This is a genomic window from Streptomyces sp. NPDC001914, assembly GCF_042891215.1.
Taxonomy (GTDB): domain Bacteria; phylum Actinomycetota; class Actinomycetes; order Streptomycetales; family Streptomycetaceae; genus Streptomyces.
This window is the reverse complement of sequence record NZ_JBIASW010000005.1, coordinates 1-54,870: the sequence shown is the minus strand read 5'-3', so window position 1 is coordinate 54,870 and position 54,870 is coordinate 1. Positions and strand designations below refer to the sequence as shown.

Annotated in this window: 58 protein-coding genes, 2 tRNA genes and 1 pseudogene (1 of these 61 only partly in view); 14 read left to right on the top strand and 47 right to left on the bottom strand. The window is 72.8% G+C overall.

What is annotated here, in order from left to right; all coding sequences use genetic code 11:
* The 44 genes from ACFYYF_RS15815 to ACFYYF_RS15600 form a co-directional block, all read right to left on the bottom strand.
* Positions 1-4: the 5' portion of a hypothetical protein gene (locus tag ACFYYF_RS15815; protein WP_388775895.1), read on the bottom strand. It extends 242 nt beyond the left edge of the window; only the first 4 of its 246 coding nucleotides appear in the window; the start codon lies at positions 2-4; the stop codon falls past the left edge of the window.
* Between the two features lie 49 nt (positions 5-53).
* Positions 54-1,130 carry a peptidoglycan-binding protein gene (locus tag ACFYYF_RS15810; protein ID WP_388775892.1) on the bottom strand — a complete coding sequence of 359 codons (1,077 nt, stop codon included), beginning with the start codon at positions 1,128-1,130 and terminating at the stop codon, positions 54-56.
* Positions 1,131-1,208: 78 nt separating this feature from the next.
* The gene (locus tag ACFYYF_RS15805) at positions 1,209-2,774 is read right to left on the bottom strand and encodes a hypothetical protein (protein ID WP_388775889.1); all 1,566 of its coding nucleotides are present in this window, start codon (positions 2,772-2,774) and stop codon (positions 1,209-1,211) included.
* 102 nt (positions 2,775-2,876) lie between these two features.
* On the bottom strand, positions 2,877-3,602 hold the full coding sequence (locus tag ACFYYF_RS15800) for a hypothetical protein (RefSeq protein ID WP_388775886.1): 726 nt from the start codon (positions 3,600-3,602) through the stop codon (positions 2,877-2,879).
* Positions 3,602-4,702: a hypothetical protein gene (locus ACFYYF_RS15795; protein WP_388775884.1), complete on the bottom strand. Its 1,101-nt coding sequence runs from the start codon at positions 4,700-4,702 to the stop codon at positions 3,602-3,604. Before ACFYYF_RS15795 ends, ACFYYF_RS15800 begins: the two co-directional genes overlap by 1 nt.
* Before the next feature lie 11 nt (positions 4,703-4,713).
* Complete coding sequence (locus tag ACFYYF_RS15790; RefSeq protein WP_388775882.1) at positions 4,714-5,715, bottom strand: hypothetical protein; 1,002 nt, start codon at positions 5,713-5,715, stop codon at positions 4,714-4,716.
* 13 nt (positions 5,716-5,728) lie between these two features.
* Positions 5,729-7,039 carry a phage distal tail protein gene (locus ACFYYF_RS15785; protein WP_388775880.1) on the bottom strand — a complete coding sequence of 437 codons (1,311 nt, stop codon included), beginning with the start codon at positions 7,037-7,039 and terminating at the stop codon, positions 5,729-5,731.
* 2 nt (positions 7,040-7,041) lie between these two features.
* Positions 7,042-9,267, bottom strand: a complete 2,226-nt coding sequence (locus tag ACFYYF_RS15780; protein ID WP_388775877.1) for a hypothetical protein — start codon at positions 9,265-9,267, stop codon at positions 7,042-7,044.
* Between the two features lie 246 nt (positions 9,268-9,513).
* The gene (locus tag ACFYYF_RS15775) at positions 9,514-9,990 is read right to left on the bottom strand and encodes a hypothetical protein (protein ID WP_388775875.1); all 477 of its coding nucleotides are present in this window, start codon (positions 9,988-9,990) and stop codon (positions 9,514-9,516) included.
* Positions 9,987-10,442 (bottom strand): phage tail tube protein, encoded by a 456-nt coding sequence (locus tag ACFYYF_RS15770; protein ID WP_388775872.1) that lies wholly within the window; start codon positions 10,440-10,442, stop codon positions 9,987-9,989. Before ACFYYF_RS15770 ends, ACFYYF_RS15775 begins: the two co-directional genes overlap by 4 nt.
* A gap of 11 nt (positions 10,443-10,453) precedes the next feature.
* Entirely contained in the window at positions 10,454-10,882 is a 429-nt protein-coding gene (locus tag ACFYYF_RS15765; protein WP_388775868.1) for a minor capsid protein, read from the bottom strand.
* Positions 10,875-11,228, bottom strand: coding sequence for a hypothetical protein (locus ACFYYF_RS15760; RefSeq protein ID WP_388775865.1), 354 nt, complete (start codon positions 11,226-11,228; stop codon positions 10,875-10,877). The genes ACFYYF_RS15765 and ACFYYF_RS15760 overlap by 8 nt, the downstream gene beginning before the upstream one ends.
* On the bottom strand, positions 11,225-11,542 hold the full coding sequence (locus tag ACFYYF_RS15755; RefSeq protein ID WP_388775862.1) for a hypothetical protein: 318 nt from the start codon (positions 11,540-11,542) through the stop codon (positions 11,225-11,227). Before ACFYYF_RS15755 ends, ACFYYF_RS15760 begins: the two co-directional genes overlap by 4 nt.
* Complete coding sequence (locus ACFYYF_RS15750) at positions 11,539-11,928, bottom strand: hypothetical protein (RefSeq protein ID WP_388775859.1); 390 nt, start codon at positions 11,926-11,928, stop codon at positions 11,539-11,541. The genes ACFYYF_RS15755 and ACFYYF_RS15750 overlap by 4 nt, the downstream gene beginning before the upstream one ends.
* Before the next feature lie 3 nt (positions 11,929-11,931).
* Entirely contained in the window at positions 11,932-12,333 is a 402-nt protein-coding gene (locus ACFYYF_RS15745) for a hypothetical protein (RefSeq protein WP_388775856.1), read from the bottom strand.
* 3 nt (positions 12,334-12,336) lie between these two features.
* Positions 12,337-13,299 (bottom strand): major capsid protein, encoded by a 963-nt coding sequence (locus ACFYYF_RS15740; protein WP_388775854.1) that lies wholly within the window; start codon positions 13,297-13,299, stop codon positions 12,337-12,339.
* A 20-nt stretch (positions 13,300-13,319) separates the two neighbouring features.
* A complete protein-coding gene (locus tag ACFYYF_RS15735; protein WP_388775851.1) occupies positions 13,320-14,078 on the bottom strand; it encodes a hypothetical protein in 759 nt (252 codons plus the stop codon).
* A 106-nt stretch (positions 14,079-14,184) separates the two neighbouring features.
* Positions 14,185-14,355 carry an Rmf/CrpP fold protein gene (locus tag ACFYYF_RS15730; protein WP_365531502.1) on the bottom strand — a complete coding sequence of 57 codons (171 nt, stop codon included), beginning with the start codon at positions 14,353-14,355 and terminating at the stop codon, positions 14,185-14,187.
* A gap of 9 nt (positions 14,356-14,364) precedes the next feature.
* Positions 14,365-16,596 (bottom strand): phage minor capsid protein, encoded by a 2,232-nt coding sequence (locus ACFYYF_RS15725; protein ID WP_388776739.1) that lies wholly within the window; start codon positions 16,594-16,596, stop codon positions 14,365-14,367.
* 36 nt (positions 16,597-16,632) lie between these two features.
* Entirely contained in the window at positions 16,633-18,120 is a 1,488-nt protein-coding gene (locus tag ACFYYF_RS15720; protein ID WP_388775848.1) for a phage portal protein, read from the bottom strand.
* The gene (locus ACFYYF_RS15715; protein ID WP_388775845.1) at positions 18,107-18,286 is read right to left on the bottom strand and encodes a hypothetical protein; all 180 of its coding nucleotides are present in this window, start codon (positions 18,284-18,286) and stop codon (positions 18,107-18,109) included. Before ACFYYF_RS15715 ends, ACFYYF_RS15720 begins: the two co-directional genes overlap by 14 nt.
* Entirely contained in the window at positions 18,283-19,536 is a 1,254-nt protein-coding gene (locus tag ACFYYF_RS15710; protein WP_388775842.1) for a PBSX family phage terminase large subunit, read from the bottom strand. Before ACFYYF_RS15710 ends, ACFYYF_RS15715 begins: the two co-directional genes overlap by 4 nt.
* Positions 19,537-19,540: 4 nt before the next feature.
* The gene (locus ACFYYF_RS15705) at positions 19,541-20,065 is read right to left on the bottom strand and encodes a helix-turn-helix domain-containing protein (RefSeq protein ID WP_388775840.1); all 525 of its coding nucleotides are present in this window, start codon (positions 20,063-20,065) and stop codon (positions 19,541-19,543) included.
* A 258-nt stretch (positions 20,066-20,323) separates the two neighbouring features.
* Positions 20,324-20,728 carry a hypothetical protein gene (locus ACFYYF_RS15700; protein ID WP_388775838.1) on the bottom strand — a complete coding sequence of 135 codons (405 nt, stop codon included), beginning with the start codon at positions 20,726-20,728 and terminating at the stop codon, positions 20,324-20,326.
* An 83-nt stretch (positions 20,729-20,811) separates the two neighbouring features.
* A complete protein-coding gene (locus ACFYYF_RS15695) occupies positions 20,812-21,678 on the bottom strand; it encodes a hypothetical protein (RefSeq protein WP_388775834.1) in 867 nt (288 codons plus the stop codon).
* Positions 21,679-21,744: 66 nt separating this feature from the next.
* Positions 21,745-23,508, bottom strand: coding sequence for a hypothetical protein (locus tag ACFYYF_RS15690; protein WP_388775831.1), 1,764 nt, complete (start codon positions 23,506-23,508; stop codon positions 21,745-21,747).
* Between the two features lie 209 nt (positions 23,509-23,717).
* Positions 23,718-24,542, bottom strand: a complete 825-nt coding sequence (locus ACFYYF_RS15685) for a hypothetical protein (RefSeq protein WP_388775828.1) — start codon at positions 24,540-24,542, stop codon at positions 23,718-23,720.
* A 17-nt stretch (positions 24,543-24,559) separates the two neighbouring features.
* Positions 24,560-24,829 carry a hypothetical protein gene (locus tag ACFYYF_RS15680; protein WP_388775826.1) on the bottom strand — a complete coding sequence of 90 codons (270 nt, stop codon included), beginning with the start codon at positions 24,827-24,829 and terminating at the stop codon, positions 24,560-24,562.
* Positions 24,826-25,620, bottom strand: coding sequence for a hypothetical protein (locus ACFYYF_RS15675; RefSeq protein ID WP_388775824.1), 795 nt, complete (start codon positions 25,618-25,620; stop codon positions 24,826-24,828). Before ACFYYF_RS15675 ends, ACFYYF_RS15680 begins: the two co-directional genes overlap by 4 nt.
* A complete protein-coding gene (locus ACFYYF_RS15670; RefSeq protein ID WP_388775823.1) occupies positions 25,617-25,955 on the bottom strand; it encodes a hypothetical protein in 339 nt (112 codons plus the stop codon). Before ACFYYF_RS15670 ends, ACFYYF_RS15675 begins: the two co-directional genes overlap by 4 nt.
* Complete coding sequence (locus ACFYYF_RS15665; RefSeq protein WP_388775820.1) at positions 25,952-26,623, bottom strand: hypothetical protein; 672 nt, start codon at positions 26,621-26,623, stop codon at positions 25,952-25,954. The genes ACFYYF_RS15670 and ACFYYF_RS15665 overlap by 4 nt, the downstream gene beginning before the upstream one ends.
* A gap of 96 nt (positions 26,624-26,719) precedes the next feature.
* Positions 26,720-27,217: a single-stranded DNA-binding protein gene (gene ssb / locus ACFYYF_RS15660; RefSeq protein ID WP_388775818.1), complete on the bottom strand. Its 498-nt coding sequence runs from the start codon at positions 27,215-27,217 to the stop codon at positions 26,720-26,722.
* Between the two features lie 2 nt (positions 27,218-27,219).
* Complete coding sequence (locus tag ACFYYF_RS15655) at positions 27,220-27,735, bottom strand: HNH endonuclease signature motif containing protein (protein WP_388775816.1); 516 nt, start codon at positions 27,733-27,735, stop codon at positions 27,220-27,222.
* Positions 27,736-27,852: 117 nt separating this feature from the next.
* Positions 27,853-28,023 carry a hypothetical protein gene (locus ACFYYF_RS15650; protein ID WP_388775813.1) on the bottom strand — a complete coding sequence of 57 codons (171 nt, stop codon included), beginning with the start codon at positions 28,021-28,023 and terminating at the stop codon, positions 27,853-27,855.
* Positions 28,020-28,499: a hypothetical protein gene (locus ACFYYF_RS15645; protein WP_388775810.1), complete on the bottom strand. Its 480-nt coding sequence runs from the start codon at positions 28,497-28,499 to the stop codon at positions 28,020-28,022. Before ACFYYF_RS15645 ends, ACFYYF_RS15650 begins: the two co-directional genes overlap by 4 nt.
* Entirely contained in the window at positions 28,496-29,200 is a 705-nt protein-coding gene (locus ACFYYF_RS15640; protein WP_388775808.1) for a cell surface glycoprotein, read from the bottom strand. Before ACFYYF_RS15640 ends, ACFYYF_RS15645 begins: the two co-directional genes overlap by 4 nt.
* Positions 29,197-30,147: a mucin-2 gene (locus ACFYYF_RS15635; protein WP_388775805.1), complete on the bottom strand. Its 951-nt coding sequence runs from the start codon at positions 30,145-30,147 to the stop codon at positions 29,197-29,199. Before ACFYYF_RS15635 ends, ACFYYF_RS15640 begins: the two co-directional genes overlap by 4 nt.
* A gap of 236 nt (positions 30,148-30,383) precedes the next feature.
* The gene (locus tag ACFYYF_RS15630) at positions 30,384-30,557 is read right to left on the bottom strand and encodes a hypothetical protein (RefSeq protein ID WP_388775803.1); all 174 of its coding nucleotides are present in this window, start codon (positions 30,555-30,557) and stop codon (positions 30,384-30,386) included.
* A complete protein-coding gene (locus tag ACFYYF_RS15625) occupies positions 30,554-31,255 on the bottom strand; it encodes a hypothetical protein (RefSeq protein WP_388775800.1) in 702 nt (233 codons plus the stop codon). Before ACFYYF_RS15625 ends, ACFYYF_RS15630 begins: the two co-directional genes overlap by 4 nt.
* On the bottom strand, positions 31,252-32,346 hold the full coding sequence (locus ACFYYF_RS15620; protein WP_388775798.1) for an ERF family protein: 1,095 nt from the start codon (positions 32,344-32,346) through the stop codon (positions 31,252-31,254). Before ACFYYF_RS15620 ends, ACFYYF_RS15625 begins: the two co-directional genes overlap by 4 nt.
* On the bottom strand, positions 32,343-32,717 hold the full coding sequence (locus tag ACFYYF_RS15615) for a hypothetical protein (RefSeq protein ID WP_388775796.1): 375 nt from the start codon (positions 32,715-32,717) through the stop codon (positions 32,343-32,345). The genes ACFYYF_RS15620 and ACFYYF_RS15615 overlap by 4 nt, the downstream gene beginning before the upstream one ends.
* Entirely contained in the window at positions 32,714-33,085 is a 372-nt protein-coding gene (locus tag ACFYYF_RS15610) for a hypothetical protein (protein ID WP_388775794.1), read from the bottom strand. Before ACFYYF_RS15610 ends, ACFYYF_RS15615 begins: the two co-directional genes overlap by 4 nt.
* A 67-nt stretch (positions 33,086-33,152) precedes the next feature.
* Positions 33,153-33,356, bottom strand: coding sequence for a hypothetical protein (locus tag ACFYYF_RS15605; protein WP_358914035.1), 204 nt, complete (start codon positions 33,354-33,356; stop codon positions 33,153-33,155).
* Positions 33,353-33,577, bottom strand: coding sequence for an XRE family transcriptional regulator (locus tag ACFYYF_RS15600; protein ID WP_388775790.1), 225 nt, complete (start codon positions 33,575-33,577; stop codon positions 33,353-33,355). Before ACFYYF_RS15600 ends, ACFYYF_RS15605 begins: the two co-directional genes overlap by 4 nt.
* 277 nt (positions 33,578-33,854) lie before the next feature.
* On the opposite strand from ACFYYF_RS15600, the gene ACFYYF_RS15595 reads away from it, so the two are divergent.
* From ACFYYF_RS15595 to ACFYYF_RS15580, 4 genes and pseudogenes are all read left to right on the top strand, one after another.
* Entirely contained in the window at positions 33,855-34,301 is a 447-nt protein-coding gene (locus ACFYYF_RS15595; RefSeq protein WP_388775787.1) for a helix-turn-helix domain-containing protein, read from the top strand.
* Positions 34,302-34,317: 16 nt separating this feature from the next.
* Entirely contained in the window at positions 34,318-34,740 is a 423-nt protein-coding gene (locus ACFYYF_RS15590; RefSeq protein ID WP_388775785.1) for a hypothetical protein, read from the top strand.
* Complete coding sequence (locus ACFYYF_RS15585) at positions 34,737-36,449, top strand: recombinase family protein (protein ID WP_388775783.1); 1,713 nt, start codon at positions 34,737-34,739, stop codon at positions 36,447-36,449. Before ACFYYF_RS15590 ends, ACFYYF_RS15585 begins: the two co-directional genes overlap by 4 nt.
* Positions 36,450-36,484: 35 nt before the next feature.
* Positions 36,485-37,447: pseudogene (locus ACFYYF_RS15580) on the top strand (AMP-binding protein); the annotation flags it as partial.
* Between the two features lie 95 nt (positions 37,448-37,542).
* Here the strand turns inward: ACFYYF_RS15580 and ACFYYF_RS15575 are convergent.
* Together ACFYYF_RS15575 and ACFYYF_RS15570 are read right to left on the bottom strand one after the other, a co-directional pair.
* Positions 37,543-41,847, bottom strand: coding sequence for a PAS domain-containing protein (locus tag ACFYYF_RS15575; RefSeq protein WP_388775781.1), 4,305 nt, complete (start codon positions 41,845-41,847; stop codon positions 37,543-37,545).
* Between the two features lie 247 nt (positions 41,848-42,094).
* Entirely contained in the window at positions 42,095-42,673 is a 579-nt protein-coding gene (locus tag ACFYYF_RS15570) for an SSI family serine proteinase inhibitor (protein ID WP_388775778.1), read from the bottom strand.
* 157 nt (positions 42,674-42,830) lie between these two features.
* On the opposite strand from ACFYYF_RS15570, the gene ACFYYF_RS15565 reads away from it, so the two are divergent.
* Together ACFYYF_RS15565 and ACFYYF_RS15560 are read left to right on the top strand one after the other, a co-directional pair.
* Positions 42,831-42,921: transfer RNA gene (locus ACFYYF_RS15565), tRNA-Ser, on the top strand.
* A 239-nt stretch (positions 42,922-43,160) separates the two neighbouring features.
* Positions 43,161-43,233 (top strand) — tRNA-Arg (locus tag ACFYYF_RS15560).
* 224 nt (positions 43,234-43,457) lie between these two features.
* On the opposite strand, the gene ACFYYF_RS15555 is transcribed toward ACFYYF_RS15560, so the two are convergent.
* Positions 43,458-44,936 (bottom strand): helix-turn-helix domain-containing protein, encoded by a 1,479-nt coding sequence (locus tag ACFYYF_RS15555; protein ID WP_388775775.1) that lies wholly within the window; start codon positions 44,934-44,936, stop codon positions 43,458-43,460.
* A 349-nt stretch (positions 44,937-45,285) separates the two neighbouring features.
* Here ACFYYF_RS15555 and ACFYYF_RS15550 point away from each other — a divergent pair, with 349 nt between their 5' ends.
* From ACFYYF_RS15550 to ACFYYF_RS15515, 8 genes are all read left to right on the top strand, one after another.
* Positions 45,286-46,176, top strand: coding sequence for a DUF2797 domain-containing protein (locus ACFYYF_RS15550; RefSeq protein WP_388775772.1), 891 nt, complete (start codon positions 45,286-45,288; stop codon positions 46,174-46,176).
* Positions 46,177-46,325: 149 nt separating this feature from the next.
* Positions 46,326-46,676, top strand: coding sequence for an antibiotic biosynthesis monooxygenase family protein (locus ACFYYF_RS15545; RefSeq protein WP_388775769.1), 351 nt, complete (start codon positions 46,326-46,328; stop codon positions 46,674-46,676).
* A gap of 34 nt (positions 46,677-46,710) precedes the next feature.
* Complete coding sequence (locus tag ACFYYF_RS15540; RefSeq protein ID WP_388776737.1) at positions 46,711-47,598, top strand: amidohydrolase family protein; 888 nt, start codon at positions 46,711-46,713, stop codon at positions 47,596-47,598.
* A 129-nt stretch (positions 47,599-47,727) separates the two neighbouring features.
* Positions 47,728-48,468, top strand: coding sequence for a response regulator transcription factor (locus ACFYYF_RS15535; protein WP_361682791.1), 741 nt, complete (start codon positions 47,728-47,730; stop codon positions 48,466-48,468).
* Positions 48,465-50,069, top strand: a complete 1,605-nt coding sequence (locus tag ACFYYF_RS15530; protein WP_388775766.1) for a sensor histidine kinase — start codon at positions 48,465-48,467, stop codon at positions 50,067-50,069. Before ACFYYF_RS15535 ends, ACFYYF_RS15530 begins: the two co-directional genes overlap by 4 nt.
* Before the next feature lie 14 nt (positions 50,070-50,083).
* Positions 50,084-51,583: a glycosyltransferase gene (locus tag ACFYYF_RS15525; RefSeq protein WP_388775763.1), complete on the top strand. Its 1,500-nt coding sequence runs from the start codon at positions 50,084-50,086 to the stop codon at positions 51,581-51,583.
* Positions 51,580-53,907 carry an ArnT family glycosyltransferase gene (locus ACFYYF_RS15520; protein WP_388775761.1) on the top strand — a complete coding sequence of 776 codons (2,328 nt, stop codon included), beginning with the start codon at positions 51,580-51,582 and terminating at the stop codon, positions 53,905-53,907. The genes ACFYYF_RS15525 and ACFYYF_RS15520 overlap by 4 nt, the downstream gene beginning before the upstream one ends.
* A gap of 221 nt (positions 53,908-54,128) precedes the next feature.
* Positions 54,129-54,755, top strand: coding sequence for a TetR/AcrR family transcriptional regulator (locus ACFYYF_RS15515; protein ID WP_388775759.1), 627 nt, complete (start codon positions 54,129-54,131; stop codon positions 54,753-54,755).
* Positions 54,756-54,870 lie beyond the last annotated feature (115 nt).

The following is a 54,870-nucleotide window of genomic DNA, read 5'->3' as shown; positions in this document are numbered from 1 at the left end:
TCATGCGGTGGTGCTCCTGGTTCTGTGTGGGCGAGCAGGAAGGGGCGGCGCGGTCACGCGGTGACGGTGAACCCGTGCTTCCGCGCGAGGGCGTCGAGCGAGGCGCGGCCGGGCAGGCCGTCGGCGGCGGCACCGGAGTACCCGCAACGTCGCTGCCACGCCGCGTACGCCGTCTTGGTCTGGGTGCCGAAATGGCCGTCGGCGTACTTCTTGGCGAGCAGTCCCTCGGCGGCGAGGGCGTCCTCGACGATCCGGGCGCCCGCGTACGAGACCGGCGTACCGGCCTTGGCCGGGTCGGTCCGGGCGGCGGCGAGCAGCTGGGACAGGTCGACCACCTTCGCCGCCGGCTTCGGCTTGCTGGGCAGGGCGCCGAGCAGCTTCCGGAGCGTCGATTCCCCCGGCACGCCGTCGGCGTCCGACCCGCTGTAGCCCAACGACTTCTGGTAGTCGCTGTAGTTCTCGGTGTCGGCGTCCGACCAGGCCGGGCCGGGCCCCTCGGCGTAGTGCTTCCCGAACCCCTTCGCGACCAGGGCGCGGCCGACGGCGGTCACGTGGTCGCCCTTGGCGCCGTACCCGTAGGCGAGGCCGCCGATCGTGACGCGGTACCGGGCGACGCCGGTCGGCTCGTCCGGCGCGGTGCTGCCGGTGAGCTTCTTCGCCCGGCGGACGATCTCGGGCAGCTGGGCGACGATCCGGGAGCCGGGACACGACGTGTGTCCGCCCCACGCGCTACCGCCGAGGCCGTGGTACGCGAGGCCGCGGTCGCTGGTCGACGTGGCGACCTTGAGCGGCACGTCGTGGGTCACGTGGGCCCACGCCAGTACCTCGGCGTTGCGGTCGAGCTGGGCCTCGGTGAGGGTGTCGCCGCCCTGTCCCTCGTTCTCGACGGACAGCCACGCGGAGTTGCCCGCGGCCTGGGCCCACGCACGGTCGGACGTGTCGACCCACTGAGTGAGGGCGCCGCCCTTGCCGGTGCCGAAGTGGGACGACGCGCGGGCCTTGCTGTTGCGGAACCACGAATCGGTTCCGCCGAGGGTTCCGGCCATGATGTGCACGACGACGCCGCGTACCTCGGCCTGCCCGTTGTTGGTGTAGTTGACGGCGATCGGGCGCCATGTGGCGCCGGGCATACGTGCCACGGTGGGTGTCTCCAGACATGAAAAAACGCCCTCGGCGCGGTGCGCGGGGCGTACGGGCAGGAAGGGTGATCAGGCGGCGAGGGCCACGATCGGGATGTCGTGATCGGCGAGCGCCGTCGCGGCCGTCGGGCTGACCGTGGTCGGCAACGTGGACTGTGCCGCGATGTACCAGGCGCGCGGGAACGGCGTCGTGGTCATGAAGAAGTTGGCGGCGGCGACCGGCGACTCGTTCTGTACGTGGAAGTAGGAGAAATCGGCCGTGCCGCCCGTGGTCATGAGCCACGCCACCCAGTACCGGCCGGGCGCGAGCGTCGTCGAGGCGAACGACAGGGGCACGGCCCCGATGTGGTTCGCGTCCATGGCCGGCAGCGTCCCGGTTTCCTGGCCGGCCATGGTCAGCGCGACGTTGCTCGACGCGACGACGCGCGTCCCGTCCTCGCGGTAGATGCCGGCCATGTACCTGTTGGCCGTCACCCCTCCGTACCCGCGGGCGAACATCACGGCCTTGGTGACCGTGGTCGACTCGGTGATGTTGACGCCGGTCAGGTACAGGCGTTGCGGGGTGAGGTACTTCGTAGCCGGGTTGGCCACGCCGTACGGGTCGCACGCCCACGCCTGAAAGCCGAGGCTCTGCGGGGTCCACACGTTCTTGGGGACCACGGTCGGCAGCTGCGCGACGGGGAGACGCGTCGTCGAGTCGAGCGACGCGACGCCGTTCGCTGCGGCGCGCGCCGTGGTGGCGAGGGCGCCCACGGCGGCGGCCGTGTGGGTGTGCCCGGCGGTCGCCGCTCCCACGTCGCCGGCGGCGAGGACGACAACGCCCGTGTACCCGTTGACGGACGCGACGGCGCCCCCGCCGCTGCTGGTCGGCAGCTGGGCGGCGGGTACCTTCCCGTCCGCGCCCAGCTGCGCGATGCCGTTCGCGGCCCCGGCGGCGGTCGTCGGGATGGCGCCCACGTCGGCGGCGGCGAGGACGACCGCGGCGACAGACTTCCCGTTGACCGACTGCACTACGCCCGGCGCTCCGGGCGTGCCGGCCGCGCCCTGGTCGCCCTTGACGCCCTGGGGGCCGACCAGCGACGCGAGCCACTGGGCGCGGGTGCCGCTGTAGCCGGCGGCGACGGCGACCGCGTACGCGTCGGCGCCCGCCGGTCCGGTGCTGCCGGTGTTGCCCTTGACGCCCTGGGCGCCGACCAGCGACGCGAGCCACTGGGACACGGTGCCGGTGAATCCCGCGGCGACGGCGACCTCGTACGCGCTGTCGCCGCGTACCGCGACGTAGGACGGCGTCGAGGGGTCGGTCGGCGCGATGTCGGCGAGGTCGACCTCGGGCGACTCGCTCGGCAGCAGGATGGAGTACACCCGGTTGATCGCCACGCCCGCGAGCTGTTCGGCGACCTGGTACGACCAGTCGCTCGGGTTCATGCCGGGCGCGTCGGTCGCCGGTAGGACGACCTCGAACGCCCCGGTGGAGTCGAGCGGCGCGGTGACCGGCCCGCCGAGGATCACGTCGTACGCGCCGAACGTGACCAGGCTCGGGGCCCGCAACACGACCTGTCCCGTAAGCGGGCGGCCGTCAGGCGTCAGGAACCGGCCGGTCAGTCGAACGGTCGGTATCCCCTCGGGGAGCGGCATCGGTGGGTTCCTCCATGGTCGGTGGGGTGAAGAGGTTCGGGTCGTTGCCGGGCGCGGGCAGGGTGCCGCCGCTCTCGGGGTCGGGGGCGGGCGAGGGCGTGGTCACGGGGCCTCCGAGGGGGTGAAACTGTTCCGCGTGTAGACGCCGAGACAGTTCGTACGGATCGTGCCCGTGCCGCTGCGCACGGAGTGCTTCAACCGGTAGTTGCAGTGGTCCATGAACCCCTGCCGTACGGGCTTGGTGATCTCGTGGAACGTCCAGCCGTTCGAGGTGTTGGCGACCCATGAATCGATCTCGCCGAGGCCGTCGTCGAACGACACGTCGGCGGTGACGCCCGCCGGGGTGTACGTCTCGAACGCCGCGTACAGAACGGCGTTCATGAGCCGGCTCGCGCCGGTCCACGCCGTGGTGGTCGTGGTGCTGCTCGTTTCGCGCCCGGACGTGGGTTGCATGGGGATGGGCATCGACGGCCGGCCGAGGAATGCGTCGGCGTAGGCGTCATCCATGACGATGACTTCGCCGTCGCGCGACCACATGCGGACCATTTGCGCGTTGCCGCTGTTGAAGTCGTCGCCGATGGTGAGTGCGGCGGTGCCGCCCTCCCGGCCGAGGCCGACGCCCCAGTCACCTTGCGGGGTCTGGCCGACGATGAACGTCCGCTGTCCGCCGGGGGTCTGGGCGATCAGCTGCCCGCCCTCGCCGATCAGCACGTCGCCGGCCAACACCTGATTGAGGGCGGGGCGCATCTGCGCGCGCCCGCGCAGCTGCCGTACCTCGCGTTCGAGGGCTGCGATCCGGTCGAGTACGTCCTGTGGGACGAACGGCATTACGGGGCCTCCAGGAAGAGTTGGGCGGTCTCGGGGCGCCCGCGCTCGGGCGGGCTCACGCTGATGCCGACCACGCGGTACCGGGCGTCGAGCGCGGTCGGGTGCCACAGGTCGCGGATGCGGAGACGGATGGTCGAGCCGACCAGGCCGGGCGTGATCGCTCCGCCGAGTCGGACCGTGATTTCGGGGATGGTCACCGGGTTGCGGGCGGCGGCCTGGTCGGCGCGGGCGTAGGCGTCGAGGGTGTCCTGTCGCTCAACCGTGGTGTAGTCGCTCGAACCGTCGAGGCGCGGCCACCCGGCGGCGAGGTCGTCGTCGGCGACCAGGACCGGCGAGGTAAGCGGGTAGCTGTCGGCGGCCTGGTTCGTGTTGATGGACGCGCCGCGGGTCTGCCACGCGTTCGCCTTCCGGGTGGCGTCGACCGGCCACGTGTAGGACAGGACCGGCCCCGGATGGTCGAGGACGACCTCGGACGCGCCCGTACGGATCGTGGGGTGTCCCAGCTGCAACCGCTTGATCCGGCGGCCGTCGCTGTCGCGGAAGCTCGCGATGCGCCACTCGAACCCGTTCTCGACGGCGGCGAGGTCGTCGAGCAGGTCGCCGATGCTCGGGAGGTCGTAGCGCAGGTACGTGCGGTCGCGCACGATGCCGGACGGGTCGGCGTCGTACGTGATGCCGATGTCGCCGCCGGTCGTGTTCTGCGCGTAGTCGACTAGGCCGCGCGCTATGTCGAACTGGTCGACCTGCTCGGCGATCTGGGTGTCGTACAGCAACCGCCGGTAGAGGTAGCTTTCCCACCCGCCGGCCTGAATCTGGGCGCCGAGGAAACCGCGGCTGTCCGAGGCGAGGGCGAGCGTCCACAGGATGCCGCCCCACCACAGGTCGCGCCCGCGCTCGACCCATATCCCCGTGCGGCCGGGCAGGATCGCCCGGCGGGCCCGTTCGGCCATGGCGCGGTTGGGAATCGGCACGGTGCCGGTGAACCGGCCCGTCTTGCCGATGTAGTCGTCGAGGGCGACGCCCTGCACGGGCAGGGCGTCGAGCAGCTGGTCGGTTCGCAGGTCGCAGAACAGGACCCGGTACGGGGGCGCGGCGCGCACGGCACCCCCCGTCACGGCAGCAGGAACGTGCACGACGCCCTGATGTTCCGGTCGCTGCGCAGCGCGCCGTTTCCGGTCCACGTGCGCAGCGTGATCACACCGGACGTGGACAGGCGGGCGCTGCCCTCGCCGTATCCGTCGGACACCGATATGTCGGCGTCGATGCTCGGGCGCCACCCGCTCGGCAGGGTGCCGATCGCCTCGTCGTTGATGTTGCCGGCCGTCTCCACGTTGAGTTGCGCGCCCTTGCGGCTGACCTCGACGACGAAAGCGCACACGCCCGCGTCGGGGTTGCGGCGCGCGGCGAAGCTGTTCAGCGTGTACGTGGACGACACGACGAATCCGGTCGCGGTCGACTCGGTCCGGCGCGGGGCACGGTAGGTCTGCCACTCGGCGGCCGTCGCGTTCCAGCGTTCCAACTCGCCGCCGTTGTCCCGGTACTGGCCGTCGTACGAGCCGTTGAAGTTGAGCCCCCACCCGCGGGGGATGATGCCGCCGGCGGCCGTGGTGTAGCGCCGCCGGTCGCCGAGGGCGCTCCCCCAGTTGATGCCGCCCACGCCCGCCGAGGTGCCCGCGGGTACGGCCACGTCCCACAGGCGCAGACTCGCCGGTTCCAGGGTCGGCGCGGTCGGCGTGGCGCCGGGGTCGCCCTCGACGACCTCGATACGGGCGAGGTTCTGCCCTTCCTGGTCGAACAGGGCGTCGAGCACGCGCACGGCGACGGTGTCGATACGGCCGAACTGCGCGTCGCCGTCGGTGAACGTGAGGGTGACCGGCCCGTCGTTGGCGATCGGGTACGCGCCCTGGGCGTCGGTGCCCTGTACGTACGCGCGCCCGGCGCCGATCTGGAGTTGCATGGCGGCGACGCCGGTCGCGGCGAACGGGTCGCCACCCGGTAGGACGCCGTCGCGGACCCTGATCGGCGACTCGTGCGCGACGGGCGAAACGGGGGCGAGGCGGGTGTCTTCACGGGTCTGTGCCTTGGGCAGCAGCCATGCGGAACGCACGGTCACGGGGGGTGTCTCCTTACCAGTAGGCCGGGCGGTAGCGCACGGTCGCGGTCGCGGCGGGGTCGCCGGCCGCGGCACGGAATTGCAGCTGCGAGGGGCCCGGCGGAAGCGTCCATGTCTGCTCGGGGACCGAGCGCGAGGTCGCGGTGTAGATCCGCGAGGCGGTCGCGTTGAGGGTGACCGTCCCCGCCGCGGTGTCGACGGCGAGCACGTCCTCGGCGGCGAGCGGGATGTCGTATTCGAGTACGTCGCCCGTGTCCACGTTGGTGATCGAGGGCCGTTCCACCGGGCCCCGGAACTCGATCAGGGGATGGGTCGCGGCGTCGCCGGCGTTGACGACCGACAACGTGCCTGTGCTGCCGGGGGTGCCGAAGTCGAGCGGCCACGACAGGCCGCCGGACGGCGAGCCGATCAGCAGCGACGACGTGCCGATCGGAACCGGCGCGGCGAGGGCGTTCGGGAGGAGTACGACCGGCTGTGCCCATGCGGCCCCGGCGGGCGCGGGCGCGGCGAACGTGCCGTCGCCCTGGTCGCCGGTCGAGTCCGCGAGGTACGCGCCGGACGCGTCCCACCATCGGAGGATGATCGTCGCGCCCTGGGAGGCGGCGAGCGCCGACATGAACGCGACCTCGGCGCCGACGGACACCGGCCACCCGTAGTCGCTCGACTCGGCCGACCAGACCAGTTCCGTGCCGGGTGTCATCGGGCGCACGCTCACTGTGCCCGTGCCGTCGCCGGCGATGACCGGGTCGCCGTCCGACCACCAACGCCAGAGTTCGCCGACGCCGGCGGCCTGGTCGGCGTCGAGGGCCTGCTCGGGGTCGGTGTCCCACATCAGGCCGCTTTCCGGCGCGGGCAGGGTCGCGGGGGTGACCTGCTCGACCAGGCCGTACCGGCGCGGGTCGGTCGCGACGAACTCAAGGGCGCCGCCCGTGATCGTGCCGAGGCGGTAGCCGAGGGTCGCCGGTATCGCCCGGCGGGTCGCGCGCGCCCACGCGAGCAGGGGCCCGCGCTCGTCGAGCCATGCGACGAGAGGTAGTTCGTCCTCGACCGGCACCGTGCCCCGGTTGAGGGCGGCGACGACCGCGCCGACGGACGCCCGCGGGGCCCGGATGACCAACCCGTCGAGGCCGATCGTCCGGGCCTGTGCGAGCAGGCCGCCGGGGAACGCGCCGTGCGCGTCGCTGCGCGGCACGGTCCCGGAGTCGAGCGGTGGCAGTTCCTCCCACCCCGTGATGCCGCGCCACCGGTACGCGGTGCCCGCGCCGAGCAGCAGGTCGCCGTACTGCACCTGTCCGGGCCGGGTGACCTGGTCGCCGACAGCCATCGTCACCCCCTCGCCTTGGCCAGCCACGCGAGCGCGCGGGCGTTGTCATCGGGCGACCCGTTTTCGGCGGCGTGCCAGTGCTCGACGTGCACGGTCGCGCCGGACGACGCCGAGGCGGCGAACGGGTTCCCGTATGCGCCCGCGCCCGCGAGGGCGGGCGAGAGCGACGGAACGGCGGGCGGGGTCACCAGGTTGCGCATGGTGCGATCGAGTGCGCCCGCGCCGCCCTCGATGCCCTTGACCAGGCCGGCGGGAATCCACCGGCCGACCTGTCGGGCCATGACCTTGGACGGCGACGCGATGCCGAGGGCTTTCGCAATCGGGCCGGGGATCATGTTCTTCGCGAAGCTGATCAACTGCGACTTGAGCCAACTGCCCATGGACTTCACGCCGGACAGCAGGCCGCGCACGATGTCTTTGCCCTTGTCGACCAGCAGCGAGCCGAGGTTCCCGATCGCCGAGGAGATCCGGCCGGGCAGTCCCTTGACCCACGCGATTGCCTCGCCCGCCTTGGAAACGACCGAGTCTTTGAACCGGCCGAGGGCGGCCCGCGCGCGTTCCGCGAGCTGACCGGCGAGCGGGGCGAGGGCGTTGTACGCGCGGCCGGGCAGGCCCTTGATCCAGTCGACGGCGGTCGATATGCCCCTGCCGACGAACTCGCCGATCTTGGTCGCGGCCTGGCCGATCAGCTTTCCCGCGTTGGATACGGCCGTCTTGGCCAGCTCCCACGCCTGGCCGAAGTCGCCCGACAGCAGCGCGACGATGGCGCCGATGATCGGTACGACCACCTGCTCGATCACGGCGGCGAGGCCGTTCGCGAGGATGCCCGCGAGCTGTCCCACCAGGCCGATCAACGGCTCGATGATCGGCATCAAGGCGTTGAGGGCGCCGATCAGCAGCTCGCCGATGGCGGGCAGCAGCGGGGCGAGGGCGACCAGGATTTGCCCGAACGCCTCGCCGATCGTGGCGAGGGCGGGCGACAGGGCGACGATCAGTCGCGCCAGGATCGGCAGGACCGTTTCCGCAAGATCGCCGAGGACGGTCGCGAACGGGGCGACCAGGCCCGGCAGTTGCGCGAGGATCGGGCGCAGCGCGCCGGCGAGGGCGTTCGCCAGCAGCAGGACGACCGGCGCGGCCTGGGCGATTACGTCCCCGATCGCCGTCAGCAGCGGCGTAAGGGCGGGGAGCAGGGACGCGATCAGCTGCCCGACTATGGGCAGCACCGGCGACAGGGCGTCGATCAGGACGCCGAACGCGTCAGCCGCGGCGGCGAGGACCGGGCCGAGCGCATCGACGATCGGCTGTAGGCCGTCGCCCAGTGCCTTGACCAGCCGCGCGAGCGGCGGGCCGAGGGAGGCGAGCGCGGGGCCGAGCGCGCCCGCGAGGGATTCGACCAGGGGGCCGAGCGCGCCCGCGAGGGCGGACAGGACCGGCCCGCCCGCCTCGGCGAGGGCGCCGATCAGGCCGCCGAGCGCGGGCAGGATCTCGCCCACCGCGCCGAGCAGGCCGCCCAGTCCCTCGGCCGCGCCGCCGGCGCCGGCCGCGACGCCCTCGAAGAATCCGCCGAGGCCGTCGCCGACCGCGCCGAGGCCGGTCGACAGTGCGTCGATGACCGGGCCGGCGGCCTCGACGGCGGCGACCAGGCCGGGCATGGCGCCCTTGGCCAGTGCGCCGATGCCGGCGACCAGCGGCTCGACCAGCGGGGCGACGCCCTCGAACAGGGCGCCGATCTGCGGGGCGAGGTCGTCGAAGATGCCGCCCAGCTGGTCAGCAGCGGCAACGAAGGGCTTGACCAGGGGCTCGGCAAGCTCCTGCATTTTGCCCTTGACGTGCTCGGACAGGTCGGTAAAAGCTCCTTTGACCTGCGCGTTTTCGGCGAGCACCTTCGCGCCGAGGCCGATCACGGCGAGCGGGACCGCGGCGAGCGCGCCCGCCGCGACCACGGCGCCGCCGGCGAGCAGCTTCGTGCTTGTCGCCGCCGCGCCGATCAGGGGGCCGATACCGGCGAGGCCGCGCCCCGCTTCCTCGGCGCCCCCGCCGATGCCGTCGCCGAGCGCGCCGCCCATCTCCGCGCCGGCCGCGACGAACCGGCCGCGGAGATCCCGCAACCGGCCGTCCGCGTCCCGCTGGAGACCGGCGAGAGCGGCCTCGGTCCGGTCGACGCCCCGCTGTGCCCCGGAGTCGTCGAGGTCGATGTATCCGACCAGTTCGCCGATGGTGAGGGACAAGGTTCACCCCCCGCCGCGCGCGCCGCGCGCTATTCAGTTGTTGTGCTGATCACCGCCCGGTGAGCCGGGCGATTTCGTCGGGGTCCGACACCACGCGGGGCGTGCTGCGCCACGCGTGCGCGAACCGGGACTCGGAGGGAAGGCCCGACAGGCGGACCAGGAACGCGCGCGTGGACAGGCGCGCGATGTCCTCGGCCGACAGGCCGTAGGTCTGGGCGAGGTCGGACTCGACCGCGCCCCAGTTGGTCAGGACCGCTTGCCAGAACTCCGCGGCTTGGCCTTGGCCCTGGGCTTGGCCTTGGCCTTGGGCTTGGCCGGGGCCCGCCGCGGCGCCGCTTTTCCCTTGGCGGCCTCGCGCTCGTCGTACAGCTGCGCGGCGCGCTCCATGGACACGACGCCCGCCTCGGCCACGTTGGCGGTCGCCCACAGCAGGACGATGCCGAGGTGACGGTCGGACATGCCCGCCTCGGTCCAGTGGTCGACCGCGTCGGGGCCGAACATCGAGCCGAGCAGCCGGCGGATGTCCTCGGGCCGGGCGGAGTTCTGCACGCGGTGCAGCTGGAGAGTGAACAGGGCGGGCAGGGTCGGGGGCAGGGTGTACGTGCGCCCGTACAGCTTGAGCGGGTGCCCCTTGGGCTCGGGCTCGGCCTGCTCGGCGAAAAACGCGTCGAAGTCGGCGACCTCGACCTCGACCTCGGTCGGCTCGATCGGCTGCTCGGTCACGGGGTCGTCACCACCTCGGCGACGCTCGGGGCGCCGCAGCGGGTGAACGTCGCGCCCCAACTGGTCTTGGCGTTGGTCTCGCCGCCCTGCTCGCCGGGCGTGACGGTGCACTCCCACACGGTCCATTCGTCCTGCGACACGTGCCGGTAGCGCATGGTCCCGCGCGACTCCTCGCCGAACCGGTACGTCCACACCTTGTCGATGTAGTCCTGTCCGGGGTCGCGGGTGCCGGACGTGGCCGCGTACAGGCCGCTGACCTCGATCGTTGCCCCGCGCTGCATCACGTCTTGCTCGAAATATCCGTCGCTGTCGAACGTGGTCGTGTCGGCGGTCTCTTCGGATTCGCCCGGATTGTGGGTCCAGCTGGTGAGGTTGCCGAGGCGTACGAACGTGTCCGGCGTCGCCGTCTCGATCTCGAACTCCCAGCCGCGGGCGTCGATGGGCCGTCCCATGTGGGGGCCTCCTATTCGGTGCGGTTGTCAGTGGGGGCCGACACGTCAAGGTCGAAATTGACGACGTGCTCGTGTCGGCTGGAGGAATCGGGGCCCATCGGGGCCGGGGTGGCTCGCGCGGCGGCGAGCACAAGCCACGTGCCGTCGTCGAGGGCGACGCCGGCGAGGCCGTGCAAGGCGCTGTAGATCGCCCAGCAGCGGCGGCGCGATACGCGCGGGTCGGGCCCGCCGCGCACGCGCACCTGTAGGCGTGGGGTGTCGTAGGCGTTGCGGGTGTCGGGGGCCTCGCCGTCGTACAGCCACAGGGCGACCGCGGCATCGGGGGCGGGCGGCATCGTCTCGATGAACAGGTCGCCGCTCGTCCCGTCCGGGTCGTAGGCGACCAGGCCGCGGGCGTCGAGCAGACGGGCGATGCCGTCGAGCGGGTCGAGGTCAGCCACGGAGCGACCTCCGCAGCTGCGCCGCGATGATCTCGGCGACCGCGTCGGCCTGCTCCGTGAGGGGGCGTTCGAGGTACTTCGCCGTCCGGCCCGGATCGTGCCGGTAGTTCAGCTCCTCGTGTTGCCGGACCGCGTACACGGTGTCGTAGGACACGGCGGCCGTGAGGCGGGTCTCGTCGACCGTGGCGACCCCGGAGCGTTCGAGGGTGGCCTCTTCGATCGGGACGACCTTCCGTGACTCGGTGAGGACGTGCTCGGCGGCGATCCGCAGACCTCGCACGGCCCCGGTGCGGGTGCCGCGCATGGCGGCGTCCCCGTTCCATCTGAGGCGGGAACGCTGGGTCATTCGGCGCTCACCTCCGTGCACTGCGGTACCGGCAGGCCCGGCGCGGTGTGGTGGGCGACGGCTATCGCCTTGGTGATCCGGCCGTCGGGGAGGGTGATCCGCGACTCGGCCGGGCAGTCGAGTCCGGGCTCGGCGATGATCTGCGCGGTGCTCGTGACCTGTCGGCCCTCGCGGTCGCGTACGAGCCGGATCGTTTCTCCGACCAGGGCGGGCACGTCCTCGACCGGCGGCCCGTACTTCTGCCCGTACGCGCTGTCGCCGAGGTACGGCTCGACCTTGATCCGGTGGCGCAGCAGGTACCGGGGGACCCTCACCAGATCACCCCCGGCAGCAGTCCCGCGCGCGTGAGGGCGCGGTGTGCGCGCGGCGCGAGGTCCACGTCGCCGGCGGCCTGGGGGCCGTCGCGGCGGTCGCCGAGCGAGACAGGGCCGATGGAGACGCTTCCCCACCGGCCCGCCGCGCCCGTGCCGTCGTCGCCCGTGGCGACCTGGTACTCGCACTGGGCGCACACGGCGTCGGCGAGGACGCCCGCGACGGCCGGATCGGTCGGCAGGCCGGTGGCGTCGACCTCGTACACGCTGGTGAGTAGGGCGTCGTCGATGTCCTCGGACGCCCGCGCGAGCAGCCGCTCGGCGCCCGGCGGGGCCGGGGTGCCGGTCCACGCGGCCAGTTGCTCGGGGGTGGCGTAGACGCGGCCCACCGGTCACCCCCCGTCGGTCGTGCCCTGCTCGGCCTTGCGGCGGGCGGTCGGGCGCGGCTTGCGCTTGGGTGCCTCGACCGGCTCGGTCGCGATACCGGGCGCGACGGACTCGCGCCCGTGCGGGTTGGCCTCGCCGGCGCCGGACGGTGCGCCCGTGTCGCTCGGCAGGGGGTCGACCGCGGCATCGCGCAGCGCGGTGCCGACCTGCTCGACCTCGACCTCGCGCGGGTCGGCCGGCTCGGGCGGCTCGGGCGGGGCCGGCGCCGTCTTGTCGACGCCGTACCCCCGGCGGCGCGCGTACGCGATGACCGCCGGGTCGTCCGTGGTGGCCGCGCCGTTCCGGAACCGGAGACCGGCGGGGCCGTCGCCTGTGAACCCCTCAACGGGGCTGTGAAGGGTGGCCATGGGTCACGCCACCTTCACGCCGCGCAGAACCGCGGCGGCCTTGGTCGCCTTGAGCGCGACGCCCACCGGCCCCATTTCGACTTCACCGGTCTTGACGGCGCCCGCGCTGGAGAAGTCCGGGAGCCACTGACGGACCAGGGCGCCCCCGGTGGTGCTGATGCCGTGGAAACCGTCGAGGCCGATCCGCACGGCGTAGATGTCGGTCGTACCGGCGGTGGTGTCGGTCGGGATCACGGGGTCGTTGCTGCCCGCCCTCGCGCCGAGGTCGACCAGCGGCACGCCGCGCCACGTGGTGATGGTGCGGCCGAACGCGTCGATGCTGCCCAGCTGCGACACGAAGTCGCCGATGGTCTCCAGTGCCGCGAGGGCGTCCGCGTTCATCAGGAGAGCGGACGGGGCGCCGTCCAGCTTGGCGTACAGCCGGCGAAGGTGCTTGAGCGCGGCAATGCCGGTCACCTGCGAGTTGACGGCCGACCAGTCGTAGCCGGTCGCGGTGCCGAGGTTGAGTTCGGTCGTCGAGCCGGCGAGGGCCTTGTCGAGGCCGTCGAAGCTGTCGGCGTCGACCGCCGAATCGCCGTTGATCACGGCGTCGGAAAACGTCGCGTTCGCCGCCTTGATCTTCTGCGACATCTGGAGGCTGACCTCACCGGACGCGGCCGGCCCCATGTTCGCGAGGACGCGGTCGATCTGGAACGCGCCGCCCAGAACCTTGAGATCCGTGGTGTACCGCTGGCGCGTCACCTCGGTCTTGTCGTACTCGCTGTTGATCGCGCGGAAACCGGCGGTCGGCTGCGTGATCAGTCGGGTGTACCCGTAGGTGAGCGTCGCGCCGCCCCCCGCCGGGTTGACCACGTCGTCGAACGGCAGATTGTCGAGCAGCCACGACGACTTGCGGAACTCGTCGATTACCTGGAGGTCGACGTCATCCTGTGTGTTGAGCTTCGCCTGAGCGAGGGTCACGGCCATGTGCGGTTACTCCTGGGGTCTCAGCCGCCCAGACGGGCGGCGATTGCGTCGGTGAGGGTGGCGGGCTTCCGGTCGCCGGTCGGGGCGCCCTGGAACTCGGCGCCGCCGCGGGCCGGCCCGGCGGGCGCGGCGCGGTAGAGGTCGGGGTCGGTGGCGACCTCGTCCGTGATCGCCTTGCGCAGCTGCTCGGCGAACCCCTCGGCGTTGGGGTCGAGGGCGGCGAGCTTGTCCACGAAGGAACGGGAATTGAGCAGGCGCGAGGCGTTGGCGCCCTCGGTCCCGGCGGCGCGGTACGCGGCGAGTTCGGAGCGGGCGGCGCGCAGCTGTCCGGAGAGGTCGGCGACCTGCCCGGTCAGCTTCGCGGGGTCCGGCGGGCCGTCGTCCTGGACCAGGCCGAGGGCCTTCCCGATCTGCTGGGCGATCTCGGTCCGGGCGTCGTCGGCGGCCTTCTGCTTCGCCGTGATGCGGCCCTTACCGGCCTCGGCGCGGGCGTCGCTGAGTGCCTTCTGTGCCCACGCGGGGAGGGTTGTTTCGTCGCCCTCGGCCGGCTGCTGCTGCGGCGGCGCGGCGGGCTTCTGCTGGGTCGGGTCCTGCCCGCCCGGCTCGCCCGTCGGGTCGCCCTGCTGGCCGGTGCCGGTACCGCCGGCACCCTGTCCGCCCTCGCCGCCCCCCGCGCCCCCGCCGTCGGCGTACAGGACCGGAGAGAACGGGTTGAGCGGGTACGGGTGGGACCAGCCGGCGCCGTCGAGGCGGCGGCGGGCGAGGGTGCGCGTGTTCATGGGGTGCACTCCTGGTGCGTCGGGCCCGCTCCTGGCGGGCGCGTTCGGACATGCGAAAGGGGCCCGCACCAGGCGGGCCCCTCGGTCGTGCTGTCAGTGGTGTGTGCTACTCGGTACGGGCGCTCTCGCGCGCGCGGCGGGCGGGCGCGTAGCCCTTGACCCACGCCGTACGGAGGATCGAGTCACGCGGATACGGGCAGGGTGGCGACTCCTGGTCGCTCTCGCCCGCCGTCCGGCCCTTGAGGATCGCCTCGGCGATCTCCTCGCGCGTGCCCACGCTGCCCCCTTACCGTCGCTGCTGTTCCTTGGACTCATTGAACTTGGCGGCGGTCGCCCAGCGCTGGGGTTTGCCGGTTGCCTGCTCGACAAACTCGGCTTGCGTCATGCGCCCGTTGGCGGCCCACCACTCCTTAAGTTCGTCGCTCGCGTTGGCGTACGCAATGCGGGCGGGCCCGCGGAACAGTGATTGCGGCGACCAGCCGGCGGCCTGCCCCTTCTTGCTGAGCAAGTAGCCGTTGCAGTCCTCTTCCGCCTTGAGGAACTGGAGATACACGTACTCGTCGAACAGCTCCCGTGCCTGGCGGCGGGTGATCTGCGGCTCGTCGTCGTGGTCCTGGTCCGCCGCGGTGTCGCCCTGGTCGTCGCCCACGGCGGCGGCCCACACGGCATCGTCGGCGAGGGCGCCCCACCCGTCGGGATTGGGGGCGGGGGCGAGGGCGTCGGCGAGGGCGTTCCGGTCGGCGAGCAGGTCCTCGACCGCGTCGTCGGTGTTCGCCGGCTGCGGCATGTCGACGGCGTCGCGGCGGTCCATCTCGGCCGCGATCCTGAGTAGTTCCTCGTTGGTCGCGTACGACATGCACCAGGCGAGTTCGTCGTCGGACACGTCGGACAGGTTGCCGAGCAGCTGCCCGCCGGGGAACAGCCGGCCGAGCAGGTCCCGGCGGCCGGCCTCGGCCGCGATCAGGGCGAGGGTGTCCGGGTCGGCGCCCCGCGCGCGGGCGGCGAGGTCGTGGTCGGACAGACCGACCAGGTCGGGGGACACGCCCGGCAGGCGGCCCGCGAGGTCGCGCCGGTCCATCTCGGCCATGACGCGCAGTGCGTCGCCGTCGTCGAGGTGGGGGAAGGCGCGGGCGAGTTCCTGGTCGCCGAAACCGGTCAGGTCGTCGGCGAGGGTGCCGCCCGGCGCGATGCGGCCGAGCAGGTCGTCGAGGTCGCGGCGGTCGGCCTCGGCCTCGATCCTCGCGCGGGCGCGGTCGTCGAGCAGGTTCGAGCGCATGGCGGCGGCGAGCTGGTCGTCGCTCATCTCGCGTACGGCCTGGTTGTCGCCCGACCACACGCGCGCGGCGTCGACCTGCTCGGGCGTGGGCGGGCCGGGCGGCTTGGGTGCTCCCGGCTTGCGGGGGCGCTGCTCGGGCGGAAGGTTCGAGGCGCCCGGCTGCTCGCGCTTGGGGTTGCGCCGTAGGCCGGGGTGCGCGGCGAGGTGGTCGCGCATGGCGCCCTGCCACTGCCGGACCTTGAGCCGTGCGGCGCGCTGCGCCTCGGGCGTGACGGCGGCGGCCTCGCGCTTCTTGTGCTTCCTGATGTTGCGCTCGATCGCCCGCTGTCGCTGTCCCTGCTCGTACCCGGCGGGGTCGCTCTCGGCCTGCTCGATCGTTGTCAGACCTGGGGTGTAGGCGCTGACGGAGTGCCTACAGTTCGGGTGTTGGAATCCGGCGAGGCGTGCCTCGTCGAGCGTCCCGGCGACCCGTACGGGGATCATGCGGCCGTCCTCGGTCGCGTGCTCGACCTCGACCGTGCGCTCGCCGGTCGGGCCGTCGATGGCCAGTACGCGGCCCTCCCACGGGCGGCAGAGCGGGCACTCGCGCGGTGCGTCGGACACGTACACCAGGTCGATACCGGCGTCGGACAGGGTGCGCATGTGCGCTTCCGTCGCGGCGCGGGCAACGCTGGTGCGTACGGCCATTTCCGCGTAGCTGGTCAGCTGCCATCGGCGGCCGGCGCGGTCGACGAACGACCGTATGCCCTCGTCGGCAAACCGGCGCATGGCGTCCTGGGTGGCCTGCCGGCGGGTGCCGGTGCCCAGTAGGGGCGTGGCGGTGACCTCGGCGACGATCGCCCGGAAGCGGTCGACCACGGCGCGCAGAATCGAGCGGTGGGTCGAGGTGACCAGGTCGACGGTTTCCTGTGCGAGCCGGTCGACGGCCTGTGCGTTCGGGGTCACGTCGTCGACCAGGGCGCGGGCGTCGTCGGACAGTGCGCCGATCTCGGCGACCGCGGCGCGGTGTCCCTCGTTGTACGCCTCGGCGACCGCGTCGAAAACCTCAAGGGTCACGGCCTTGCCCAGCTCATCGACGACGCTCTGTGAGGCGCGGCGTAGCTGCTGGACGGCGGCGAGTTTGCGCTCGGCCCACCCTGGGGCGTCGAGGCCGGCGGCGAGCTGCCGGGCGACGATGCCGAGTAGGCGTTCCTCGGCGCCCGCGTACAGGTCGCGGGTGCGCTCGGCGAGGGGTTCGACCATGCCCGGATGGATGGGCACCGGCTCACCCCCCGTCGGTCACGCGGCCATGGGGAAGGTGCCGACGGGGTCCGGCGCGGCTGCTCCGGTCTCGGCGAGGATCGCCGCTACCTCGGCCTTTACCGCGGTGTCGTCCCATGTCGGGTTGAGGATCTTCACCTTCGTTGCGGTCGACACGGCGCCCGCGCGGGCGAGCAGGTCGAGCGTGGTCGCGGTCTCCTGCTCGCTCTCGGCGACGCCGTCGCCGAACTCGACCCGCGGGCGCTCGGGCTTGATCTTGCTCCCGAACAGGCTCGCGTCGAGCTGCAACATGACGTGGGTCATGTCCGCGACGGCGTGTTTCCAGTAACCGGCCTTCTTACGGCGGGTGACCATGCTCCGTTGGTCGCGGCTGCCGACTTCGGTCGCGGTGACCGGCTGTCCCTCGCCGTCGAGGCCGAACGACTGGGGCGAGTAGCCGGCGGCCTGGGCGGCCTGTCGCATGATCGCTTCCGCCGTCCCGCGGTGCTCCTCGACCCTGATATCGAACTGATTCAGCGTGATGCCCGCGCCCTCGTTAGGCGGCATTGAGAGGCTGTGCCAGACCTCGCGATCATCGTCGAACGACGCCCCGCGGCCGGGCCCCTCGTTGCGCATGTATCCGTCCGGGATGATCAGCCGCGCGCGGGCGAGGCGGATGTCGCGCATCCACGATGTCCACACTTCGTCGAGGCCGTCGAACATGTCGTAGATCGGCGCGGCGTAGTCGCTGCGTCCGATCGGGCTCCCTCGGTGCAGCCGGTTGGGCAGCATGTTGGGCACGTACGCGGCGGTCAGGTCCCGGATGCCGGTCGCGATGCTGTCGCCCTCGCCGTCGAGGTCGAGGGAGTCGACCAGGTCGGCCGTGTCGGGGTGCTCGGTGAGCGGCACCCGGCGGCCGACGCGGTCGCCGCTCCCCTCGTACAGGGCGTGCACGATGCGGCCCGGTTCGTGGCGCTCGAAATGGCGCCACACGGTCGACTCGGTCGAGCCGTCCAGCTCGCGCCAGAAGTTCACCGCGCGCAGCATCCCGAAACGGAACTCGGGTACGGCGCCGTCGGGCTGCATGACGGTGAGCAGCGGGCGCGCGGCTAGGTCGCGGTCCCACGCCACCCGGAGGAACACCCCACTGAGGGCGGCGGCCTGCTCGGCGGCGCCGAGGAACACCTGTTGCGCGCGGCCCTCGTCGAGCAGCACGTCGAGGCGGTCCTGTGTGGTCGTGTCCTCGACCTTGATCGCCGGCATGTCGGCGAACAGCAAGTCGGCGGAGGTCGACGCGATGTCGCCGGCGAGGGGGACGTGTAGGCGGTTGTCGCGCCGGTCGGGCCGGTTCTCGAACGTCTTCCGCCCCCACAGGCGACGGCGCTCGGTCGGCCGCTTGTGGTTGCCGTAGACGCGCGCGAGGCGCTGCCGGTCACCGGAGTACCACGCGTCATCGACGCGCATCGCGTCGTACAGCGGGGCCCACGCCGCGGGCGGCCACGCTGCGCCCTGGTCAGGGAGTGCCATCGTCGCCCCCTTCGTCGGTGCCGGCCTCGATCGCGTCGGCGGCGTCGCGGAACATCGCGGAGAGGGCGGGGCGCAGCTGCTCGCCGGGGGCGAGGGTGAGTTCGCCTACCTCGACGGTGTGCTCGCCGACGGAGAAACGTACGGGCAGGGTGAACGATGCGGTCATGGGGCGGCGGCCTCCCTGGGCGCGGTGAGCAGGTGCCGCCACTCGTGCGCCGTCGAGTGGACGGCGTAGCGCAGTGCGTCGGCTGAGTGGTCGTCGATCTTGAGTGGGGCGTCTTCTCCGCGTGCGGTGGCCTTGGGGTCCCAGCTGTAGCCGGGCAGTTCGCCGAGCAGTCCCTCGCACGACTCGTGCACGAGTAGCCGGTCGGCGGCGAGCAGGCTCGACACGGACCGGATGCCGTCGGCGACCTCGTTCGAGGCGCGCGCGAGGCCGGGGTGTCCGTCCTGCCACATCTGCGTAGAGAAAGAGGCGGCGCTCGGGTCGATGAACGTCCACTCGGGGACGATGTCGAGGCCGTCGAGCCATGCGCGTACGGCGCTGCTGTATTGGGCGTCGGTCATGCTGCGGTGCGCGGCGCGGGAGTCGTGCCGCCACTCGGCCGCGGCGTACAGCCGGCCGTCGACACCCTCGCCGAGCAGGATCGCCGAGAACGGGTTCGTGGTGCCGTAGTCGACGCCACACCAGTACCGGCGCATGTCCGGCAGCTGGGTGACGACGTGGCGACCCTCGTCCCACATGTCGTAGATCGCGCCCTCGGCGACGACCCACGCCCCGTCGATCATCCGGCGGCGCCACAGGCCGACGTACTCGGCGGCGAGGCTCGCGACGTACTCGGCACTCAGCGACGGGTTGTCGGACAGCTTGAAGTGCCATTGCGCGAGGTTGAGTTCGGCGGCGCGGTCGAGATAGCCGGTCTTGAGCCAGTGCCTCGGGCTGTCCGGGTTGGTGGTCAGGTACAGGCGCGCGCCCGGTACGGAGAGGCGTGCAAGCAGCTGCGTGAAAAACCCCTCGGGCAAGAGAGTTCCCTCATCGGCGTACGCGATTTGGGCGGTGAGGCCACGTAGGCGGCCCTCGGCCCGTGCGTCCGCGGCGCCGATCAGGTGGACCGTGCGGCCGAGGATCGTCGCCGTGGTCGCCCCGCGGGTGTGCACGATGTGCCGGGAGAGGGGCCCGAACAGCGCAGCGTCTTGCAGCGGTTCGAGGCAGTTCCGTTCGATCGTCTGTAGCGATCGACCACAGATGATGATCAGGCCGGACGGGCCCGCGGTGGCGACGGCGATCACGAACGCCAGCAACGACGCAATGGTCTTCCCGGACCGGACCGACCCGTGCCAGATGTTGATACGGCGGGTGGCCTGTCCGATGCTGCGCAGCTGCTTGCGGGAGAGGGGCAGACGGTCGAGGTCGAGCACCGGCTCACCCCCCGTCGGCGCCCCCGTCGTCGGCGTCGTCGCCGGCCGCGCGCGTCAAGGCGTCGCCGAGGGCTCCCAACATGCTCTTGACCTGCTCGACGCCCTCGCCGCCCTCGACCGGGGCCAACTTGAGCGACTTCTCGATCGCCGTTCCGGTCGCCGCGAGGATCGCGCGCTGATCTTGAAAGGTGGGCCGGTCGAGGCGGGTGTCGTTCCAGACGTTGTCTTTCCCGCCGAACGCCCCCACGGTGCACGGCTCCCACAGCTGCGCCCGCAGCTGCTCGGCGTCGTCTTGCAGGGTGAGGGCGAGGGCGGCCCGCCGTGACGCGAGGTCGGCCCGCCGTACCTCGGTGGCGACGGCGACCTCGGCGGCCCGGTCGAACACGAGCGGGGGGTCGAACGCTGCGGCGATCTTGGACACGGTCGAGGGTGAGCGGCGGATCGCCTTCGCGATGTGGTTCCGGCTCTTGCCCTGGGCGTGGAGGGTGCGCACCTGCTCGCGGTCGTTGTCGTCGATGGGTCGACCCACGCGCGGTCACCCCCTTGCCCGGACATGCGAACGCCCCGCGGCTGGTGGGGAGCGGCGGGGCGTTCGGGGGATGGGCGTCCGTTTCCGGGCACGCCGAAGACAGCGCCAACTTTAGGTCACAAACGGATAACGGCGCAAGCGGGAACGATCACGCGCGCGGGGCGGCCCGCGACCGGTCGGCGCGGCTGCTGCTGACGGCGGCGCCCCACCTGCCGACGATCGGGCGGGCGGGGCGCTGCGCTGCTGCTGGCGCGTCGGCTACGCGCGGGCGAACGTGCGGTCGCCCTGCTGCTGGAACGGCGGCCGTGTCGGCTGCTGCTGCCGACGGGCGTCATCAGGGCTGGTAGGGCTGCTGCTCGGCGTCCACGTGGGGCCCTCGTGCGTGACGGTCGGAAGGACCGGCGGGCCGGGCACGGGGGGCGCCTCGACGAACTTGTACGCCTTGAGCGTCGGCGCGGTGCCGACGGGCGTCGACCCGTGGTGCCACGCGGTCCGGTACATGTCGGCAACGATGCCGACGGCCGTCCGCATGGCGGTCGTCAGGTCGTCGCCCGTCTGCATGAGTACGGCGAGGTCGCGCGCGAACTGCTCGTCGAGGCGGACGGTCGGCCGGGTGCCGGCGATCGGCCGGGCACGGCGCTGGGTACGCTGCTGGGTAGCCATCGGGTGGGGTCGCTCCTTCTTCGGTGGTCAGGGCCCGCCCATACGGTCTGTGAGGGACCGGGCGGGCCCGTCTGCGTTCTGGGTTACTGAGAGTCGGGCATACGGTCGCGGTTCGTGTGCATGGCCTCGGCGAGGTGCGGGCCCTCGCTCTCGCCGAATCGCCATACCCGCACGCGCACGGTGTCGGTGGGCAGACCCTCGCGGGCCGTGGCAAGAATCCGGCGGGCGAGGTCGGTCGGCTCCTCTGCCGTGGCGATGCTCTCCTCGGACAGACCTCGCCACTCGGTCCCGTCGTGCCGTTCGACGGTTACGAATGCGTCCCACTGGCCGGCGAGCGGCATCTCGGCGCGGCGCTGCTTCTCCTCGCGGAGGAACTGAGCGATCCGGCTCGCGGTGTATCCGGTCTCGTTGGCGATTCGGTCGGGGCTCATGCCGTCCTTGCGGGCGGCGAGAGCGATACGGCCCATGGCCTCGGCGACAGCGGCGGCGGCGGTGCGCAGTGCCTTGACGTCGGCGAGGTCGAAATCTTCCGCGAGGTTGTCGAGGAACCGTTCGAGGTCGGCCGGCTCGCTGGTGTTGGCGCGGGCCTGGTCGTACTGCTCGGCGAGGTCGTGAACGTCCGCGAACGGGTCGAGGTCGTACGGGTTCGTGTCACCCTCGCGGGCGCGCTCGGCGGCCGTCTCGCGCTCGAACTCGTTGAACAGGGTCACCATTTGCGTGAACAGGGCACCGGCCGCGGTGTTCGTCGGTACGCCTCGGCGGTTCAGGTCGTCGGCGATCCGCTCGAACGTGCCACGTCGGCGGAGCGTGTAGCCGTGGGCGGCGGCCGTGCCCTCGACGGCGGCCTCTTGCCCGGCGGGCGTCGTCGGGAACTTCGACGCGTCGGCGCGGGTGTACTCGGCGGCGGGCTCGACGCCCTGCTCGTCGCCGTGCGGCTGGTCGGTGCTCATCTCAGGGGCTCCTGTCGGTGGGCGCGGGGCCCGCCCTCGGGCGAGGGCGGGCCGGCGGTGTGGTGGTCAGTCGGTCGCCGGGCGGTGGGCGAACACGCACGCGGACGACCTGAGCATCTTCTCGACGGTCCACCCGCGGCGGGCGAGGCGGTCGGCGAGACAATCGAGGCTCGGGCCGTGCCACGAATCGTCGCGGCGGATGATGCGCCCGCCCTCAAGCCAGTACACAGCCACGCGGGCGCCCTCGCGGGGGTCGACCAGGTACCCGCGCACGTGCCGTTCGTCCTCGGCCGGCTCGGTCACGTCGTGATGGTCGGTCATGGTCGCCACGGCGAGGCCGTCGAGGGCGGCGCGGGCGGCGACCACGTTCGGGTGTGTGGCGTTGGCCGGCGTGCTGCCCTGGGTGGTGCCGTTGTGCGAGACGACCACACCCTCGATCACGCGGCGGGCGGGGGCCTGCTCGGCGGCGCGGGCGGCGATCCGGTCCCGTACGCCCTGCGACGGGGTCACGCCGTGAGCGGCGCACTCCGCGGCGATCCGGTCGTCGCTCTCGGCGCGGTACGCGGCGCGGTCGGCGGCGGCCTTCTCCTTGATCCGGGCGAGGTCGGCGCGGTTGAAGCTCGCGCGGGCGACGATCGGCTCGCGGACGGGCGCCGCGGGGGCGAACAGGGCGCCTTGTTCGACCGTGCCCTCGACGGCGAACAGAACGTCGGCGGCCGGCTGCTCGCCGATCCATGCGCCCCGCCACGTGCCGTCGCTGGCCTCGGCCTCGGTGACCAGGGCGGCGGCGTACAGGGCTTCGGCATCCGCGACGGTCTCGACGCCGGCCTCGACCTGCTCGGCGTGCTCGACGGCGTCAACGGCGCGCGCGGTGCTAGCGAACTGGGCGACGGCCTGCTCGTCGGCGGCCTGGGTGTCCTCCCAGCGGCGCAGCAGCGCCATCACGTCGGGGAGGTACAGGGCGGGGCGCATACCGAGGGCGGGGAACATCTCGTGCACGGCGCGTTCGCCGTGGCGGATGTGGGCGGCGACGGCGGCACGGACGCCGGCGACGGCGTCGGCGGTGGTGTGTCCGCTGTAGGCGAGGGCGTGCAAGTCCTCGCGGGTGAGGACCGCCTCGGGGCCACCCTCGACGACGCGAATCCGCAGGGCGCCGCCCTGGGACAACTCGCGGACTACCCGGCGGACGTTGCCGGCGGCAATCTCGTAGGCGTTCGCTCCGCGGGAGTCGGCGAGGTGCTGGCGACGCTCGGCGCGCTCCTCGGCGGCCTGGGCGGCATCGCTGCTCGACGGGCGCCGAACCCACGTCCACGGGTCAACCAGCGTGCCGGGCACCGGTGCCGGCTCCTCGGCCGGGGCCGCGGCCTGCTCGGCGTCGGCCTGCTCGACGGTCTCGGCGAGGTCGACCGCGGCGGCGGCGAGGGGCGACGCGGCGGCAAGGGCGCGGGCGTATGCGCGCTTCTCGGCGGCCTTGATGCACGGGGCGCACAGCAGGTCGTGACGCTTGTCGAGGCCGTCGGTGTACTCGGTGACCTCGCGCCCGCACAGGGTGTCGTCGTTGTTCGAGTAGTGCACGCGGCGGCCGGTGCCGACCAGGCAGTACCGGACGCCGGCGCGCACGGCGAGGCTCGGGCCGTCGAGGTTGCGGTCGGCGACGACCTGCTCGGCCTCGACGCGGTCGCGCTGTTCGGCCTTGGTGCACGTGGCGCAGATGCGGTTCCGGATGGCGGTGTTGGGCTCGTGCATCAGCTCGCGCCCGCAGTAGCTCGTGAAGGTGCCGGGGCGGCGGTAGTGGCCGGTGAGTCCGTAGCCGTGTGCGTAGGTGTCCATGGGGTCGCTCCCTTGGTTCGTGTCGGTGCCGGGTGAGGGCCGGCGGTCCTGTCGGGGTGAGGACCCGTCAGGAATGCCAACACTAGCCGTTGCTGTAACCATTGCAGCAACCATTACAGAACCTGTTACCGAACCGTGACCGATGTCCGGTCCGGGACCGGCAACACCCCCCGGTGTCTGCTCCGGGGGGTGTGCGGCCCTGCTGCGCCCTACATGGGCGGCGCGGTGCGGCGGGCGTCGAGGGCGACCCACAAGCCGACCAGGTCGGCGCCCCGCCACGCCCGGCGGTGGCGCTCGTCAAGCAGGACCGGCGCCCCGCACGCCTCGCCCGTCGAGCAGGTGACGACCGGCTCGCCCCCCGGTCGCGTGTGGCCGGCAAGCTGCCCGCCACAGAACGGGCACGGTGCGTCGAGGGCGGTCGTACGGCCGTCGCGGCCGAGGGCCCGCTCGACGGTGCGCCGCGCGGTGCGGGCGGTCGCGGCGACGTGGTCGAGCACGCGGGCGGGGATCGGCTCGAACAGGTCGCCGCTCATCTCGTCGAGGGCGCGGCCCTCCAGCCACACGGCGGCCCAGTGCAGACCGAACGCGCGCGAACCCTGCGAGGTCTGTCCCTGGTAGTGCCACCGTGCGGGGTCGGCGGCGTCGGCCTGGTCGACGATGAACCGGCCGCGGCTGTCGCGGGCGGGGCGTATGGAGCGCTGGACGTACTCGGCGACCTGGTCGGCGAGGTCGAATAGGTCCCGCTCGACCGCGAGGGCGGCGTCGAGGGCGTCGAGGTTGAGCGGCGCGGGGTGCTCCCGGATGGTGAGCGGGAGACGACCGACAACGGCCTCGACGGGCTGCTCGTCGTCCTCGTCGCGGTCGTCGGCGGCGAGCTGGTCGAGAAACCCGGTGCACTCGCGGGGCGGCCACGTAGCGGCCGGCCGGCGGCCGATCGCGGCGAGCAGGTCGCCCCACTGCTCGCGCACGGCGGCGAGGTCGACGGCGGCGCGGTGGGCGATCGGCGGGACGGTGGGGGCGAGGGCGGTCGTCATGGGTGCGCTGCTCCTGGCTATCTGCGGTGTGCGGGTCGGGCGGGGCCGTGCGGTGACTGCCACGCGGGCCGGTCGCGCGGGCGGTGCGGGGGCGGGGCGAGGGCGTAGTCGTCCTGCTGGGCGGCGCGCGCGGCCTCGACGGCTTGCGCGAGGGTCCGGGCGGCGGCGTGCACGATCGGTGCGACGGCCTCGGCCCATGCGCGCAGTGCCTTGCCCAGCTGCTCAACGGCGGCGCGCAGCTGCTCGGGGTCGATGTCCGGCGGCGTGGCCGGCTGCTCCTCGGTCATGCCGTGGCCGGGTCGAGGGCGTACCGGACGCGCTCGGCGAGGTCGTGGCGGCCGTTGGCGTACGCGAGGTCGTTCGGTAGGCCGAGGCGCGGCCGTGGCTCGTCGGGCAGGGCGGCCCGGACGGCGGCGAGGCGCTGCTCGGTGGTCTTGGCCTGGTCGCGGTAGTGGTCCACGGTGCCTTGCATGGCGGCGCCGAGGCGGCGGGCGCGCTCCTCGACGGTGGCGAGCGCGATGTCGTGGTCGCGCTTCTGCTCGGCGAGGCGTACCTCGATCGACTCGGCACGGTCGGCGAACGCTGCGTGCATGGCGGTCTGTCGGGCGTCGAGGGCGTCGCGGTCGCCGTCGAGGGCCTGCTCGATGCGCTCGGCGTAGACGGCGGCGGCGCCCATGGGGGAACCGGCGCGCATCCGGTGTGCGAGGTCGCGCACGCGGTCGAGGGCGGCCTCGGCGGCGGCCCGGTGGCTCTCGGCCTCGTTGCTGCACTGGTGCGCGGCACGCGCTATCTCCTCGGCCTGCTCGGCGCGCTGCTCGGCCTCGACGATGGCGGCCTCGGCGGCGGCGCGGTGCCGTTCGAGGGCGCGCGTCGAGCCGGCGTTCGCCTTGCGCGACTCGTCGGCGGTGCGCTGCTCCTCCGTGACGTACTCGCGCAGTAGGGCGGCCTCGGTGCGCGAGAGGGTGCCGCGGTCGGCGCGGGCGAGCAGGATGTCGAGGCCGGCGCGGCGGTCGCTGCGCTCGTGGTCGCGTCCCTTGGTGCGGGAGTGCCGGCGGCGGCGCGGCTCGGGGGTGGTCATTGGTCGTTCTCCTTGGCGCGTTCGGTGAGCGCTCGGCATGTGGTGCAGCTCGGGGGGCACGCCCGGCCCTCGCCGCGCGCGAGGCGGGCGAGGGCGCGGTCGGCGCGGCGGCGGCGCTGTCGGGCGGTCCCGAACGGCACGCCGAGGTAGAGCAGGCTCGGGGAGGGCAGCAGTCCGGCGCGGTGGGCGTAGTAGCGCCACCCCTGCCCGCGGACCATGCGCGGGCGGGGGCGGGCGAGGGGGCCGGGGTCGCGGCGGCACGCCCAACGGCCGAGGGGCACGCCGGACGCGACGACCAGGGCGACAGCGACGAACGCCCATGCTGCGCCGGTCACTCGGTGACCTGGGCATCGAGGCCGATCGCGTGGCGGTCGAGCAACTTCCGCGTGTGGTCCATGCCGGTGAGCAGGCCGCGCGTGCCGCGGTTGACGCCGTGCTCGTCGCGGTACTCGTCGGCGTCACGGCGGGCGAGGGCGGACAGCTCGCGCGTGTGCTCGGCGAGCAGGACCAGGGCGGCGGCGAGGGCCTGCTCGGGCGACCGGTGGGCGTCGTCGAGCAGCACATCGCGCAGCGTGATCACAACGGGGTGACTGGCCTCGGCGTTGAACGCGAGGGCCGACCGAACGTCGGCGACCCAATCCGTCGTGGGGCGCTGCGCCTGGTCGTGCTGCTCGGGCGTGGCCATGGTGGCGAGGCCGAGGGCGGCGAGGTCGGGGTCGTCGGCGGGCAGCTGGTCGGCGACGGCGGCGAGCAGGTCGTCGAGGCCGGTCGGACGCGGCGGTACGGGGGCGTCGTGAAGGGGGCACGGTGCGCCGGTCGCGTACGCGGTGTCGCACGCGCCGGCGGGGCTCTCCAGGGAGTTGGCGAGCTGTCGCAGGATGTCGGCGGCCACGGGGCGGGGGAGGTTGCACGCCACGTCGGCGGGGCCGGTGTTCGGCACGGTGACGATCAGGCGGTGAGTGTCGAGCGAGGCGAACGCGACGGCGTCGGGGGTGCGGGTCATGGGGTGGTGCTCCTGTCTCGGGTCCGAGGGGGTCGAGGTGGTGCTCACGCGCGCGGGAGGGCCCGCGACCGGACGCGCGGCCCGGTCGGGGGCTGGTCAGTAGGGGGGCTGCTGGGCGCCCTGGTTCGCCCACGGGTCGCCCTGGGGCTGCTGGCCGTATCCCTGCTGCTGGCCGTAGGACTGCTGGCCGTACGCCTGCTGGGCGGGCTGCTGGGCGCCCTGGGCGTTGGCGGTGGCCTTGGTGACGGTCGCGGTTGCGCGGAGCAGCGACGGGGCGACCTCGTCGGCCTGTATCTCGTAGCTGCTGCGCTTGCTGCCGTCGGTGGCTTCGTACTGGCGCTGGGTGAGCCGGCCGACGACGATCACGCGGTCGCCGCGCTTAATGGACTCGGCGACGTGCTCGGCCTGCTGGCGCCATACGGCTACGCCGAGGAACACCGGCTCGCCGTCTTCCCACTCGTTCGTCTGGCGGTTGAACTTGCGGGGGGTGTTGGCCATGCGGAAGTTGGCGACGGCGGCGCCGCCGGGGGTGAACCTGAGTTCGGGATCGGCAACCAGGTTGCCCGTGAACGTGATCGTGGTGTCGCCACTCATGGTTATGCGGCCCTTTCGAGGGTGCGGGGGGTGCGGGGGCGTAGGGGCGCGACGGGGGCGAGGCGGTTCTCGCGGGCGCGGGCGCGGGTGGCTCGGGCGGCGGCGTTCTTGCACGCCCGGCACTTCCGCGTCCCGTCCTTCGCGCGGATGGTGTTCGCCTGGTCGTAGGCGTGGCCGGCGGGGCAGTGCGTGACGGCGGCGCGGGCGGCGACGTGGTTGGTTGAGCGGAGGACGTTCACGCGGTGCGTGACGGCGTCGAGGTGGCCGGGGGCGACGCACTCGCGGCGGCGGCACCGGTGGTCGACCTCAAGGCCGGTGGGTATCGGGCCGTTGGCCTGCTCGTAGGCGTAGCGGTGGGCCTTGACGGTGCGGCCGGCGACCCAAAAGGTCCCGTAACCCTTCTCGTTCTGCGCGCCGTCCCACAGGTGGCAGGGGCCGGGGCAGTCCCGACGGAGTGACCAGGGGCCCGCGGGGTTCACCTTGGCGGCGAACCGTGCGGCCGGGGTGGGCCGGTCCATGGATGTACCTCCGTCGGGATGTAGGGGTCTTGCTGGACAGACACACTTTCTGTCTGGACAGAAAGTTAGCAGACAGGGGGGCGCGCGGGTCCTTCCGTACGCCCCCCGGTTCTGCGGCTACGCGGCGGCCTGGGCGCCGTTCTCGGGCTCGTCGAGGGTGAGAGTCCACCCCACTGCCGTGAGTTCGTCGGCGACCTGCTCGGCCACGTCCTCGGCGCTGTCGAGGCCGTTGCCGTGGGCGACCTCGACCGCGGCCCGGATCGCGGCGAGGGCGGCGTCGGGCATCATCGCTGCGCACCGGTCACGTGCCGGGCCTCGCGCCTTCCGCACTGCTCGCGGGCGACCGGCGGGCGCACCATCATGCGGGCGAGGGCGTCGAGGTCCCGCTCGGACTGCTCGGCCGCGGCACGGCGGGCGGCGGCGGCCTGCTCGGTGGCACGGCGCTGCTCCTCGGCGCGGGCGCGTGCCTCGACCTCGGCGGCGAGGCGTTCGGCGAGCAGGGCGGGCCCGTCGACCTCGAACCACGTCGACCAGCGGCCGTACCCGTGGTGCTCCTCGACGATCACGTACGCCCCCTGGTCGGCCATGTGGCGCGCGATGCGGCGGGCGGCCTTGCGGTCGGTGGTCGGCTTCACCGCGGGCCGGTCGGGGCGCTCGTCCCATGATCCCGTGATCCGGTACCCGCTCGTGTTCTTCGTGCGGTCGGTCGCCTTGGCGCGGCGGCGGTGCGCGGCGCGCTCGGGGTGCTTCTGGTTCCGGTTCATGCGGCCGGCTCCCTCGGGGCGTAGTGCTGGGCGGTGGCGAGTTCGAGGCGGGACGGGTGCGGCGTGGTGCGGTCCGTGCGGCGCTTCCCGCCCTGCTGGCACGGCTGACCCTTGCGGGCGCGGCACGTCACGTACGGGCACGTCACGTCGAGCGGGTCGGGCAGGCCGGCGGCGGCGCGGCGCTCGCGCTCGGCACGCGTCTTGCGGAACTGCTTGAGTTCGTCGGCGACGGTGCGCGGCATGTAGTCGCCGAGGGCGGCGAGGCGGGCGGCGGCGAACTCGTTCCGTTCCTCGCGGGTGCTTCCGCCGGTCAGCTCGCGGTACATCGACGGGGCGGCCTGTCCGGTGGCTATGGCGGTCCGGGTGTCGGCGAGGGCGGCGCGGTACGCCTGGTGGTTGTCCGGGTCGACCGGCGGTACGGGGTCGGTGTGCCGGCCGAGTACGTCGGCCTTGAAGGCGTGCCACGGGCGCGACACGTCGCTCGGCTGGAGCCGGTAGGCGCTGCTCGCGATGTGGTGGCGGACGACGTGGCCGGCGTGCCAGTCGCGGCCGTCGGGGTGCGGGGCCGTCGGCGGCACATCGGCGAGCAGGTCGCCCCACTGGGCGAGGCGTTCGTCGGCCTCGGCCTGGTCCGCGGGGGCGAGGCGTGGGTCGAGGCTCACGGCGTAGGCGAGCAGGGCGGCGACTTCTTCGCGCTTCACTGGGCGTTCTCCTGGGGGTTGAGGGCGGCGGCGAACATTCCGGCGGCGCGGGCCACGCGGCCGGGACGGGCGGCGTCGAGGGGAATCACGTCGGCGCCGGGCGCGGTGGGGGCGCCGGGGGCAACGGGGGGGAGCGCGGTCCATCCGGGCAGGAAGTACCGGACGGAGCGCGGGCGGGAACGGGCACGGCGCCACTGCTCGCGGGCGTGATCGACCAGGGCCGGTACGGCGGTCCGGGCGACGATCGCCTCAAGGCGGAACCAGTCGGCGGTTTCGAGGCTCCACTCGACAACGATCCCGGCGGCGGTGAGCGCGTCACGCAACGGGACAACGTTCGGGGGCACGGCCGGGGTCGAGCCGTAGCTAGCTTGCTGTACCTCCGTAGGAGGTACAGCGGGACGGGCCGGGTCGGGACGGGGGGACCGTGACGCATCCTCGCCGTCACGGTGTGACCCGTGCTCCTGACCTGCTATGTCGTCGGGAAACTCGATCTGATTCGCGAACGATTCGCGATTTTCCGGCCTCGGATCGTCGTCGATTCGCGGACGATTCGCCGACGAATCGAGCGGATTACGCTCCTGGTTCCGCTGTTCCGCGGCCCTTTCACGGGCGCGCTTCTGGCGCTCGGCGGCGGCGGCCCGGTCGTCCTCGACGCGCGCGCGGGTCGGGTTGTAGATCAGGAAGTCGTGCATCACGTAGTCGCCGGCCGGCGGCTGCTCGCACCGGGTGCAGTCGTGGCCGGGGGCGTGCCACAGACCGGACGCGACCAGCTTCCGGGCCTGGGGCGCCGTGCCGTACAGCTGGGCGACGACGCCCGGTATCACGCCCTCGGTGAGGTGCTGCGCGGCATACGCGCCCGCGCGTACCCACAGGCCGAGGGCGGCGTTACCGGCCTTGAGTAGCTTCGGGTTCGTGTGCGCCGTGTCGTCGACCTTGAACCAAGTCACGGGGGTTGTGCTCCTGTCGGGGGTGGGCGCCGGCGGCGAGGGGCGTCGGTGGCTCTCCTCGCCGCCGGGCCGGTCATGGGGGCGCTACTGGGCGGCGAGGGCCTTCTCGGCGCAGACCTTTTCGGCCGGCTTGCCCGCGTCGTCTCGGAGGTGTGTCGGGTGTCCGCAGTAGCGGCACGGTCGGGCCGTTCGCGACCAGTGGCGGCGGTCGCGCCAATCGAGCAGGCGCGGCGTGGTCACGTTGTGCGCCATGCGGTCCAGTGCGCGCCGCCGGCACACTCGAATATCGGCAGCTGTACGGCGGGTTCCTGGTCGACCTCGACGGCGAGCTGTCCGGGCACGGGCTCGGGCGGCGGTTCGTCGAGGCGGCGGCGCATGGCGGCGAGGCTGGCGGCGGCGGCGCGGGTCACTCGTCACCCCCCGCGGTGATCGCGGCGAGCTGCTTCGCGAGGGCTCCCGTACGCCACGCCTCGGCGGTCGTGTCCTTCCCGCCCTTGCGCCACGTGATCGCGTACGTGCGGGCCCGCGTCGGCTTGACGACGACGCCCGGCACGTCGAGGACTTCGCCCGTGGTCTTGTCGACCAGCTTCGCGGCGCCGGCGGCGTCCATCTCGGCGAGCAGTTCCGCGAGCTTCCACGGCCGGACCTCGCGCACGATCCGGGTCGTGGTCCACTCCTCGTCGGGCCACGTCTTACGGACCCACCGGGCGAGGGCTTCCTCGTCGGTGACGACCGGTCCAGTCTCCCCCTTGCGCAGTGAGATCGTGGCGACCTGCTCACCGGTCGGCAGGGACGCGACGACGCGCTCGGTTCCGTCGCGCTTCTCGGCCTCGTCAAGGGCCCGTTGCGTGCGCGCTTTCACGTCCTTCTGTGCGGCGGCCACCCGCTCGGCGAGCAGCTTCAACACGGCGGCCTCGGTCGCGAGGTCGCGCAGCGACTCGGCCGGCTGCGCGACGGCGGGCTCGGCGTCGAGCGGCTGCTCGTCGAACGTCGGCTCGCGCCCCGCGGCCTCGTCGGCCTCGACCTTGAGCCGGTTCACGCCGAGGCGTTCCGTGATCGTGTCGTAGTGGTGCTGATCGATCGAGCTGTCGAACGTGGGCGCGCTCATGCGGTCGCCGCCTTCGCGGCGTCGAGCAGGTCGTCGCGCATCTCGCGCAGCTGCTCGACGGTGCCCTCGGCAGACTTGCGGCCGTACTTGGAACTGAACAGCTGCTCGACCTCGGCGCGGTCGGTGACGCCCGCCGTGCGGGCGGCGTCGTACAACTCGCCCACGGCGACGGCCTGCTCGTCGGCCGGCTGCCGCTGGCGCTGCTGCTGGGCGGCGGCGCCCTGCTGCTGGGCCGGGGCCTGCTGGGACTTCTGGGCGGCCTGCCTCTTCGCGGCGTCGACCTGGTCCAGCTGGGCGATGAACTCGGGCGGGGCCCCGGCGGCGACGGCGGCGGCGCGCACCTTCGCGAATGCCTCGGGGTTCTGAGCCTTCCGGGCCTGGGCGAGGTAGTCGGGGCGCGGCTGCTGGCGCTGCTGCTGGGCCGGGGCCTGCTGCTCCCACGGGCCCGCCTCGGCGCGGTTGCTGCGGCGCGGCTGCTGCCCGCCCTGCTGGCGCTGCTGCCCGCCGTTGCGGCGCTGCTGCTGGCGCTGCTGCCCGCCCTGCTGGCGCTGCTGGGGCGCGGCGGGGATCGGTGCGGTGTCCTGGTCGCTGTCGTCGATCGACCGGGAGTCGACCGGGATCATGAACACCGTGAACAGCATGTACTTAAGGGCGGCGCTCATGGCCTTGTTGGTGCTCTTGTCGCCGCTGTCCATGGCTTCGCCGGGCAGGGTCACGAGCAGGCAGTCGCCGGCGGGCCCGTAGATGCGGTACAGCATCCGAAGGTTGGTGTGCGTGCCCTTGTCGCCGCGCGGGCGCTGGTGGTGCTCGACGACCTCGGGCGCGATGAAACAGCCGTGAGAGCGCATCGGGCCCGCCATGGCCGACATGGCGTCGTCGACACCCCGGAAGCTGTAGTTCTGCTGGGTGTTCTGCTGGTCCTTGCGGACCGGCATCACGTCTTGCATGACGCCGTGGATGACCTGGAACACCCGCGGAGTGTCGGCGGGGGTGCCGGGCGGCGCGGGCTCGTACGCCGTCCGGACGGACGGGGCACCCTCGACGGCCTCGGCGGGGGCGAGTTGGTTCGGGTGCAGCTGGGTGACAGTCACGGGCGCGTGCTCCGGTTCTTGCTGTGACGGATGTGTCCGGCGAGGCGGGTGATACGGCCGGCGAGGGTGATCGCCGAATCGGGGTCGAGCAGGTCGTCGAGGTCGGCGGCGATCGGGGCCTCGGCGGCCAGTGCCTCGCGGCTCCCGTCGGCGGCGGCGGCGCGCATCGCCCGTTCGTACTCGGGCACGTCGTGCCCGTAGATCGCGCGGTCGAGGGCGGCGATGTTGTCGCCGTGGTGGGCGAGCAGGGCGCCGAGGGTGCCGGGGTCCTCGACGTACGCGAGGGCGAGGTCGTCGAGCAGCTGCTCGGCGCGCGCGGCGATCGGCAGACGTACGGCGAGGCCGTCGGCGGTCAGCTGGGGGCGGATCACTGGTGCAGCTCCTCGGGCAGGGTCGGCGCGTCGAGGGCGAGGTCGCCCGTCGATGCGTCGTAGGCGTGCGGGCGGGTCCAGTCGGCGGCGGGGAACGCTCGGCGGAGCAGGCCGAGGGCGGCGCGGTGCGCGAGCCGGTCGGCCTTGAGCGGCAGGCCGAGGGCGTCGTCGAGGGCGACCCACATCGCGAGGCGCTGCTCGCCGTCGCGGTCGGTGCGCACGGGGACGATCCGCACGCGGGCGGTGCCGGGGGTGATCTCGTCCAGCTGTCGGGCGAGTACGGCCGTGAGGGCGAGGCGCTTTCGGGCGGCGAGGGCGCCCGCGACGGCCTCGGCGGCGCGGGGGTGGGTACGCTGGGTGGTGTTCACGATCGGTGCCTCTCGGGGTTCGGTCGGGGAGGGCCGTCCGGGTCGCGACCGGGCGGCCTTTCGTCGTTCAGGCGGCGGCGCGGTTCGGGGCGTCCTGCTCGGCCTGCTGGGTGCGGTGGGCGCGCTCGGCGCGGCGTAGGGCGAGTTCGGCCTCGGGGGCGAGGCGGCCGGCGGCGCGGTCGCGGGCGATCCGGTCGAGGGCACGGTCGAGAACACGCCGCGCGTTGGCGAATGCGACCTCGCGCGGGATCACGGTCGACGGGCCGGTCATGCGGCGGCCTGGGTGCTCGGCTCGCGCAGTTTCAGCAGGCGAGAGGCGGGGATGCCGTACTCGTCCTGTACGGCGGCGGCGAGGCGGGCGCTCGGCGCGGTCTTGCCGGTCCACAAACGCCAAGCCGTCGTAGGGGCAACTTTCAGCCGGGCTGCGAGGTCTGTGTAGTGCCGATCGCCTTTGTCGGTGGCAACTGCCACAAGGTGCGCACGGTCGTACATGGGCCGTTCCTTTCCGGTCAGACAGGATGCCTGTCTGGACAGAAAGTAACACCTATCTTTCAGGAGTGAAAGTTAGGAGAGGTTGTCACCGCCTTGTGACAGTGGGTGTTATGGCGTTGACAGGGGGATACGCCCGGTACAGAATCGGACGTACGTTCGATGCAAGTTCGCAGGTCACGGCCTGTGTTCGTGCTGCAAGGGGGTGGGAAGGTGCAACGACGCGCCGAGTCTCAAACGCTATGTATCGCGCGAGACAGCTACGCGCTACATTTCACCCATGAAAAACAGAAAGCACGGCGAGACCGACCGTGCCCACCGGTTCGCGGACTGGTTGCACGAGGAGCTGACCGCGCGGGGATACGACCTCTCGGGGGCGCGCAGCGGGGGCAAAAGCCGCTTCGCCGAAGATTCGGGCATTAGCCCATCAACCGTCGGGCGACTGCTCGAAGGCAAGCGCGTCACGGACATGGACGTACTCGCCCGGCTCGCCGACAAACTCGGCGTCACCCTCGGCACCGTTCTGCTCCGCGCCGGCATCGTCAGCAGTGACGACCTGGTCGCCATACAGGAGCCAGAGACCGGCCCGGACGCCATGACGCCTGAGCAGGCAGCGACCGCCCTCAACATCACGGACCCACATAAGCGCGCCGTCTTTGTGTCCATGGCGACGACGCTGCAACAGCCACCCCCCGACACAGGCGAGGAACGTCTCGCAGAGCACTAAACGCACGGAGGCACCGTTGAACGCCCGCAGGATGTACGCCCCCACCGTCGCAATCCTTGTGGCAGGCATCGTGATTGGCCTGCTCGGGATCTTCCAGGATGGGGGCGACGTATCCCGCGCCGGAATCCTGCTCGCGTTCGCTGCTCTCCCCCCACTCTGCTACTGGCAGACGCAGCGCGCCCACGACGGCGTAGAGGACCAGGTCGCCGACGCCCACGAAGCCGGCTACCGCCTCGCCCTCGAACACGTCGCTAAGGGCCTGCTCACCAAGCACGCCGCACCGCCGGACGGCGGGACGCACGTCGAGCCGATCGCGGACCGCGCCACCCTCCACGAGCAGCGGGCCCCCGGCAAAACCGAGGGCCCCCTCGCCGCCGGAAACGTGCGCCCGCTGCGGCTCATCCGGCACGACGAAGACGACGAACGGAAGATCGTATGACCCTTCCCGACATCCCAACCACGTTCCACGGCCCGGCCTACGCCGCCGAGCCGTGGATCGGCTATATCCGCGTGTCGACGTGGAAAGAGGAGAAGATCAGCCCCGAACTGCAACGGACCGCTATCGAGCAGTGGGCCGAACGCACCGGGCGCCGCATCGTCGACTGGATCATCGACCTCGACGAGTCCGGCCGCCACTTCAAACGGAAGATCATGGGCGGCATCGAGCGCATCGAGCGCCGCGAGGTCCGCGGCATCGCGGTATGGCGATACAGCCGGTTCGGGCGCAACCGGACCGGCAACGCTGCCAACCTCGCGCGCGTCGAGGCAGTCGGCGGCCTGCTCGAATCGGCAACCGAACCGATCGACGCCTCGACCGCCATCGGCCGACTGGCGCGCGGCATGTACATGGAGTTCGCCGCGTTCGAGAGCGACCGCGCCGGCGAGCAGTGGAAAGAGACCCACGAGCACCGGCTCGCCGCCAAGCTGCCCGCAACCGGCCGGGCGCGATTCGGCTACATCTGGCACCGCCGGCGCATCCCCGACCCGACCGCGCCGGACGGCATCCGGCTGCAACAGGAGCGGTACGCGCTGCACCACGACCACGCGTCAGTGCTTGAGGAACTGTACGAGCGCAAGATCGAGGAACACGACGGCTTCAACTCCCTGGTGCACTGGCTCAACGAGGAGTTGGTCATCCCCACCATGCGCGGCAATTCATGGGGCGTGAGCAGCCTCTCGCGGTACCTCGACTCAGGGTTCGCCGCCGGCCTGCTCCGTACGCACGACAAGACGTGCCCGTGCGGGTACAGCAGCGGCACCAAGAGCCGGTGTCCCGACAACCGGTTCATCTACCTGCCCGGCGCACAGCCGCGCATCATCACCCCCGACCAGTGGGAGGCGTACAAGGAACACCGGAAGTTGGTCAAGGCGACGCCGCCGCGGGCCCGGAAGGCGACCTATCCCCTTACCGGCCTGGTCCGTCACGGGTACTGCCGGTTCCACGTGAGCGCCGCGTCGTACACCAGCCACGGCGAGCAGCTGCGCGGGCATCTCCTGGTGTGCAGCCGGCACAAGTCCGCGAACCGGCTCGACTGCCCCAAGGGCATCAGCGTGAAGCGCGAGTTCGTCGAGGGCGAGGTGTTGACGTGGCTCAAGCGCGAGGCCGCGCCGGGCATAGATGCCACGCCGTCCGTGCCCGCGCAACGGGCCGACCTGGTCGAGGACCCGCGCGCCCGCGCGCAGCGCGAGCGGGCCCGGCTGCAAGTCGAGCTGACCAAGGTCGAGGGCGCCCTCGACCGGTTGGTCATGGACAACGCCATGAACCCTGAGAAGTACCCGGCGGACAGCTTCGCGCGTGTGCGGGACCAGTTCGCCGGACAGCGGGGCACGATCATGAAGGCGATGGCCGAACTGGGGGAGGCCGAGGCGACGCCGACCCGCGAGGAGTTCGTACCCCTGATGCTCGGCCTGGTCGCGGCGTGGGAGCACATGCAGCCGATCGAGAAGAACGCACTTCTTCGGCAGCTGGTACGGCGCGTCGTGTGCCACGACACCCGTACGGAGGGGTCGCGCTGGATCGAGACGCGGGTCGAGGTGCATCCGGTGTTCGAGCCGGACCCGTGGGCCCCGATCATGGGCGAGGTCGTCGCCCGCCAGGACGAGCCGGCCGAGGTCGACGACCGCGCCGACGGTGAAACCCTGTTCTGACCAGCCCGTTTTTATTTGCCCCTTTAGGCGCACTGTTCCACGTCAACGCCTGGGGCCTGCCGCACGCGACCTTCATGTCGGGCATCAACATGCTGATGCCCGACCGTTTCCTCCAGCCCGCGCCGCTCGCCGAGATGATCGAGAGCGAGCGGCCCACGCACGCCGCCGCCGTCCCGACGATCTGGCAGGGACTGCTCGCCGAGCTGACCGCCAAGCCCCGTGACGTCTCCTGCCTCGCCCAGGTGACGATCGGCGGCTCGGCCTGCCCGCCCTCGCTCATGGCCGCCTTCGACGCTCTGGGCATGCGGGTCAGCCACGCCTGGGGCATGACCGAGACCTCCCCGCTCGGCACCGTCGCCCGCCCGCCGGCCCACGCCGTGGGGACGGAGGAGGAGTTCGCCTACCGTCTCACCCAGGGCCGTTTCCCGGCGGGCGTCGAGGCCCGTCTCACCGGCCCCGGCGGCGAACGGCTCCCGTGGGACGGCGAGTCCGCCGGAGAGCTGGAGGTCCGTGGCCCGTGGATCGCCGGTGCCTACTACGGCGGCAACGACGGGGAGCCGCTGCGCCCCGCCGACAAGTTCAGCGAGGACGGCTGGCTCAAGACCGGTGACGTCGGCACGATCAGCTCCGACGGCTTCCTGACCCTCACCGACCGCGCCAAGGACGTCATCAAGTCGGGCGGCGAGTGGATCTCCTCGGTCGACCTGGAGAACGCCCTCATGGCCCACCCGGACGTGGCCGAGGCCGCGGTCGTGGCCGTCCCCGACGAGAAGTGGGGCGAGCGCCCGCTGGCCACCGTGGTCCTGCGGGAGGGCTCCGCCGCCGACTTCGAGACCCTGCGCGCCTTCCTCGCCGAAGAGGGCAAGATCGCCCGGTGGCAGCTTCCCGAGCGCTGGTCGATCGTCGAGGCCGTCCCGAAGACGAGCGTCGGCAAGTTCGACAAGAAGGTGATCCGCAAGCGGTACGCCGAGGGCAGCCTGGACGTGACCAAGCTCTGACCCGGACGGCTTGAACACGTGTGCCGGGCGGGGAACCCCAGGGTCCCCCGCCCGGCACACGGGCGTTTCACGGTCGTACGGCGTTCGGTACGGCCCTAGTTGGTGCCGATGCGGGCCAGCAGGTCGACGATCCGGTCCTGGACCTCGTCGCTCGTGGAACGCTCGGCGAGGAACAGCACCGACTCCCCCGCGGCCAGCCGCGGCAGTTCGGACGCGTCGACGGCGGCGGTGTAGACGACGAGCGGTGTGCGGTTCAACTGCCCGTTCGCACGCAGCCAGTCGACGATCCCGGCCCGCCGGCGCCGTACCTGCAGCAGATCCATCACCACGAGGTTCGGCCGCATCTGCGCGGCCAGCGTGACCGCGTCCTCGTCCGTCGAGGCCCGCGCGACCTGCATCCCGCGCCGCTCCAGCGTCGCCGTCAGGGCGAGCGCGATCTCCGCGTGCTCCTCGATGAGCAGCACGCGCGGCGGGTGCTGCTCGGAGTCGCGGGGCGCGAGCGCCTTCAGGAGGACGGCGGGGTCGGCGCCGTACGCGGCCTCGCGCGTCGCCTGTCCGAGGCCGGCCGTCACCAGGACGGGAACCTCGGCCGCGACGGCGGCCTCGCGCAGCGACTGCAGTGCCGTGCGGGTGATCGGGCCGGTCAGCGGGTCGACGAACAGCGCGGCGGGGAACGCGGCGATCTGCGCGTCGACCTCCTCGCGGGAGTTCACGATGACCGGCCGGTAGCCGCGGTCGCTCAGCGCCTGCTGGGTGCCGGCGTCGGGCGCCGGCCACACGAGCAGCCGCCGCGGGTTGTCCAGCGGCTCCGGGGGCAGTTCGTCGTCCACGGGCCGAGGCTGCGGCGGGTCTGCGACCTCGACGGCACCGCCGGGACCGTCGAGCGGCTCGGGACCCTCGGCGGCGTTCTCGTCCGGCGCCCCTATGGCGTACGACCGTCCGGCGCCCTCGGTGGTGCCGGGCCGTCGGGGCTTGCCGGCCGGCTGGGCCTGCGGAAGGGCGGGCGCGGCGGATTCCGGGTGCTCGGCGGCGGGCTCGGGCGGGGTGCCGAGCTTGCGGCGGCGGCCCGCGCCGTTCGTCGCGTGCGGCGGGGGCGTCGGGGCCTGGACGCCGCCGCCCGGCTGGGCGGCCTGGGCCTGACGGGCGAACGGAACGCCCTGCCCGAGCGTGCGCACGCTTATGGCACGGCCCTGCGTCGAGTTGGGGTCGGCCGAGGTGGACGCGGGCGCCGCCTCCGCGGGCAGCGGCTGAGCGACCCGCGCGGCCGGACGCTCCGGGGGCAGCGGGGCGGGAGCCGCCTGGGCGGCCGGGGCCGCGGTGTTCGCCGCGTTCGCCGCCGGGAGCGCGGGCTGCGCACCGGCGCCGGTGGTGTTCGCGTCGGGCCAGGGCTGGGCCGCCGGCGCGGGCGCGGCACCAGGCTGCGCGGCGACGGGGGCCAGGCCGGGGGGCACCGGCTGACCGGCGTTCGCGGCGACCGGCGTGGGAAGTCCCTGAGCCGGCACCGGCTGCCCCGAGGCGGGGACCGGCTGGCCGGGAAGGCCCTGCGCGGGGACCGGCTGGCCGAGCGCGGGCACCGGCTGTCCGGGAAGACCTTGTGCCGGAACCGGCTGCCCGGGAAGCCCCTGCGCCGGAACCGGCTGCCCGAGCGCGGGCACGGGCTGTCCCGGAACGCCCTGTCCCGGAACACCCTGCGCCGGAACACCCTGCGCCGGAACGCCCGGCTGTCCCGGAACGCCCGGCACCGGGAGTGCCTGCGCGGGTGCGCCAGGTGCCGCTTCGGGCGCCCCGTCGGCGAGCTGACGGGCGCGTCGGCGGCCCGTCGGAGCGGTGACCGGGTGCGGCTGCGGCGGGGTGTGGTCGTCGTCGGGGTCGTGCCCCATGGCGTCGTGGCGGCCGTCCGGCTGCTGGGCCAGCGCGACCTGGGCCTGCACCTGGGCCTGCGCCGCCTGGGCGGCCTGCGCCCGCGCGGCCTGGACCTCGGCGGCGTGGGCCTCGGCGGCCTGCTCCTGCGCGGCCTGCGCCTGCGCCTCGGCCTGGACGTACTCCGGCGAACGGTCGGCCTCCGCCGGCGGCAGCGCGAACACCGTACGGGCGCCCGTCTCCTGCGCGGCGGCACGCTCGGCCGCCGCGGCCAGCGCACGGCGGCGCCGCCCGGTCGGCCGGCCCGCCTCGTCGACGGCGCCGCCCTCCTCCTCGGGAGCGTCGTCCGGGGCCGCCGCGGCGGGCGCCGCGGGCAGCGCGTTCTGCTCGCCGTCCCGGCGCGCGCGCCGCCCGGAGGGCACCGGCACCCCCTGCGGAGGCACCGTCCCGCCCAGCCCGGACCCCGCGGCCGCGGTTCCCGCCCCGTGCTCGCCCGCCATCACGACCGCGCCCTCGGCCACCGGGTCGGGCGTGCCCGGGGCGTCGCCCGTGCCCTCGGCGGGGCTGGGCCGGCCACGGCGTCGTCCGGTGCCGCCGGACCCGTCCTCCGCCCCGTCGCCCTGCTGCTCCTGAGCGGGTGCCGGAAGCTCGCCCGCCGCCTGCTCCTCCGCGGCACGCCGGCGACGGCGCCCGGTGGGAACGGCCGCGCCGGCCGCCTCGACGGCCACCGGACCGGACTCCGCCGACTCCTCGCTCTCCAGGAAGGCGTCCGTGGAAGCCCGCCGGGCCCGCCGCCGGCCACCGCTCTGCTGCGGGGCCGGCTCGGCGAGGGCGACCTCGGCGCCGACGGGTGCCACGGCGTCGAACGGGACCGCGCCCGCCCCGCCGCCGATGGGCACCTCCAGGACGTACGCGCTGCCGCTCATCCCCGGCACCTCGTGCGTCTGGAGCACACCGCCGTGCGCGCGCACGATCCCGCGCACGATCGGCTCGTGCACCGGGTCTCCCCCGGCGTACGGCCCGCGCACCTCGATACGGACGACCTCGCCGCGCTGTGCCGCCGCCACGACGACCGTGTTGTCCATGTAACCGCCCGCCGACACCGGCGCGTTGCCGGTCGCGTCGACACCCGCGACGTCCGCGACGAGGTGGGCGAGGGCGCGCGCGAGACGCTGCGGGTCGACCTCGGCCTCGATGGGCGGCGCGTGCACGGCGAACTGCACGCGTCCGGGCCCGATCAGGTCGACGGCACCTTCGACACCGGCCGCGACCACGGCGTCGAGCATCACGTTCGTACGGAAGATCGTCTCGACGCCCGCGTCCAGCCGCTGGTAGCCGAGGACGTTGTCGACGAGCGTCGTGATCCGCGAGTAGCCGGCCGCGAGGTGGTGGAGCACCTGGTTGGCCTCGGGCCACAGCTGCCCCGCGTCGTCGGCGGCGAGCTTGGCCAGTTCGCCGCGGAGCTGGTCGAGGGGACCGCGCAGGGAGTGGCCGAGGACGGCGAGCAACTGCTCGTGCCGGGCGGCCAGCGCCTCGAAGCGGTCCTTCTCCCGCTCGCCGAGCGCCGCGTACCGCTCCTCGCCGGAGGCGAGTTCCTCCTCGTGCGCCTCGGTCAGCCCGGTGAGCTCGGCGGTGTGCCGCTCGCGCAGCTTCTCCAGCTCGGCGGTGTGCTCCTCGCCGATCCGCTCCAGCTCCTCGGCGTGCCGGATGTCGGCCGCCTCCTTCTCCTCGACCAGGGTGTCGTACGGACGCCGGTCGGTGAAGGTCATGACCGCGCCGACGAGCTGGTCCCCGTCGCGCACCGGAGAGGTCGTCAGGTCGACCGGGACCTTGTCCCCGGACTTCGACCACAGCACCTGCCCGCGCACCCGGTGCTTGCGTCCGGAGCGCAGCGTGTCGGCGAGCGGCGACTCCCCGTAGGGGAAGGGCTCGCCGTCCGCCCGCGAGTGCAGGACCAGGGTGTGCAGTTCCCTGCCGCCGAGATCGCTGGCACGGTATCCGAGGATCTGGGCGGCGGCGGGGTTGACGAGGACGACCCGTCCGTCGGTGTCCGTACCCACGACGCCCTCGGCCGCCGCGCGCAGGATCATCTCGGTCTGGCGCTGTGAACGCGCGAGCTCGGCCTCGGTGTCGACGGTGCCCGACAGGTCGCGCACGACGAGCATCAGCAGCTCGTCGGGGAGGGGGCCGTAGTTGTCGTAGGCCTGCTGGCCGCTCTCCAGATTCGCACTGGTGACCTCGACCGGGAACTCCGAGCCGTCGGTCCGCCGCGCGATCATCCGGGTGGGCTTGGTCCGCCCGCGCTCGTCGGTGGTGTCGGGGCGCCGCATCGAGCCGGGGATCAGCTTGGAGTCGAACTCGGGAAGCAGATCGAGCAGCCCGCGGCCCACCAGGGCCGTGCCCGGGGTCTCGAAGGCCTCCAGGGCGATCGTGTTGGCGTTCACGACGGTCCCGTTGGCGTTGACCAGGACCAGCGCATCCGGCAGCGCGTCCAGTATGGCTGCGAGGCGAGCAGCGCCTCGGGATGGCCTGCTGCTCACGAGACGCTTCCTCCCTGTTACCGCACCTTGCCGACCGCGGAGGCCATCTTGCCAACCGGCCCGCGGCGTGTCACGCGAGGGAGTCTACGGGCAGAGGTTGCGCTCGCGATGCCGGATGAGAGGGAGGTCGCACACATATGAGACGCAGAAGCGGCGTAGAACCTGTGACCACGCATTTCACCGTACGGAACCGTGAGAGCACCGTGAGATCACCGTGACTCCGCCGTGTCCTCGGTCCTTCACGTCCCTAGGAGCCGGTACCGGGAAGGACGGGCACGAGGGCGTTCCAGCGCGAGATCTCGCACCCGTTCGAGCGGTCGTAGCGCGCGTCGACGGGGCGCCCCGCCCACGTTCCGGTGACGTGCGCGGTGGCCGGACCCCCGTAGACCATCGTGCACATGCTGTCCGGCGGTACCGGGGCGAAGGTGTCCTTGCCCCAGGTGGTCATCCGGTCCAGCCGGTCGCAGGCCTCCGCCGCGTGCGGATGGGTGCCGCCGGCGGGGTGGCACTCCAGCTCGAACGTCCCGTCCGCGCCGCCGCCCACGCCGGCGACGGTGACGGTCAGCCGGTCGGAGGAGTCGTCCGGACGGGCCGGCGGGGGCATGAGCGCCGGCAGGACGACGCCGTACGCGGCGGCGACGGCCCGCGAGGACGGCGTCCCGGCGGGGAACAGCGAGTCCGGTACGCCGAGGGCCGCGGCTGAGGGTCCGGAGGGGGACGCCGCCGGTACGGGGGCTTCGGCGGGGGTGCCGGCGACGGCGCCGGACGCGGAGGAGAGCGCGGCGGAGGCTGACACGGCGGCGGTGAGGAGCAGTCGGCGCAACATGACCTGCCTAACGCCGGGCGACCCACCCGGTTGCGTGTTCGTGTGGGCTTTGCAGTGCGGCGTACCTGCCTAGTACCGTGGGGGGCGATTGGTGACACCGCGCTCGTCTGTGTCATCATCTGCACGCACCACTCGCGCTCGCGTGAGGGGTTGTGCGGGAGGCGTCGCCTAGTCCGGTCTATGGCGCCGCACTGCTAATGCGGTTTGGGACTTCAATCCCATCGAGGGTTCAAATCCCTCCGCCTCCGCGCGAAGATCCGAAACCCCGGTCCACTGGACCGGGGTTTCGGCGTTCCAGGGGTCCGCGAGGCCCGCCCGCCGTACCCGGCCCCGCCGGGTCCGCGAGCGCCCCGAAGGACGTTTGCCCAGCTCACAAGGGGTGTGGGGAATGGATTTCACATGGCGGCGGCAGTCATGTAATGTTCTTCCTGTCGCCGCGAGCGGGGCAAAAGCCCGGGGAGCGAAGACAAGAACAAAAACAGAACAAGCACTCGTAGCTTAACGGATAGAGCATCTGACTACGGATCAGAAGGTTGCAGGTTCGAATCCTGCCGAGTGCACACAGATCGAAGGCCCCGCCGGTTGAACCGGCGGGGCCTTCGGCGTGAGCGGGGGAGATCAACCCCTCCGGAACCGTGAGGGGTTCGGTCGGGGCGGCTTTCGGTGCCGAACGGAAAAGGACGGGCTCAGTCCCGGGCGGGGTTCGGGTCCGACGGGCTCGGTCCCGCGCGGGCTTCGGGGGCCGACGGGCTCAGTTCCGGGCGGGCTTCGGGGGCCGACGGGCTCAGTTCCGGGCGGGCTTCGGGGTCCACTGCCCGGGCGGATCGGCGTACTTGTAGATCGGGAGCCGTGTGATGCCGGAGGTGCGGAAGGGGCGGCCGTGGTCGTCGATCCGGACCGTGCCGGTGCTGCCCTGCGAGGACCAGTCGAGATCGAGGTACCACTCGCACGCGCAGTGCTCGGTCCCCGCCTCGACCACCAGCACCTCGGGGTCCTCCACGGAGACCCGGTAGGGCAGGCGCCTCGTCGGAAGGACCTCGCCGCCCTTGCTGCCGGGCACGGCCAGGGCGAGCGGGGTGTGCGCGTCGAGGTTCACGGTGAAGGCCCTGGGCGTGTCGCCTCCGCCGCAGCCCAGGCCCGTGTCGTAGACGAAGGCTCCGTCGCCGGGGGGCGCGGCGCGGCGCACGACCCGGACGTGCAGGGCTTCCAGGACCACGGCGGCCTCGGTACGACCCTGCACCGCCACCCGCACGGTCGTCTCCCCGCCGTGCACCGCGTCCTGGGCGTTCGCCCACACCTCGGCGTCCTGGGCGGACGGGGGCGGCGGGACCTGGTCCGGGGGCTCGCCGATGACGTAGTCGTGACCGCAGTCCCCTTTCCACACATGGGAGTTCACGGTCCAGGTGAACGGGACGGCCCGGGTGGACGGTCCGGCCGGGGCGTCGGTGGGCGACGCCGACGGACCACGGCGCGAGGAGGTTCCGGCCCCGGGCGACCCGTCGGCGGAGAACCCCGGGAACCCGGAGAACGCCGCGAACCCCGCGGCGGTCAGGACGAGCACGGAACCCAGGACCGCGGACACGACGGCCGGACGCCGCCGGTACCAGGAGCCGGAGGGCCGCCCGCCCGCGCCCGGGGTTCCGGGCGCCGGGTCCGGTGCCGGCGCCACGTCCGGTGCGGGGCGAGCCTGCGGCCCGGCCGCACCGGCCGGTGCGGGTGGCGTCAGGGGCGTGTCCGGGGTCCGCGGCCCGTCCGGTGCGGGGTGTGTCCGCGGACCCTCCGGCGTCCGCGCCGCCCCGTCCGGTGCGGGTCGGGTGGCTGCCGTGTCCGGTGTGAGGGGTGCAGGGGGCGAGTGGGGTGCGGGTGCGTCCTGTCGCGCCGGGGTCGTGCCGGGCTCCTCGGGGGTGTCTTCCGCGCCGCCGTTCGCGGCGCCCTCCGAACCGCCTTCAGGAACACCCGGTTCGCCCGCGGACGTCGGACGCGGCCGGGCGGCGGCCGGGCGGGAGCGCCTGCGTTCCGCGACCGCCAGGATCCACAGGCGGTGCAACTCCACGCGCTCCTGGGGAGAGGCCCCGCACAGCGCGGCGAACCGCTCCACCACGCCGAAGTCCAGCGGCACCGCCTCGCCCGCGCAATAGCGGTGCAGCGTGGAGGCGTTCATGTCGAGGCGCCGGGCCAGGGCCGCGTAGCTGCGATCCGTACGGGCCTTGAGGCGCGCCAGCAGTTCCGCGAACCTCGTCACGTCGTCGTCGGCCGCGGCCATGGCCCGTGCCCACCTCCGCTCGTCTCGGTCTGTCTCGGCCCGTCCCGTCCCGGAACGGCATCACAGGGGTTCATGTCTGTGCACGTCAACAGCCCTGGCCCGGTTCCCGTGTGCTGTGGATCCTTCGGCCGTGACGGCCGCGGTTCCCCCTGGCCGCTGATGCTCTTGGTGTCGCCTCAGCGGTACGGCCCCACCGGCCGGGCCGTTCAGGGGGAGCGGCATCCGGACGACGCACGCGCCCGCGGGGATCCGGCTGCCACCGTGTGCCCGTGCGTGCATCCCTGAGCGTTCCCGCAGGTCGTGGGCTGTGTCAGTGGGCTGTGTCAGCGGGGACCTCTACTGTCGTGGTGTGCGGCGGGTGTGGGTGTGTTCGGGGGTGCGGTGGTCGGGGGACGGGGCCGTGCTGGGGTGGGGCGGCGGGCGGACGAGTCCGCTGGTCCGGGGGCGGCGGATCGCGTTCGGTGTCGTGGACGGGGGTGTGCGGACGTGCGTGGGGGCCCGGGGGAACGCGTGTCCCGTGCGGGCCGCCGTGTCGCCGCGCGGCACCGGGGCGCGATGCGAGGAGTGCGCCCGCCTGGACCGGGCGCACTCCGTCGCCGCCGACACGCTGGCCGACGATCCGCGGCCGTACCGCGTGTATCTCGCGTGGTTCGGGCCCGGCCTGGTCAAGGTGGGGATCACCCGGGTCGAGCGGGCCTCCGCCCGGCTGCTCGAGCAGGGCGCCGTCACCTTCAGCTGGCTGGGGCAGGGGCCGTTGATGGCGGCGCGCCGGACCGAGGAACTGCTGCGGGCCGCACTCGGGGTCCCGGACCGGATCCCGTACGCCGACAAGCGGGCGGTGCGGGCGGTGCTGCCGGGGGCCTCGGAGCGGGTCGCAGAGATCCGCGAGCTGCACGCGCGGGCCGGCGATCTCGGCGGCTGGCCCGAGTCGCTCCGGCGCGCCCCCTTCGAGCCCGTGGACCACACGGACCTGTTCGGACTCGGCGGGCTGCCGCCCGCGCGGGCGGCCGTGCGCGAGCTGGCGGCGGGAGGCTCCGTCGCCGGTGAGCTGTGCGCCGTCGCGGGTCCCGACCTCCATCTCCTCACCGGACGCGGAGTCGTCGTCCTCGACGCCCGGCTGATGACGGGGTGGGACCTGACGGGCGTCGGGGACACGGACGCGGACCGGGACTCCGGAGTCACCTTTCCCGTCAGGGAGTTGTCCGCCCCGGACGCCGGAGTCCAGGACGGGCTGTTCTGAGCGGTCTCCTGCGGAGGGAGAGAGGGGAGAGGGGCGCCGAGGGGCCCGCGACGGTCCGCCGGGCGGAAAGGTCAAGACTTCGATCCCTTTCGGATCCCGTTCGGAAAGCCGCTGGACTACGGGGGACACCCGCAAGGAGAGTGTCGGACATGAGCGATCACCCTCCCGTGCCTGTCGCGGCCTTCGAGCCCCCCTACTACGTCGCCGTGTTCACCTCCGTACGGACGGAGGAGGAAGGCGGGTACGGGGAGACCGCCGAGCGGATGGACGAGCTGGTGCAGCGGATCCCGGGCTACCTGGGCATGGACCACGCGCGGACACCGGGCGGACTGGCCATCACCGTCGGGTACTTCCGGGACGAGGACGCCATCAAGGAGTGGGGCGCGCACGCCGAACACCGGACGGCACAGCGGCGCGGCCGGGCCGACTGGTACGAGCGCTACACCCTGCACATCGCCAAGGTCGAGCGGAGCCACGGGGTCGAGCGTGCCGACGGCTGACCGGGAAGGCGCGACGGGCGAGGGGACCGAGGACGTGGACGTGCGGGACGAGGCGCGGGACGTGCGGGACTTCTGGCAGGGGCTGGGGCTTCCCGGGCTCGTCGACGTCCACACGCACTTCATGCCCGAGCGGGTGCTGCGCAAGGTGTGGGACTACTTCGACGGACTCGGTGAACTCACCGGCGGCATCGAATGGCCGATCGCCTACCGCGCGGACGAGGACGAACGGCTCGCCCTGATCCGGGAGTTCGGGGTGAGCGCTTTCACGGCGATGCTCTACCCGCACAAGGCCGGCATGGCCGAATGGCTCAACTCCTGGGCCGTGGACTTCGCCCGCCGCACCCCGGACTGCCTGCACACCGCGACCCTCTTCCCCGAGCCGGGCGTCGAGGGTTACGTGCGCGAGGCGGTGGAGGCGGGCGCGCGCGTCTTCAAGTCACACGTCCAGGTGGGGGCGTACGACCCCGCGGACGAACTCCTCGACCCGGCCTGGGGACTGCTCGCCGAGGCGGGAGTACCCGTGGTGATCCACTGCGGATCGGGTCCCTCCCCCGGCAAGTACACCGGCCCGGCCCCGGCCGCGGCCGTCCTGCGCCGCCATCCCCGGCTGCGGTTCGTCTTCGCGCACATGGGCATGCCCGAGTACGAGGACTTCCTCGGCCTCGCCGAGCGGTACGACGAGGTACGGCTCGACACGACCATGGCGTTCACCGACTTCAGCGAGCGGCTCGCGCCGTTCCCGCCCGGACTCCTGCCCCGCCTCGCCGACCTCGGGGACCGGGTGCTCCTCGGCACGGACTTCCCGAACATCCCGTACCCCTACGTCCACCAGCTGCACGCGCTGCGACGGCTCGGGCTGGGGGACGACTGGCTGCGAGCGGTCTGCCACGGGAACGGCGCCCGCCTCTTCGGCCTCCGCTGACACCGGGGTCGGCTCCGGCGACGGCGGAAAGCGATACCCAGCAGTTTCCTGAGAGGTACCTGTGCGTTTCTCAGGGAAATCACAGGTTGGCGAAAGGATGCTCTCAGCGGGGCGCACCAAGGTGTTCGCATGACCACGACCTCGCCCCAGGGGCGCACCGAACTGCTGAGGCCGGACGGGAGCCCCGTCCGAGTGCTTGTGGTGGACGACGAGCTGTCGATCACCGAGCTGCTGTCCATGGCCCTTCGCTACGAAGGGTGGCAGATCCGCAGCGCGGGCGACGGAACGGGCGCGGTGCAGACCGCGCGCGAGTTCCGGCCCGACGCCGTGGTGCTCGACATGATGCTGCCGGACATGGACGGCCTGACGGTGCTCGGGCGGCTCCGCCGCGAGCAGCCCGACGTCCCGGTGCTGTTCCTGACCGCGAAGGACGCGGTCGAGGACCGTATCGCCGGCCTCACCGCCGGCGGCGACGACTACGTCACCAAGCCGTTCAGTCTGGAGGAGGTCGTGGCCCGGCTGCGCGGTCTGATCCGGCGTTCCGGCGCCGCCGACCGGCGGTCCGAGTCCGTGCTCGTCGTCGGGGACCTCACCCTGGACGAGGACAGCCACGAGGTGTCGCGGGGCGGGGACAACATCCACCTCACGGCGACCGAGTTCGAGCTGCTGCGCTTCCTGATGCGCAATCCGCGCCGCGTGCTGAGCAAGGCGCAGATACTCGACCGCGTGTGGTCGTACGACTTCGGTGGTCAGGCCAACGTGGTCGAGCTCTACATCTCGTACCTGCGCCGGAAGATCGACGCCGGACGGGAACCGATGATCCACACCCGGCGGGGGGCCGGTTACCTGATCAAGCCCGCGACGTCATGAGCGGACGACGACGGCCGCGGGCGCAGAAGAGGCGGGGACGACAGCCGCGCACCCTTCGGACGCGGCTCGTCGTCGGGTCCGTCGCGCTGATCGCCGTCGTGTGCGCGGTGATCGGCACCGTGACCACGATCGCGCTGCGCACCCACCTGTACGACCAGCTGGACAGCAACGTCGCCGAGGCGGCGATGCGCGCCGCGGGTCCGGCGGGCGGCCCCACGGGAGGCCCCTCCGGCGGCGGGACCGTGCACCCGCCGGGCGACGACGTCATCGCCAAGGACCCCCTCGGGTTCGTGCTCCGGGGGCAGGCCATGGGCGCCATCGGCGCGACCGTGACGAACGGCAAGGTCACCGAGGGCATAGTCAGCGTGGGGAAGAAGGACTCCAACGGGGTCAAGCAGCCCACGCCGCTCGATCTCGGCGCGAGCCAGCTCGCCGCCCTCTCCTCCGTCGCGAAGGACGGACACGCCCACACCGTGGAGATCCCCGGCCGGGGCGAGTACCGCGTGCTGTACCAGGAGGGGCGGAACGGCGCCTTCTACGTGGCGCTGCCGACCGAAGACGTCACCAACACCCTCACCACGCTGATCTACGTCGAGATCAGCGTCACCGGTGCCGGTCTCGCGGCGGCCTCCCTCGCGGGCGCCGCCATCGTGACCATCGCGCTTCGGCCGCTGCGCAAGGTCGCGGCGACCGCCACCCGGGTATCCGAACTTCCCCTGCACAGCGGCGAGGTCACCCTCTACGAGCGGGTGCCGGAGTCCGAGTCCGATCCGCACACCGAGGTCGGGCAGGTCGGGGCGGCGCTCAACCGCATGCTCGACCACATCCACGGCGCGCTGCACGCGCGCCAGCAGAGCGAGATGCGCGTCCGTCAGTTCGTCGCGGACGCCAGTCACGAGCTGCGCACCCCGCTGGCCTCCATCCGCGGGTACGCCGAGCTGACCAGACGCGGCCGCGAGGAGACCGGGCCCGACACCCGGCACGCGCTCGGACGGATCGAGTCCGAGGCCGGCCGGATGACGCTGCTCGTGGAGGATCTGCTGCTGCTCGCCCGCCTCGACGCCGGGCGGCCGCTGCAGTGCGAGCAGACCGACCTCGTACCCCTGGTGATCGATGCCGTGAGCGACGCGCGGGCGGCCGGGCGGAACCACAACTGGCGGCTCGAACTGCCCGAGGAGCCCGCGCTGGTGTCGGCGGACGCCGCCCGCCTCCAGCAGGTCATGGTCAACCTCTTCGCCAACGCCCGCACGCACACCCCACCGGGGACGACCGTCACCGCGCGGGTGCGCCGGCAGGGGCCGTGGCTGTGCGTGGACGTGCAGGACGACGGCCCCGGCATCCCGCCCGATCTGCTGCCGCGCGTCTTCGAGCGGTTCGCGCGAGGCGACACGTCGCGCTCGCGTGCCTCCGGATCGACCGGTCTCGGGCTCGCCATCGTGCAGGCCGTCGCGGCCGCCCACGGGGGCGCGGTGACGGTGGACAGCGTCCCCGGAAGGACCGTGTTCACCCTGCATCTGCCCGCGGTCGCCCCCGAAACATCGTGGCAATCGCACTCACAGGCACAGCACAGCACCACCACATGGGTGCGACAGGGGGCTTGACGAGAGTCGTTCCCATGCGAACCGACTCTTCTCCCGGCAACCTGCCGGCGCGGGAGCACCTCCCGGCCGCAGACGCGGGAACGCCTGTCCTGGATGTCGTGATCCCCGTCTACAACGAGGAGAAGGACCTCCAGCCATGCGTCCTCAGACTGCACGACCACCTCAGGCGCACGTTCCCGTACACGTTCCGGATCACGGTGGCGGACAACGCCTCCACGGACAGCACCCCGCGGGTGGCGGCTCGGCTGGCGGCACAGATCCCCGAGGTCAGGTCCTTCCGGCTGGAGCAGAAGGGCCGCGGCCGGGCGCTGCGGACCGTGTGGTCGGCGTCCGACGCGCCGGTCCTCGCGTACATGGACGTGGACCTGTCCACCGATCTGAACGCCCTGCTCCCGCTGGTGGCCCCGCTGATCTCCGGTCACTCGGACCTCGCGATCGGCTCGCGGCTGTCCCGCTCCTCGCGAGTGGTACGGGGAGCCAAGCGGGAGTTCATCAGCCGCGCCTACAACCTGATCCTGCGCGGCTCGCTCCAGGCCCGTTTCACGGACGCGCAGTGCGGCTTCAAGGCGATCCGCCGTGACGTCGCCCAGGTGCTGCTGCCGCTCGTCGAGGACACCGGATGGTTCTTCGACACCGAGATGCTGGTACTGGCCGAGCGGGCCGGGCTGCGCATCCACGAGGTCCCCGTCGACTGGGTCGACGACCCGGACTCGACCGTCCACATCGTGAAGACCGCGACGGACGACCTGAAGGGTGTGTGGCGGGTGGGACGCGCCCTCGCCACGGGCTCGCTCTCGCTCGACCGGCTCACCCGGCCCTTCGGGGACGACCCGCGCGACCGCGAACTGACCGACGTCCCCAAGGGACTGGCCCGCCAGCTCGTCGGCTTCTGCGTCGTCGGTGGCCTGTCCACCCTCTTCTACCTGCTGCTCTACACCGTCTTCCGCTCCTTCTCCGGGGCACAGGTCGCCAACGCGCTCGCGCTGCTCGTCTCGGCGGTCGCCAACACGGCGGCCAACCGGCGGCTCACCTTCGGTGTGCGCGGCCGCAGCGGCGCCGTCCGGCACCAGGCGCAGGGCCTGGTCGTCTTCGGCATCGGGCTCGTCCTGACCAGCGGATCCCTCGCCGCGCTCAACGCGGCGACGAGCGATCCCGCGCACTCCACCGAACTGGCGGTGCTCATCGCCGCCAACCTCGCGGCGACCGTGCTGCGCTTCCTGCTCTTCCGCGCCTGGGTCTTCTCCGACCGGCGCGGCGGGACGCCGTCGCCCTCCCCGGTGGTGGCCTCCCACCAGTCGTCCTCCCACCAGCCGTCCTCCCCGTTCCGTACGACGGGTGCACGGCGGGACGCCGGCGCCTGTCCCCCGCTGCCGCAGCGCCCGACGGCACCCTCCTCCCCCCACGGCACCGACGCCTTCCGCTCCGACGAGGCCGCGGAAGGCTCCTGGCGGGATTCGACCATGCAGTTGCAGGCCGTGCGCCCGCACGATCACGATCAGAGGAACGCGCGATGACGACACAGCCCGACACGAGCGCCGGTACCGCCGGTACCGATCCCCGCACGAACGCCGAGGCCGGCACCGGCGGTATCAGCGCCGCGAACGAGGCCGGCGCCGGTACGAGCGGTGGCGCTGTCACCTCCTCCGGCCGGGCCTGGGGGCCGCCCGCCTCGGCACCGCCCCCGGAGCACGCCCCGCCCGCGGCCGGCCCCGGGTCCGGCGAGCCCCGGCAGCCCTTCCCGCGGCGGGTCTGGCGAGGCCGGCCCGAGGACCCGCGCTGGGCGCGTCCCGCCTTCCTCGGCCTGCTGCTCGTCACCGCGGTGCTGTACCTGTACAACCTGAGTTCCTCCGGGTACGCCAACTCCTTCTACTCCGCGGCCGTGCAGGCCGGCAGCCAGAGCTGGAAGGCATTCTTCTTCGGCTCGCTCGACTCGGCCAACGCCATCACCGTCGACAAGCCCCCGGCCTCGCTGTGGCCGATGGCCCTGTCGGTGCGGATCCTCGGCCTCAGCTCCTGGGCGATCCTCTTCCCCGAGGTGCTGATGGGCGTCGCCACGGTCGGCGTCCTGTACGCGGCCGTACGCCGCCGGTTCAGCGCCGCGGCGGGTCTGATCGCCGGCGCCGTGCTCGCGCTCACCCCGGTCGCCGCGCTGATGTTCCGGTTCAACAACCCGGACGCGATGCTCGCGCTGCTCATGACCGTCACGGTCTACTGCGTGATCCGCGCCCTGGAGGACGGCCGCACCAAGTGGCTCCTGTGGGCGGGCGCCGCGGTGGGTCTCGCCTTCCTCACCAAGACCCTCCAGGCCTTCCTGATCCTGCCGCCGCTGGCCGTGCTGTACGCGGTCTGCGCGCCGGTGCCGGTGCGGAAGCGGTTCACGCAACTGGGCCTCTCGGCGGCCGCGATGGTCGTCGCCGGCGGCTGGTGGGTCGCGATCGTCGAACTGTGGCCCGCGTCCTCCCGCCCGTACATCGGCGGCTCGCAGAACAACTCGTTCCTGGAGCTGACCTTCGGCTACAACGGACTCGGCCGCATCAACGGCGACGAGACCGGCAGCGTCGGCGGCGGCGGCGGTGGTGGCGGCACCGGGCAGTGGGGCGAGACCGGCTGGGACCGCATGTTCAACTCCGAGATCGGCAGCCAGATCTCCTGGCTGCTCCCGGCGGCCCTGATCCTGCTCGTGGGCGGCCTCGTCCTGACCCGGAGGGCGAAGCGGACCGACCTGGCCCGCGCCTCCTTCCTCGCCTGGGGCGGCGCGCTGCTGATGACCATGCTGGTGTTCAGCTACATGGCCGGCATCTTCCACCAGTACTACACGGTGGCCCTGGCCCCCTACATCGCCGCCGTGGTCGGCATGGGCGCGACGGCCCTGTGGGCGGAGCGGGGCAAGGTGTGGGCGGCGCTCACCCTCGCCGGGTCGGTCACCGCGACCGCGGCCTGGGGCTACGTCCTCCTCAACCGCACCCCCGACTACCTGCCGTGGCTCAAGTGGCTGGTCCTCGTCGGCGGTCTGACCGCCGCGCTCGGTCTGATCTTCGCGGCCCGGCTGGGCAGGCAGCTCGCCCTCGCGGCGGCCGGACTGGGCTTCGTGGCGGCGGTCGCGGGCCCGACGGCGTACACGCTCTCCACGGTGGACACCGGGCACACCGGTTCCATCGTGACCGCCGGTCCGGCCGGTGCGAGCATGATGGGCGGCCGGGGCGGTCCCGGCGGTGGCATGCGGGGCGGGTTCCCCGGTGGCGGCCAGAACCAGCAGAACGGCAACGGCGGCATGCCGAACGGGCAGCAGGGCGGCGGCATGCCCGGCGGCGGCACGGGGCAGCCCCCGACGGGCGGCACCGGCGGCTTCCCCGGCCAGAACCAGCAGGGCAACGGCGGTACGCAGGGCCAGAACCAGCAGGGCGGCATGCCCGGCGGCGGTACGGGCGAGGGCGGCTTCCCCGGCGGTGGCGGCGGTGCCGGAGGACTGCTGAACGGTGCGAACGTCAGCTCCGAGGCGAAGGCGCTGCTGTCGAAGAACGCCGGGGACTACACCTGGGCGGCGGCCGCGATCGGTTCCCAGAACTCCGCGAGCTACCAACTGGCCACCGGCAAGCCGGTGATGGCGATCGGCGGCTTCAACGGCACCGACCCGTCGCCGACTCTGGCCCAGTTCAAGAAGTACGTGACGGACGGCAAGATCCACTACTTCATCTCGGGCGGTGGCATGGGCGGCGGCATGGGTGGCAACTCGGGCACCTCCTCGCAGATCAGCTCGTGGGTCACGGCCAACTTCAAGAAGGTGACGGTGGGTTCGGCCACCTTCTACGACCTGACGCAGCCGGCGAGCGGCAGCTGACCGGGTCGGGACGGTGAACAGGTGGTGGTCCGGGGCGAGTTCGCTCCGGGCCACCGCTCGTTCGGGGCCACCGCCCGTTCGGGGGCACCTTCCGATAGTCGTTCCCGTGGCTGTTTCGTGCGGTGGGGCCGTCGTGTGCTCGCGGGGCGCGCTTAGCATCGTCGGGGAAGGTGACCGGGGAGTCCGGCCCGGTCCGTGGTCGAGTTCCGGGAAGGGGCGCCATGGTGGGGGCAGCGGACAGGGCGAAGCGGGTGGCGCGGACCAGCGTCTGGCTGTCGGGTACGGCCCGCCGTGTCAGGGCTCCCCGTCGTGGGGCCGCCGGGGCCGTCGGGCTCGACCGGGAGCGGATCACCGTTGCCGCGGTGCGGTTGCTGGACGCGGAGGGGCCGGCGGGGTTCTCCATGCGGCGGCTGGCGGCCGAGCTGAACGTCACCGCGATGTCCGTGTACTGGTACGTCGACACCAAGGACGAGTTGCTGGAGCTCGCGCTCGATGCCGTGTTCGGTGAGCTGGAGCTGCCGGACGCCGGATCGGAGGAGGGCTGGCGTGATCAGCTCAGGGAGCTGGCCACCGGGTACCGGGGGCTGCTGGTGCGTCACCCGTGGGTGCCGGGGCTGATCGGGAACCTTCTGAACATCGGGCCGTCCGCGATGGCGTTCTCGGCTTGTGTGCGGCAGGTGATCCGGAAGACCGGGATGCCGCCGGACGGGCGGACGGGGGCCATGTCGGCCGTGCTCCAGTTCGTGTACGGGGCGCACGTCGGCGGTGCGGAGACGCGGGAGCGGGATTTCGAGTTCGCGCTGGAGTTGCTGATCGCGGGCATCGAGACGAAGGTGCCGCCTGCTTGACGCACCAGCGCGGTTCCGGTCCGGTGGGTGGGTCGGGGCCGTGCCGGTGCATCAGGCCGTCGCTGTCGGGCGGAGAAGTGACCGTTAGTGGCGACGGCCATCGATGTACCGGCAC

What these genes read in the sequence shown, in the direction of transcription:
- ACFYYF_RS15745 (WP_388775856.1), bottom strand. Translation starts at nt 12,333, where the DNA reads ATGGCCACCCTTCACAGCCCCGTTGAGGGGTTCACAGGCGACGGCCCC.
- ACFYYF_RS15695 (WP_388775834.1), bottom strand. Translation starts at nt 21,678, where the DNA reads ATGAGCACCGACCAGCCGCACGGCGACGAGCAGGGCGTCGAGCCCGCC.
- ACFYYF_RS15515 (WP_388775759.1), top strand. Translation starts at nt 54,129, where the DNA reads ATGGTGGGGGCAGCGGACAGGGCGAAGCGGGTGGCGCGGACCAGCGTC.
- ACFYYF_RS15690 (WP_388775831.1), bottom strand. Translation starts at nt 23,508, where the DNA reads ATGGACACCTACGCACACGGCTACGGACTCACCGGCCACTACCGCCGC.
- ACFYYF_RS15735 (WP_388775851.1), bottom strand. Translation starts at nt 14,078, where the DNA reads ATGAACACGCGCACCCTCGCCCGCCGCCGCCTCGACGGCGCCGGCTGG.
- ACFYYF_RS15595 (WP_388775787.1), top strand. Translation starts at nt 33,855, where the DNA reads ATGAAAAACAGAAAGCACGGCGAGACCGACCGTGCCCACCGGTTCGCG.
- ACFYYF_RS15810 (WP_388775892.1), bottom strand. Translation starts at nt 1,130, where the DNA reads ATGCCCGGCGCCACATGGCGCCCGATCGCCGTCAACTACACCAACAAC.
- ACFYYF_RS15655 (WP_388775816.1), bottom strand. Translation starts at nt 27,735, where the DNA reads ATGGACCGGCCCACCCCGGCCGCACGGTTCGCCGCCAAGGTGAACCCC.
- ACFYYF_RS15715 (WP_388775845.1), bottom strand. Translation starts at nt 18,286, where the DNA reads ATGACCGCATCGTTCACCCTGCCCGTACGTTTCTCCGTCGGCGAGCAC.
- ACFYYF_RS15650 (WP_388775813.1), bottom strand. Translation starts at nt 28,023, where the DNA reads ATGATGCCCGACGCCGCCCTCGCCGCGATCCGGGCCGCGGTCGAGGTC.
- ACFYYF_RS15570 (WP_388775778.1), bottom strand. Translation starts at nt 42,673, where the DNA reads ATGTTGCGCCGACTGCTCCTCACCGCCGCCGTGTCAGCCTCCGCCGCG.
- ACFYYF_RS15760 (WP_388775865.1), bottom strand. Translation starts at nt 11,228, where the DNA reads ATGACCCAGCGTTCCCGCCTCAGATGGAACGGGGACGCCGCCATGCGC.
- ACFYYF_RS15805 (WP_388775889.1), bottom strand. Translation starts at nt 2,774, where the DNA reads ATGCCGCTCCCCGAGGGGATACCGACCGTTCGACTGACCGGCCGGTTC.
- ACFYYF_RS15700 (WP_388775838.1), bottom strand. Translation starts at nt 20,728, where the DNA reads ATGGCTACCCAGCAGCGTACCCAGCGCCGTGCCCGGCCGATCGCCGGC.
- ACFYYF_RS15665 (WP_388775820.1), bottom strand. Translation starts at nt 26,623, where the DNA reads ATGACCCGCACCCCCGACGCCGTCGCGTTCGCCTCGCTCGACACTCAC.
- ACFYYF_RS15530 (WP_388775766.1), top strand. Translation starts at nt 48,465, where the DNA reads ATGAGCGGACGACGACGGCCGCGGGCGCAGAAGAGGCGGGGACGACAG.
- ACFYYF_RS15675 (WP_388775824.1), bottom strand. Translation starts at nt 25,620, where the DNA reads ATGACCACCCCCGAGCCGCGCCGCCGCCGGCACTCCCGCACCAAGGGA.
- ACFYYF_RS15770 (WP_388775872.1), bottom strand. Translation starts at nt 10,442, where the DNA reads ATGGGACGGCCCATCGACGCCCGCGGCTGGGAGTTCGAGATCGAGACG.
- ssb (WP_388775818.1), bottom strand. Translation starts at nt 27,217, where the DNA reads ATGAGTGGCGACACCACGATCACGTTCACGGGCAACCTGGTTGCCGAT.
- ACFYYF_RS15535 (WP_361682791.1), top strand. Translation starts at nt 47,728, where the DNA reads ATGACCACGACCTCGCCCCAGGGGCGCACCGAACTGCTGAGGCCGGAC.
- ACFYYF_RS15680 (WP_388775826.1), bottom strand. Translation starts at nt 24,829, where the DNA reads ATGACCGAGGAGCAGCCGGCCACGCCGCCGGACATCGACCCCGAGCAG.
- ACFYYF_RS15625 (WP_388775800.1), bottom strand. Translation starts at nt 31,255, where the DNA reads ATGAGCGCGCCCACGTTCGACAGCTCGATCGATCAGCACCACTACGAC.
- ACFYYF_RS15555 (WP_388775775.1), bottom strand. Translation starts at nt 44,936, where the DNA reads ATGGCCGCGGCCGACGACGACGTGACGAGGTTCGCGGAACTGCTGGCG.
- ACFYYF_RS15545 (WP_388775769.1), top strand. Translation starts at nt 46,326, where the DNA reads ATGAGCGATCACCCTCCCGTGCCTGTCGCGGCCTTCGAGCCCCCCTAC.
- ACFYYF_RS15645 (WP_388775810.1), bottom strand. Translation starts at nt 28,499, where the DNA reads ATGAACCGGAACCAGAAGCACCCCGAGCGCGCCGCGCACCGCCGCCGC.
- ACFYYF_RS15525 (WP_388775763.1), top strand. Translation starts at nt 50,084, where the DNA reads ATGCGAACCGACTCTTCTCCCGGCAACCTGCCGGCGCGGGAGCACCTC.
- ACFYYF_RS15685 (WP_388775828.1), bottom strand. Translation starts at nt 24,542, where the DNA reads ATGACGACCGCCCTCGCCCCCACCGTCCCGCCGATCGCCCACCGCGCC.
- ACFYYF_RS15720 (WP_388775848.1), bottom strand. Translation starts at nt 18,120, where the DNA reads ATGGCACTCCCTGACCAGGGCGCAGCGTGGCCGCCCGCGGCGTGGGCC.
- ACFYYF_RS15740 (WP_388775854.1), bottom strand. Translation starts at nt 13,299, where the DNA reads ATGGCCGTGACCCTCGCTCAGGCGAAGCTCAACACACAGGATGACGTC.
- ACFYYF_RS15800 (WP_388775886.1), bottom strand. Translation starts at nt 3,602, where the DNA reads ATGCCGTTCGTCCCACAGGACGTACTCGACCGGATCGCAGCCCTCGAA.
- ACFYYF_RS15605 (WP_358914035.1), bottom strand. Translation starts at nt 33,356, where the DNA reads ATGACCGGCCCGTCGACCGTGATCCCGCGCGAGGTCGCATTCGCCAAC.
- ACFYYF_RS15600 (WP_388775790.1), bottom strand. Translation starts at nt 33,577, where the DNA reads ATGTACGACCGTGCGCACCTTGTGGCAGTTGCCACCGACAAAGGCGAT.
- ACFYYF_RS15785 (WP_388775880.1), bottom strand. Translation starts at nt 7,039, where the DNA reads ATGGCTGTCGGCGACCAGGTCACCCGGCCCGGACAGGTGCAGTACGGC.
- ACFYYF_RS15520 (WP_388775761.1), top strand. Translation starts at nt 51,580, where the DNA reads ATGACGACACAGCCCGACACGAGCGCCGGTACCGCCGGTACCGATCCC.
- ACFYYF_RS15725 (WP_388776739.1), bottom strand. Translation starts at nt 16,596, where the DNA reads ATGGTCGAACCCCTCGCCGAGCGCACCCGCGACCTGTACGCGGGCGCC.
- ACFYYF_RS15585 (WP_388775783.1), top strand. Translation starts at nt 34,737, where the DNA reads ATGACCCTTCCCGACATCCCAACCACGTTCCACGGCCCGGCCTACGCC.